Annotated in this window: 56 protein-coding genes and 1 pseudogene (2 of these 57 cut by a window edge); 32 read left to right on the forward strand and 25 right to left on the reverse strand. The window is 72.3% G+C overall.

The window, feature by feature from the left end:
- On the forward strand, positions 1-452 hold the 3' portion of the coding sequence (locus tag ACGFYP_RS10305; RefSeq protein ID WP_393488763.1) for a pyridoxamine 5'-phosphate oxidase family protein. The gene continues 244 nt to the left of window position 1, outside the view; only the last 452 of its 696 coding nucleotides appear in the window; the start codon falls outside the window, past its left edge; its stop codon occupies positions 450-452.
- Positions 453-462: 10 nt separating this feature from the next.
- Here ACGFYP_RS10305 and ACGFYP_RS10310 read toward each other — a convergent pair whose 3' ends face one another.
- Together ACGFYP_RS10310 and ACGFYP_RS10315 are read right to left on the reverse strand one after the other, a co-directional pair.
- Positions 463-1,110 carry a dihydrofolate reductase family protein gene (locus ACGFYP_RS10310; RefSeq protein ID WP_393488766.1) on the reverse strand — a complete coding sequence of 216 codons (648 nt, stop codon included), beginning with the start codon at positions 1,108-1,110 and terminating at the stop codon, positions 463-465.
- A gap of 50 nt (positions 1,111-1,160) precedes the next feature.
- Entirely contained in the window at positions 1,161-1,538 is a 378-nt protein-coding gene (locus ACGFYP_RS10315) for a hypothetical protein (protein ID WP_393488768.1), read from the reverse strand.
- 8 nt (positions 1,539-1,546) lie between these two features.
- On the opposite strand from ACGFYP_RS10315, the gene ACGFYP_RS10320 reads away from it, so the two are divergent.
- A complete protein-coding gene (locus tag ACGFYP_RS10320) occupies positions 1,547-2,818 on the forward strand; it encodes an MFS transporter (protein ID WP_393488771.1) in 1,272 nt (423 codons plus the stop codon).
- Between the two features lie 68 nt (positions 2,819-2,886).
- Here ACGFYP_RS10320 and ACGFYP_RS10325 read toward each other — a convergent pair whose 3' ends face one another.
- Both ACGFYP_RS10325 and ACGFYP_RS10330 read right to left on the reverse strand, forming a co-directional pair.
- On the reverse strand, positions 2,887-3,615 hold the full coding sequence (locus ACGFYP_RS10325; protein ID WP_393488773.1) for an RNA polymerase subunit sigma-70: 729 nt from the start codon (positions 3,613-3,615) through the stop codon (positions 2,887-2,889).
- Positions 3,616-3,693: 78 nt separating this feature from the next.
- A complete protein-coding gene (locus tag ACGFYP_RS10330) occupies positions 3,694-4,086 on the reverse strand; it encodes a DUF6479 family protein (protein WP_393488776.1) in 393 nt (130 codons plus the stop codon).
- Between the two features lie 158 nt (positions 4,087-4,244).
- On the opposite strand from ACGFYP_RS10330, the gene ACGFYP_RS10335 reads away from it, so the two are divergent.
- Positions 4,245-4,754, forward strand: coding sequence for a SigE family RNA polymerase sigma factor (locus ACGFYP_RS10335; RefSeq protein WP_393488779.1), 510 nt, complete (start codon positions 4,245-4,247; stop codon positions 4,752-4,754).
- Positions 4,755-4,833: 79 nt separating this feature from the next.
- Positions 4,834-6,057, forward strand: a complete 1,224-nt coding sequence (locus ACGFYP_RS10340; RefSeq protein WP_393488782.1) for a hypothetical protein — start codon at positions 4,834-4,836, stop codon at positions 6,055-6,057.
- Positions 6,058-6,299: 242 nt separating this feature from the next.
- On the opposite strand, the gene ACGFYP_RS10345 is transcribed toward ACGFYP_RS10340, so the two are convergent.
- On the reverse strand, positions 6,300-8,006 hold the full coding sequence (locus ACGFYP_RS10345; protein WP_393488784.1) for a bifunctional 3'-5' exonuclease/DNA polymerase: 1,707 nt from the start codon (positions 8,004-8,006) through the stop codon (positions 6,300-6,302).
- 37 nt (positions 8,007-8,043) lie between these two features.
- Complete coding sequence (locus tag ACGFYP_RS10350) at positions 8,044-9,288, reverse strand: hybrid sensor histidine kinase/response regulator transcription factor (RefSeq protein ID WP_393488786.1); 1,245 nt, start codon at positions 9,286-9,288, stop codon at positions 8,044-8,046.
- A 147-nt stretch (positions 9,289-9,435) separates the two neighbouring features.
- On the opposite strand from ACGFYP_RS10350, the gene ACGFYP_RS10355 reads away from it, so the two are divergent.
- The gene (locus ACGFYP_RS10355; protein WP_393488788.1) at positions 9,436-10,353 is read left to right on the forward strand and encodes an NADP-dependent oxidoreductase; all 918 of its coding nucleotides are present in this window, start codon (positions 9,436-9,438) and stop codon (positions 10,351-10,353) included.
- A gap of 144 nt (positions 10,354-10,497) precedes the next feature.
- Here the strand turns inward: ACGFYP_RS10355 and ACGFYP_RS10360 are convergent, their stop codons facing one another.
- From ACGFYP_RS10360 to ACGFYP_RS10370, 3 genes and pseudogenes are all read right to left on the reverse strand, one after another.
- Positions 10,498-12,687, reverse strand: a complete 2,190-nt coding sequence (locus tag ACGFYP_RS10360) for an FtsX-like permease family protein (RefSeq protein ID WP_393488790.1) — start codon at positions 12,685-12,687, stop codon at positions 10,498-10,500.
- Positions 12,688-12,830: 143 nt separating this feature from the next.
- Positions 12,831-13,667: pseudogene (locus ACGFYP_RS10365) on the reverse strand (ABC transporter ATP-binding protein); the annotation flags it as partial.
- Between the two features lie 70 nt (positions 13,668-13,737).
- Positions 13,738-14,577 carry an NAD(P)H-binding protein gene (locus tag ACGFYP_RS10370; protein ID WP_393488792.1) on the reverse strand — a complete coding sequence of 280 codons (840 nt, stop codon included), beginning with the start codon at positions 14,575-14,577 and terminating at the stop codon, positions 13,738-13,740.
- Between the two features lie 79 nt (positions 14,578-14,656).
- On the opposite strand from ACGFYP_RS10370, the gene ACGFYP_RS10375 reads away from it, so the two are divergent.
- The 3 genes from ACGFYP_RS10375 (at position 14,657) to ACGFYP_RS10385 (ending at position 18,878) form a co-directional block, all read left to right on the forward strand.
- Complete coding sequence (locus ACGFYP_RS10375; protein WP_393488794.1) at positions 14,657-15,106, forward strand: winged helix-turn-helix transcriptional regulator; 450 nt, start codon at positions 14,657-14,659, stop codon at positions 15,104-15,106.
- Complete coding sequence (locus tag ACGFYP_RS10380) at positions 15,085-16,230, forward strand: DUF2786 domain-containing protein (RefSeq protein WP_393488796.1); 1,146 nt, start codon at positions 15,085-15,087, stop codon at positions 16,228-16,230. Before ACGFYP_RS10375 ends, ACGFYP_RS10380 begins: the two co-directional genes overlap by 22 nt.
- A 449-nt stretch (positions 16,231-16,679) precedes the next feature.
- Positions 16,680-18,878: an FUSC family protein gene (locus ACGFYP_RS10385; RefSeq protein WP_393488798.1), complete on the forward strand. Its 2,199-nt coding sequence runs from the start codon at positions 16,680-16,682 to the stop codon at positions 18,876-18,878.
- Between the two features lie 186 nt (positions 18,879-19,064).
- Here the strand turns inward: ACGFYP_RS10385 and rpsN are convergent, their stop codons facing one another.
- Together rpsN and rpmB are read right to left on the reverse strand one after the other, a co-directional pair.
- Positions 19,065-19,370, reverse strand: coding sequence for a 30S ribosomal protein S14 (rpsN, locus tag ACGFYP_RS10390; RefSeq protein WP_361956507.1), 306 nt, complete (start codon positions 19,368-19,370; stop codon positions 19,065-19,067).
- On the reverse strand, positions 19,370-19,606 hold the full coding sequence (rpmB, locus tag ACGFYP_RS10395) for a 50S ribosomal protein L28 (RefSeq protein ID WP_361956504.1): 237 nt from the start codon (positions 19,604-19,606) through the stop codon (positions 19,370-19,372). The genes rpsN and rpmB overlap by 1 nt, the downstream gene beginning before the upstream one ends.
- Before the next feature lie 62 nt (positions 19,607-19,668).
- Here rpmB and rpmG point away from each other — a divergent pair, with 62 nt between their 5' ends.
- The 5 genes from rpmG to ACGFYP_RS10420 all read left to right on the forward strand — a co-directional run bounded on the left by rpmG (position 19,669) and on the right by ACGFYP_RS10420 (position 21,991).
- Positions 19,669-19,833 (forward strand): 50S ribosomal protein L33, encoded by a 165-nt coding sequence (gene rpmG / locus ACGFYP_RS10400; protein WP_361956501.1) that lies wholly within the window; start codon positions 19,669-19,671, stop codon positions 19,831-19,833.
- A 6-nt stretch (positions 19,834-19,839) separates the two neighbouring features.
- The gene (locus ACGFYP_RS10405) at positions 19,840-20,094 is read left to right on the forward strand and encodes a type B 50S ribosomal protein L31 (protein ID WP_393488801.1); all 255 of its coding nucleotides are present in this window, start codon (positions 19,840-19,842) and stop codon (positions 20,092-20,094) included.
- A complete protein-coding gene (locus ACGFYP_RS10410) occupies positions 20,094-21,302 on the forward strand; it encodes a CobW family GTP-binding protein (RefSeq protein ID WP_393488805.1) in 1,209 nt (402 codons plus the stop codon). The genes ACGFYP_RS10405 and ACGFYP_RS10410 overlap by 1 nt, the downstream gene beginning before the upstream one ends.
- 5 nt (positions 21,303-21,307) lie before the next feature.
- Positions 21,308-21,565: a 30S ribosomal protein S18 gene (gene rpsR, locus ACGFYP_RS10415; RefSeq protein WP_393488809.1), complete on the forward strand. Its 258-nt coding sequence runs from the start codon at positions 21,308-21,310 to the stop codon at positions 21,563-21,565.
- A gap of 213 nt (positions 21,566-21,778) precedes the next feature.
- A complete protein-coding gene (locus ACGFYP_RS10420; RefSeq protein WP_362015863.1) occupies positions 21,779-21,991 on the forward strand; it encodes a DUF397 domain-containing protein in 213 nt (70 codons plus the stop codon).
- Between the two features lie 180 nt (positions 21,992-22,171).
- Here ACGFYP_RS10420 and ACGFYP_RS10425 read toward each other — a convergent pair whose 3' ends face one another.
- The gene (locus ACGFYP_RS10425) at positions 22,172-22,672 is read right to left on the reverse strand and encodes an ATP-binding protein (RefSeq protein WP_393488812.1); all 501 of its coding nucleotides are present in this window, start codon (positions 22,670-22,672) and stop codon (positions 22,172-22,174) included.
- Between the two features lie 279 nt (positions 22,673-22,951).
- On the opposite strand from ACGFYP_RS10425, the gene ACGFYP_RS10430 reads away from it, so the two are divergent.
- The 7 genes from ACGFYP_RS10430 (at position 22,952) to ACGFYP_RS10460 (ending at position 30,045) form a co-directional block, all read left to right on the forward strand.
- Positions 22,952-23,824: a helix-turn-helix transcriptional regulator gene (locus ACGFYP_RS10430; protein WP_361956486.1), complete on the forward strand. Its 873-nt coding sequence runs from the start codon at positions 22,952-22,954 to the stop codon at positions 23,822-23,824.
- A gap of 96 nt (positions 23,825-23,920) precedes the next feature.
- Entirely contained in the window at positions 23,921-25,378 is a 1,458-nt protein-coding gene (locus ACGFYP_RS10435) for an aldehyde dehydrogenase family protein (RefSeq protein ID WP_393488819.1), read from the forward strand.
- 130 nt (positions 25,379-25,508) lie between these two features.
- Entirely contained in the window at positions 25,509-26,048 is a 540-nt protein-coding gene (locus ACGFYP_RS10440) for a DinB family protein (RefSeq protein WP_361956480.1), read from the forward strand.
- A 123-nt stretch (positions 26,049-26,171) separates the two neighbouring features.
- Complete coding sequence (locus tag ACGFYP_RS10445) at positions 26,172-26,813, forward strand: PadR family transcriptional regulator (protein ID WP_393488825.1); 642 nt, start codon at positions 26,172-26,174, stop codon at positions 26,811-26,813.
- A gap of 95 nt (positions 26,814-26,908) precedes the next feature.
- A complete protein-coding gene (locus ACGFYP_RS10450) occupies positions 26,909-27,904 on the forward strand; it encodes an ATP-binding cassette domain-containing protein (RefSeq protein WP_393488829.1) in 996 nt (331 codons plus the stop codon).
- 23 nt (positions 27,905-27,927) lie between these two features.
- On the forward strand, positions 27,928-28,674 hold the full coding sequence (locus ACGFYP_RS10455; RefSeq protein ID WP_393489194.1) for an ABC transporter permease: 747 nt from the start codon (positions 27,928-27,930) through the stop codon (positions 28,672-28,674).
- 354 nt (positions 28,675-29,028) lie between these two features.
- Entirely contained in the window at positions 29,029-30,045 is a 1,017-nt protein-coding gene (locus tag ACGFYP_RS10460) for a WD40/YVTN/BNR-like repeat-containing protein (RefSeq protein WP_393488833.1), read from the forward strand.
- A 22-nt stretch (positions 30,046-30,067) separates the two neighbouring features.
- On the opposite strand, the gene ACGFYP_RS10465 is transcribed toward ACGFYP_RS10460, so the two are convergent.
- The 3 genes from ACGFYP_RS10465 to ACGFYP_RS10475 form a co-directional block, all read right to left on the reverse strand.
- Entirely contained in the window at positions 30,068-31,492 is a 1,425-nt protein-coding gene (locus tag ACGFYP_RS10465) for a glutamate decarboxylase (protein WP_393488837.1), read from the reverse strand.
- A 20-nt stretch (positions 31,493-31,512) separates the two neighbouring features.
- A complete protein-coding gene (locus tag ACGFYP_RS10470) occupies positions 31,513-32,811 on the reverse strand; it encodes an ion channel protein (protein ID WP_393488841.1) in 1,299 nt (432 codons plus the stop codon).
- Positions 32,812-32,993: 182 nt separating this feature from the next.
- Entirely contained in the window at positions 32,994-33,362 is a 369-nt protein-coding gene (locus tag ACGFYP_RS10475) for a YbjQ family protein (protein ID WP_361956460.1), read from the reverse strand.
- Positions 33,363-33,532: 170 nt separating this feature from the next.
- Between ACGFYP_RS10475 and ACGFYP_RS10480 the strand changes: the two genes are divergently transcribed.
- Complete coding sequence (locus tag ACGFYP_RS10480; protein ID WP_393488847.1) at positions 33,533-34,246, forward strand: DedA family protein; 714 nt, start codon at positions 33,533-33,535, stop codon at positions 34,244-34,246.
- A gap of 101 nt (positions 34,247-34,347) precedes the next feature.
- On the opposite strand, the gene ACGFYP_RS10485 is transcribed toward ACGFYP_RS10480, so the two are convergent.
- The gene (locus tag ACGFYP_RS10485) at positions 34,348-36,015 is read right to left on the reverse strand and encodes a threonine/serine exporter ThrE family protein (protein ID WP_393488851.1); all 1,668 of its coding nucleotides are present in this window, start codon (positions 36,013-36,015) and stop codon (positions 34,348-34,350) included.
- A gap of 106 nt (positions 36,016-36,121) precedes the next feature.
- On the reverse strand, positions 36,122-36,616 hold the full coding sequence (locus ACGFYP_RS10490; protein WP_003968257.1) for an inorganic diphosphatase: 495 nt from the start codon (positions 36,614-36,616) through the stop codon (positions 36,122-36,124).
- Between the two features lie 102 nt (positions 36,617-36,718).
- On the opposite strand from ACGFYP_RS10490, the gene dacB reads away from it, so the two are divergent.
- The 6 genes from dacB (at position 36,719) to folE (ending at position 44,039) form a co-directional block, all read left to right on the forward strand.
- Positions 36,719-38,125 (forward strand): D-alanyl-D-alanine carboxypeptidase/D-alanyl-D-alanine-endopeptidase, encoded by a 1,407-nt coding sequence (gene dacB / locus ACGFYP_RS10495; RefSeq protein WP_393488857.1) that lies wholly within the window; start codon positions 36,719-36,721, stop codon positions 38,123-38,125.
- Between the two features lie 67 nt (positions 38,126-38,192).
- Positions 38,193-39,323 carry a zinc-dependent metalloprotease gene (locus tag ACGFYP_RS10500; protein ID WP_361956448.1) on the forward strand — a complete coding sequence of 377 codons (1,131 nt, stop codon included), beginning with the start codon at positions 38,193-38,195 and terminating at the stop codon, positions 39,321-39,323.
- A 196-nt stretch (positions 39,324-39,519) separates the two neighbouring features.
- Positions 39,520-40,572, forward strand: a complete 1,053-nt coding sequence (gene tilS / locus ACGFYP_RS10505) for a tRNA lysidine(34) synthetase TilS (protein WP_393488862.1) — start codon at positions 39,520-39,522, stop codon at positions 40,570-40,572.
- A gap of 41 nt (positions 40,573-40,613) precedes the next feature.
- Complete coding sequence (gene hpt / locus ACGFYP_RS10510) at positions 40,614-41,153, forward strand: hypoxanthine phosphoribosyltransferase (protein ID WP_132917781.1); 540 nt, start codon at positions 40,614-40,616, stop codon at positions 41,151-41,153.
- Positions 41,154-41,315: 162 nt separating this feature from the next.
- Positions 41,316-43,337 carry an ATP-dependent zinc metalloprotease FtsH gene (gene ftsH / locus ACGFYP_RS10515; protein ID WP_361956442.1) on the forward strand — a complete coding sequence of 674 codons (2,022 nt, stop codon included), beginning with the start codon at positions 41,316-41,318 and terminating at the stop codon, positions 43,335-43,337.
- Between the two features lie 96 nt (positions 43,338-43,433).
- Entirely contained in the window at positions 43,434-44,039 is a 606-nt protein-coding gene (gene folE / locus ACGFYP_RS10520) for a GTP cyclohydrolase I FolE (protein WP_362015758.1), read from the forward strand.
- Between the two features lie 32 nt (positions 44,040-44,071).
- On the opposite strand, the gene ACGFYP_RS10525 is transcribed toward folE, so the two are convergent.
- The 6 genes from ACGFYP_RS10525 to ACGFYP_RS10550 form a co-directional block, all read right to left on the reverse strand.
- Positions 44,072-44,557 carry a DUF3180 domain-containing protein gene (locus tag ACGFYP_RS10525; protein ID WP_393488867.1) on the reverse strand — a complete coding sequence of 162 codons (486 nt, stop codon included), beginning with the start codon at positions 44,555-44,557 and terminating at the stop codon, positions 44,072-44,074.
- A 49-nt stretch (positions 44,558-44,606) separates the two neighbouring features.
- Positions 44,607-45,206 (reverse strand): 2-amino-4-hydroxy-6-hydroxymethyldihydropteridine diphosphokinase, encoded by a 600-nt coding sequence (gene folK, locus ACGFYP_RS10530; RefSeq protein WP_361956430.1) that lies wholly within the window; start codon positions 45,204-45,206, stop codon positions 44,607-44,609.
- Positions 45,203-45,562, reverse strand: coding sequence for a dihydroneopterin aldolase (gene folB / locus ACGFYP_RS10535; protein WP_158988273.1), 360 nt, complete (start codon positions 45,560-45,562; stop codon positions 45,203-45,205). The genes folK and folB overlap by 4 nt, the downstream gene beginning before the upstream one ends.
- Positions 45,563-45,765: 203 nt before the next feature.
- Complete coding sequence (locus tag ACGFYP_RS10540; protein WP_361956427.1) at positions 45,766-46,224, reverse strand: nuclear transport factor 2 family protein; 459 nt, start codon at positions 46,222-46,224, stop codon at positions 45,766-45,768.
- Complete coding sequence (gene folP / locus ACGFYP_RS10545; RefSeq protein ID WP_393488874.1) at positions 46,221-47,081, reverse strand: dihydropteroate synthase; 861 nt, start codon at positions 47,079-47,081, stop codon at positions 46,221-46,223. The genes ACGFYP_RS10540 and folP overlap by 4 nt, the downstream gene beginning before the upstream one ends.
- A 28-nt stretch (positions 47,082-47,109) precedes the next feature.
- Complete coding sequence (locus ACGFYP_RS10550; RefSeq protein WP_393488876.1) at positions 47,110-48,951, reverse strand: phosphatidylglycerol lysyltransferase domain-containing protein; 1,842 nt, start codon at positions 48,949-48,951, stop codon at positions 47,110-47,112.
- Positions 48,952-49,117: 166 nt separating this feature from the next.
- Here ACGFYP_RS10550 and ACGFYP_RS10555 point away from each other — a divergent pair, with 166 nt between their 5' ends.
- Complete coding sequence (locus ACGFYP_RS10555; protein ID WP_393488879.1) at positions 49,118-50,230, forward strand: alpha/beta hydrolase; 1,113 nt, start codon at positions 49,118-49,120, stop codon at positions 50,228-50,230.
- Here ACGFYP_RS10555 and ACGFYP_RS10560 read toward each other — a convergent pair.
- Positions 50,217-51,383 carry an ABC transporter ATP-binding protein gene (locus tag ACGFYP_RS10560; RefSeq protein ID WP_393488882.1) on the reverse strand — a complete coding sequence of 389 codons (1,167 nt, stop codon included), beginning with the start codon at positions 51,381-51,383 and terminating at the stop codon, positions 50,217-50,219. The two genes, ACGFYP_RS10555 and ACGFYP_RS10560, sit on opposite strands and share 14 nt — an antisense overlap.
- A gap of 143 nt (positions 51,384-51,526) precedes the next feature.
- Between ACGFYP_RS10560 and ACGFYP_RS10565 the strand changes: the two genes are divergently transcribed.
- The 4 genes from ACGFYP_RS10565 (at position 51,527) to ACGFYP_RS10580 (ending at position 55,165) form a co-directional block, all read left to right on the forward strand.
- The gene (locus tag ACGFYP_RS10565; RefSeq protein ID WP_393488886.1) at positions 51,527-52,213 is read left to right on the forward strand and encodes an ABC transporter permease; all 687 of its coding nucleotides are present in this window, start codon (positions 51,527-51,529) and stop codon (positions 52,211-52,213) included.
- Between the two features lie 3 nt (positions 52,214-52,216).
- Positions 52,217-52,876, forward strand: a complete 660-nt coding sequence (locus ACGFYP_RS10570; RefSeq protein ID WP_393488890.1) for an ABC transporter permease — start codon at positions 52,217-52,219, stop codon at positions 52,874-52,876.
- A gap of 123 nt (positions 52,877-52,999) precedes the next feature.
- Positions 53,000-53,977, forward strand: a complete 978-nt coding sequence (locus ACGFYP_RS10575; protein ID WP_393488894.1) for an ABC transporter substrate-binding protein — start codon at positions 53,000-53,002, stop codon at positions 53,975-53,977.
- Positions 53,978-54,097: 120 nt separating this feature from the next.
- Positions 54,098-55,165 carry a hypothetical protein gene (locus ACGFYP_RS10580; protein ID WP_393488897.1) on the forward strand — a complete coding sequence of 356 codons (1,068 nt, stop codon included), beginning with the start codon at positions 54,098-54,100 and terminating at the stop codon, positions 55,163-55,165.
- A 113-nt stretch (positions 55,166-55,278) separates the two neighbouring features.
- Here ACGFYP_RS10580 and ACGFYP_RS10585 read toward each other — a convergent pair whose 3' ends face one another.
- Positions 55,279-55,686 carry the final stretch of an NADH-quinone oxidoreductase subunit D gene (locus ACGFYP_RS10585; protein ID WP_361956400.1) on the reverse strand. It continues 735 nt past the right edge of the window, so 408 of the gene's 1,143 nt are visible here — the last part of the coding sequence; the start codon falls outside the window, past its right edge — the gene reads right to left on this strand; it ends in the stop codon at positions 55,279-55,281.

Below are 55,686 nucleotides of genomic sequence, written 5' to 3' on the forward strand. Positions count from 1 at the left end.
TGGTCCAGGCGCCCGACGCCACCGTCTGTGTGACCGTGACGCACGTCGACGGGCTCGTCCTCGCCCGGTCCGTCTTCGAGCACGGCGTCAACTACCGGTGCGCGATGATCTACGGCGTTCCGCGCGAGGTGACCGACCCGGAGGAGAAGCTGCGCGGCCTTCGGGCGCTCACCGAGCAGAGCGCGCCGGGCCAGTGGGAGTACGCCCGGCAGCCCAGCCGGAAGGAGCTGGCGGCCACCTCGCTGCTCGCGCTCGACCTCACCGAGGCGTCGGTGAAGATCGCCTCGGGCCCGCCGGACGACGGCGAAGGCCCGGACGCGGAACTGGGCCTGTGGGCCGGGGTCCTCCCGGTCGTCACGACCTTCGGTACCCCGATCCCGGACCCCGTGCTTCCGGCGGGCGTCGAACCTCCGGCGCACATCGCCGACCGCGCGGGGAGCCACCTCGGCTGAGGCCCAGGGCTCACTTGCGCCAGAACAGGTGGTGCCTGACGCCGCTGGGGCTGGGCACGACCTCCAGGTGGAACCGGTCGAGGAGCTCGTCCGGCGACTCCCAGAGCCGTGAGCCCGACCCGAGCTCCACGCTGTCCGAGACCGCCACGTGCAGGGTGTCCACGAGGTCGGCGTCGAGGAACTCCCGGATCGTGGCGGCGCCGCCGCCGAGCCGGACGTCCTTGCCCTCCGCCGCGTCCCGGGCCCGCGCGAGGACCGCGGCCGGGTCGGCGTCCACGAAGTGGAACGTGGTGTCGGAGAGCGTGAAGGACGGACGCAGATGGTGGGTCATCACGAACACCGGGGTGTGGAACGGCGGTTCGTCGCCCCACCATCCCTGCCAGTCCAGGTCCTGCCAGGGCCCGCGCTGCGGCCCGAACTTGTTCCGGCCCATGATCTCCGCGCCGATGTTGTTCGCGAAGTCGCGGGTGAAGTAGTCGTCGAGACCCCGGGTCCCCCCGGGGTCCGTGCGGTTCGGCCAGCTCGCGGTGGCGCCGGCCCAGGCGAACATGGTCCCGGGATCGGCGTGACCGAAGGGCCTTTCGAGGCTCTGGTTCTCACCGGCGCCGAATCCGTCGCGCGAGACGTTGAAGTTCATGACTCTGAGCAGCTGATCCACGGGTCTCCTCCTGAGGCTGTCGAAGGGGAGACTGCCCGGACGGGGGCAACTCATCGCCACAGGGGGGCTCGGGTCACCGGATGGGCGTACCGGCGCGGTGGGAGGGACGACAGTTCAGTACTGCTGAACTGTCGTTGTAGAACTATTCGCTTGTGCTGTCGCGTCGGGGTGGGGCAGGTTCGCAGACATGCGCTCCGACCAGGCCGCCCCGTCCGATCCCCCTGATCCACCGGCTTCGCCAGCTCCACCGGCTTCGCCAGCTCCACCGGCTTCGCCAGCTCCACCGGCTTCGCCAGCTCCACCGGCTTCGCCAGCTCCACCGGCTTCGCCAGCTCAACCGGCTCCACCCGCTCAACCTTCTTCACCGGCTCCGCCCGCTCCACCCGCTCCACCCGCTTCACCTGTGCGATCGGCGCGATCCGGCTCACCCTGGCGCGTGGCCGACTTCCGTACGCTCTTCTCCGCGGCCGTCCTGAGCCAGCTCGGCACGAACGTCGGATACGTCGCCGTTCCGCTGATCGCCGTCGAGGCGCTGGACGCGAGCCCCGGCGAGGTCGGGGCGCTCGCCACCCTCTCCACGCTCGCCTTCCTGCTCATCGGCCTCCCCGCCGGCGCCTGGGTGGACCGGCTGCCGCAGCGCCGCGTGCTGATCGCGGCGGACACGGCCCGCGGACTGCTCTTCGCCTCCGTGCCCGTCGCCTGGTGGTGCGACGCCCTCACCCTCGGCCAGCTCTACGCCGTCGTCCTCCTCAGTGGCTGCGCGACCGTCTTCTACGACGTCACGGGCCAGAGCATCCTGCCCCGGTTCGTCGGCCGCGACGGACTCGTCCAGGCCAACGCGGCCATGGTGAGCCTGATGGCCGTCACGAACGTGGCCGGGCGCGGCGCGGGCGGCGGCCTGGTCCAGCTGCTCACCGCCCCGCTCGCGGTGGCGGGCACGGCGGTGAGCCATCTGGCCTCCGCCGTACGGCTGTTGTGGCTGAAGGAGGAGGCGGCTGCGCCCGCCGCGCCCGGTCGGCGGGCGCGGGAGCCGTTGCGCGCGCAGATCGGCGCGGGCGTACGGCACGTCCTCGGGAACAGGGAGTTGCGGGCGCTCGCCCTGTCCGCCTCGCTCACCAACCTCGGCTCGCAGATCCTCAACACGATGATGCCGGTGCTCTTCATCCGCGAACTCGGGCTCTCTGCCGGTGTCCTCGGCGTCTACTGGGCCGCCGGCGGCCTCGGCCTGCTGCTCGGCGCCCGCTGCGCCCGCGCCGTGGCGGCCCGCCTCGGCTACGGCCGCACCCTGGGCCTCGCCGGTCTCGTCCTCGCCCCCGCCGGCCTCCTCGTCCCGCTCGTCGGGCACGGCCCGTGGCTGTGGATCGCGGGTGTGGGGTGGCTGCTCGCGATGTTCAAGACCGGGATGGACAACGTCCTCGGCGTCAGCCTGCGCCAGCGGATGACCCCGGACGGGCTGCTCGGCCGTATGAACGCGACCTTCCGTTTCCTGCTGACCGGGGCCCTGGCGGTCGGCGCCGCCGTCTCCGGTCTCCTCGGCGAGCTGGTCGGCGTCCACGTCACCCTGTGGGTGGGCGGCGCGCTGCTCGCCACCGCGTTCCTGCCGGTGTTCCTCTCGCCGGTAACGGCCCGGCGCACGCTCCCGGCGGAGGCGACCGAACCCGTCACCGTACGACCGGCGGAGGAACGCCGTCCCGTACGGGAAGGGTGAGCGGGCCCGTACGGGAGGGTCGACCGGGCCTGTACGGGAGGAGGGGTGATCGGGCCGGGCTCGGGGCCTCAGTCGCCCAGCACCTGCACGTCCAGACGGCCGAGATGCTCCGGGTCCATCAGGACGTCGACCGCCGTCACGCGCCCGTCGATCACCGTGAAGGCCGTCACCACCGTCGCACCCGCCACCGTGCCCACAAGGCCCGCCGCGCCGTCGATGAGCGCCGGGCGGGCCGTCCGCGCCCGGTCGGCGAGCCGTTCCGAGACCGCCTGCGCCCCGTGGGCGGTCGTCGCCCCGGCCCGTGCCGCGTCCGCGTCGCCGCGCAGCAGCACGTCCGGGTCGAGGAGCGCGCGCACCGCGTCGGAGTCCCCGTCGCGCGCGGCGGCGTGCAGCGCGGCCACGACCTCCTGCTGGCGCGGCAGGTCCGGCTCGGGCATCTCCTCCGTACCCCGTACGCGGGTGGCCGCCCGGCTCACCAGCTGCCGGGTGGCCGCAGGGGTGCGGTCCACGACCGGCGCGATCCGGTCGATCGGCACCGCGAACATGTCGTGAAGGACGAACGCCACCCGCTCGGCGGGTGTCAGCGTCTCCAGGGCGGCGAACTCGCGGGGCTCGTCCGCGGCCCACGGGTCCCAGGGGTCGCGGCGCAGCGCCTCACGCGCCCGCAGCATGCCCAGACAGACCCGCGCGACATCGACGTCCGTGGTCGCTTCCCGTACGGCCAGGTCCGCCTCGGCGGAGGAACCCAGCAGCCGGTACGCGATCGCCCGTGACCGGGACTCCTGCTCCCCGATCAAGGACGATGCGCGACCGTCATGACCCACCGCGTGATCGACCACCTGTGCGCCTCTGCCTCTGCCTCATCCGTAGCCGTGTCAGTCGCCGTGACCCGTCCCGCCGCTGCCGAAGCCGCCGCTGGAGATCCCGCCCCACTTGCGCTTCTCCTCGCTCGGCGGGTCGGGCGAGGTCTCCGTGCCGCCACCGTGCTTCAGCTCGTACGGCATGAGGCGGTGCTCGCCGTCGGTGCGGGGCATCTCCTCCGGCCTGCGGTACTCGGACGTCTCGCCCGGCAGGCCGCCCTCGGGCCGGTGCGGCTGCTCATCGGGGTCGGGCGTCGGGGACTCCTTGTCCCGGATCCTCATCCCCAGCCAGAACGCACCGATCAGTACGGCGACCACGACGAGGCCGCCGAGAACCTGGGCCAGTCCGGACTGCCAGACACCGGCCGCCGTCGTGACCCCTGCGGAATCCACGAGAAAACCGTTCATGTTCCAGAGATACCCAATCTGAGCAATCTAGGACATTCGGGAGCCTTCGAACTCGTAGGAACCTCGCACGAACCACGAACACATCTCATGTGAAACATTTCCCGGGGCCCGTCGCGTCATGGAGGTGTAGGGCGGTCACCGCGACGGAGGGGAGGGACATGAGACAGTCCCGCGCGGACGAGTTCCTGGAGTTCGCAGCCGCCAGGACGGGCCATCTGTACCGGTCGGCATGCCTGCTGACCAGCGGGGACACCCATCTCGCCGAGGACCTGGTGCAGGAGACGCTGGGCCGGATGTACGCGCTGTGGGGGCGCGTCCACCGGATCGGCAACCCGGCCGGGTACGCGCAGACCGTCCTGGTCCGTACGTTCCTCAGCCACCGGCGGCGACGCTCGGCGACCGAGCGGCCACTGGGCGAGCTGCCCGACCGGGCCCCGGAGGGCGGCATCGACCTGACGCTGCGGATCGCCCTGCTCGACGCGCTGGCGGCGCTCGCGCCCAAGGACCGGGCGGTGGTGGTGCTGCGGTACTGGGAGGACCGCAGCGTCGAGGAGACGGCCGACGTGCTCCATGTGAGCTCGGCGGCGGTCCGCACCCGCTCCTCCCGGGCGCTCGCCAAGCTCCGGGAGCGGCTCGGCGGCAGCATCGTCGACTTCGCCCGCCGCTGACCAGGCGTTCCAGGCGCTTCAGGCAATTCGCAAGCTTCCTTTTCTTCTTTCACTCATGGACCGGAGACGGTGATTCGGCATGCCTCTGAACGAGGGACACGACGGTTTCGAGGACGAGCTCGGTGAGGCCCTGCGCCGTACCGGCGACGGTTTCGCCACCGAGGACGGCCGCGAGCTGGTGGCCGGCGGCCTGACCCGCGGCAGGCGCCGGGTGAAGCGCCGCCGGGCGACCGCGGTGATCAGCGGGGTGGCGGCCTTCGCCGTGGTGGGCGTCGGCGGGGTGTACGCCGGTGACCTGCTGGGTTCGGGCAAGGGTTCGGGCAAGGAGACCGAGGGCTCCTCCGTCGCCGCGCCGAAGGGGGAGGGCGGGACCGAGGGGGACGCGGCGTCCGTCCTCAAGGCGAACACCCCGGCCGGCACCTGGACCATCAGCGACAGCGGCGCCCTGTCCGTCGCCGGCGTCTACGACGACGGCAAGGGCGCGGCGGGCGTCACCGTCGGCCTCTACCGGGCGGGGAAGAGCGAGGAGGCCGGCGCGGGCCAGGTGACGTGCCCCGACCAGGCGTACGTGCCGCACGACGCCTGCACCAGCGACAAGCTGCCGAACGGCGACCGGCTGATGGTCCTGCAGGGGTACGAGTACCCGGACCGGCGCACGGACACGAAGACCTGGCGGGCGGTCCTGCTCACGAAGGACGGGTTCCTGGTCGACGCGAGCGAGTCCAACGCGCCCGGCGCGAAGGACTCCTCCGTCACCCGCACCGACCCGCCCTTCAGCCCCGCACAGCTGAAGACGCTGGTCACGGCCTCCGGCTGGCGGCCGCTGCTCGAACGGCTGCCGGTGCCTCCGGGGACGAAGCCCACCGCACCGCCGGTGGTGGACGGCGCGGACGTCCGGGCGACCCTGCGCTCGCTGCTGCCCGAGGGCCTGTCGGTGGTCTCCGGCGGCGGGCAGGACGAGTTCGCGTACGTCGTCGTGAACGACGGCAAGGGCAAGAGCCTCGTCCAGATCAACGTGCAGAACCACATGGAGGATGTCGCCGACCGGCTCATCGCCGGTGGGACGAAGCTGCCCGACGGGCGCCTGGTGATGGTGACCGAGGAGCCCGGTGAGAAGGGCGGCGCGGGCGTGCTGGCCTGGACGGCCGACACCCTGACGCCGTCGGGCTTCCGGGTCGTGATCTCCGCGTACAACACGGGCGCCCAGCACGACGCCGCGACGCGCACGAAGCCCGCGCTGACGAAGGACCAGCTCAAGACGATCGCGCTCAGCCTGAGGTGGTCGAAGTTCGAGGCGAAGTAGCCCAAGGGGGCGGGGCAGGCAGGGGTGGCGGGGCCGTACGGGACGGCCCCGCCCCACAGCCACGCCCCCGCCGACCGACCTGCAGGGCCTGCCGCCAGGCGCGCCCCTGAACGCGGCCCGCGCGTGCCCCGGAAGGGGGCGGGCGTGCTCCTGAACGGGGCGGCGCGTGCTCCCGAACAGGGCCCGTGCGTGCTCCCGAACGGGGCCCGTGCGTGCTCCCGAACGGGGCGGCGAGGGCCGCGTCACTTCGCGTCGGCGTACCGCTCCACCGTCGCCGTCGTGAACGGGAACCGCACCGGCGTGTGGCCGAAGGCGATGCGGCCCGCCTCGTCCCCGGCCGCGCGGATCGCCTCCGTCACCGCCTCCGCCTCCTCCGCCGGACAGTGCACGATCACCTCGTCGTGCTGGAAGAAGACCAGCTCGGCCCGCATCCCCGCCGTGGCGCGGCGCAACGCGGCGAGCATCAGCAGCGCCCAGTCGGCCGCGCTGCCCTGGACGACGAAGTTACGGGTGAACCGGCCGCGCGCCCGGGCGTTGCCGGAGGCGTACCCCGGGGTGAACTCGCCCTCCCCGCCGCCTGGTTCGGACTCGCCGCCCCCGCCCTCCTGGGGGATGCCCGCCTCCTCGGCCTCGGCCGCGCCGACGGCTCTCGGGCTGGTCCTGCCGAGCCAGGTCCGGACGAGCAGGCCGTCCTCGCCGGCCTTCGCCGCGTCGTCGACGTAGGCCACCGCGCGCGGGAAGCGGCGGCGCAGCGCGGCCAGGTTCTTCAGGCCGTCGCCGCTGGTCTGCCCGTAGATCGCGCCGAGCAGGGCGATCTTGGCGTGGTCGCGGTCGCCGGAGAACGCCCGGTCCGACAGCCGGCGGTACAGGTCGTCGGGGTGCCCGGCGACCTCCATCAGGCCGGGGTCGCGGGAGATCGCGGCGAGGACCCGGGGCTCCATCTGGTCGGCGTCGGCGACCACGAGCCGCCAGCCGTCGTCGGCGACCACGGCCCGCCGGATGACCTTGGGGATCTGCAGGGCGCCGCCGCCGTTGGTGGTCCAGCGGCCGCTGACGGTGCCCCCGGGCAGGTATTCGGGCCGGAAGCGGCCGTCGCGCACCCAGTCCTGGAGCCAGGACCAGCCGTGCGCGGTCCAGATCCGGTACAGCTTCTTGTACGCGACGAGGGGCGCGACAGCGGGGTGGTCGATCTCCTCAAGCTCCCAGCGGCGGGTGGACCGCAACCGGATCCCGGCCTGGGCGAAGGCCTTGACGACGTCGGCGGGCAGGTCGGGGCGGACGCGGCGGCCGAAGGCGGCGGAGACCTCGTCGGCGAGCTCGGCGAGGCGCCGGGGCTCGCCCCCGCCCGCGTACCGCTCGCCGAGCAGCTCGTGCAGGAGCTCGCGGTGCACGTCGGCACGCCAGGGCAGCCCGGCCCGGTGCATCTCGGCCGCGACGAGCATGCCCGCGGACTCGGCGGCGGTGAGCAGCCGCATCCGCCCCGGGTGCTCGGTCCGGTCGTGGCGGGCGTGCTGCTCCGCGTAGACGGCGAGGAGGTCCTCGAAGGAGACGGCCGCGGCGCTGGGTCTGGCCTCGAAGAGGGAGTCCTGCGAGCCGGGCTCGGCGGCCCGCTGGGGCGGATCGGGCGGTACGGGAGCGTTCCGCAGGCGCGCGAGGGCGGCGGCCGCGGACCGGGGCTCCCCGAGCCGCCCCTCGTGGCCGAGCAGCAGCCCTTCGGCGACCTCGATGTCGTAACACCGCTCGACGCGAACCCCGGCGGCGAGCAGCCGGGGGTGGACCTCGGCGGTGGACCGCCACACCCAGCGGGCGACGTCGGGCCGGGAGCGGACGGCCTCGACGAGGTCCGGCTCGCGCAGGACGGGTCCGGCGGGCAGCGCGTCGGGGCCGAGGGGGACGAGCCGTGCTCCGTCCCCCTCCGCCTCGGCGGCCAGCGCCCACCTCTCGCTCATGGGTGCGAGTCTGGCACCCACCACTGACAGCGCCCGGTTACGCCGCTCTGTGGAAGAGCGCGGCGGCCTCCCCCCGCGACGCCACCCCGAGCTTGGTCAGGATGTTGGCGACGTGGAACTTCACGGTGGACTCGCTGATGTGCAGCGCGGCGGCGATCTGCCGGTTGCGGTGGCCGAGGGCGAGGTGGGTGAGGACCTCCAGCTCCCGTCCGCCGAGGCCGGTGAGCGGGTCGACGGCGGCGACCGGGGCGTCGGGGGTGGCCAGCGGGAGGGTTGCCGTGATCGTCGTACCCCAGCCGGGGACGGCGTCGATCTCCAGGCGCCCGCCGAGGACCTCGAGGCGGTCGATGATGCTGCCGGCGCCCATGTCGCAGTCGGCGAGGGTGCCCGGCCCGTCGTCCCGCAGGGTGGCCCGCAGCTCGTGCTCGGTGACCTGCCAGCTGATGTGGACCCGGCCCACGGACTCCTGTTCCAGGACGACGAGCAGCAGCGCGCGGACGATGGCCCGGGCGCCGTGGGCCACGTCCGCCGCCAGGGTGCGGGGGGTGGCAGGGGGGCCGAGTTCGAGCCGTACGGGGCTGTGCCGGAGCATCGTCCGCAGTCCGTCCGCGAGCCGCTCGAAGGCCTCGTGGGCCGGTTCCCCGGCGAGCGAGCGGTCCCGCTTCGACTCGGACCGCATCTGGATCAGCGCGTTGACGGCGAGGTCGGTGGCGGTGGTCCGGGCGGACGTGTCGTCGAGGGCGCGGCTGCGGAGCACCCCGAGGATCCCGGAGAGCGCGGAGGAGTGAGCCGTCGTGAGCTCGGCGATCACGCGGGCCCGGGTGTCGGCGGCGGCCCGCGAACGGGCCAGGGCACCGGGCATCGCCTCGACCGCGAACCGGTCGAAGTGACTGGTCACCAGGTCCCAGAGGGCCTGCGCGACGGCGAGGACCTCGTCGGGCACGGGCGCGGTGCCGTCCTCCCGTACGAGGACGAGGACGGAACGCCGCGCGGTCGCGTCGCTGGTGACGGCGACGACCTCGCGCTCCTCGCCGTGGACGACCGCGGTGCCCTGCCAGGGGCTGCCGGGGGTGCCGGAGGCGAGCAGCGGGGTGAGCTCGGCGGCGCTGGGGACGGCGGACTCGCCGACGCTCTTGTAGGGCGAGTGGGCGCAGTGGGTGGCGAGTTCGGCGGCCGCCCGGTGGGGGATCAGCGGGCCGAGGACGGCCGAGAGCCGGGGCAGGATCTGGCCGAGCGGCTGCCGGACGATCTCGTACGCGGAGTTGAGCGTGTGCGCGTCCATAGGGGCCAGCGTAGTGAGGGATTGAGGGAGCCGACCTGTCCTTTCGACCAGCGGGGACTCCCCATTGGGAGGGCGGGAGAGGAGGTGAAGGACCGACAGTCTGACGCCATGAAGTCGGACAACGAACGAGGGTCTGTGGAGGCCGAGATGGAAGCGATCGTGTACGAGGAGTTCGGCGGCCCGGAGGTCCTGCGCCACGAGACGGGGGTGGCGGTGCCGGAGCCCGGCGCGGGCGAGGTGCGGGTGAAGGTGGCGGTGGTGGGCGTCAACCCCGTGGACCACAAGCGCCGTTACGGCTGGGTGGAGCGGTTCTACCCGACGACGTTCCCGGCGGTGCCGGGCCTGGAGTTCGCCGGCACGGTGGACGCGCTGGGGCCGGGGGTCACCGGGGTCGCGGTCGGCGACGAGGTCCTCGGGTGGACGAAGACCGGCGCCTACGCCGAGTACGCGCTGTCGGAGCTGTACGTCCCGAAGCCGGCGGCTCTCTCCTGGGAGCAGGCCGCGAGCCTCCCCGTGGCGGGCGAGACGGCGGCGCGGGTCCTGGCCCTGTTGGGCGTGAAGCAGGGCGAGACCCTGCTGCTGCACGGCGCGGCGGGGGTGGTCGGCTCGGTTGCGGTGCAGCTGGCGGTGGCGGCGGGGGTGACGGTGATCGGCACGGCGTCGGAGCCGAACCACGCGTACCTGAGGTCACTGGGCGCGATCCCGGTGACGTACGGCGAGGGCCTGGCGACCCGGGTCCGCGCGGCGGCCCCCGACGGCATCGACGCGGTCTTCGACGCGGCGGGCCACGACACGCTGCCGGTCTCCATCGAACTGATGGCGGGCGAGAAGGCCCGCATCGTCACGATCGCCGCAACGGACGCGGAGGCCCACGGCATCGTCTTCTCGGGCGTCATGGCGCCCCCGGAGGAGGTCCGCGCCACCCTCACCACCCAGACGACCCAAGCCGCCCAAGGCACCCTGACGATCCGCGTCGCGGAAACCCTCCCCTTGAAGGAGGCGGCCCGAGCCCAAGCACTCAGCGAATCGGGCAGCCCCCGAGGCAAACTGCTCCTGCTGCCGTGAGGGGGCATGCGCGGGCCCGGGTTCGCGGCCAAGCCCCGGCTTTCGCCCCGGCCTTCGCCCCGGTCTCGACGGTCGCCATGACGAAGACGGGGCGGTGACCCGGCTCCGACCCCGGTCACCGCCCCGTTCACCCACCTTCGCCGCTCAGCGCGTCGCGCGCCACGCGGGGAGGGCCGAGGCGGTCGCGGCGACCAGGGCGCAGGTGGTCGTCGTCGCGGTCAGGGTGGGCCAGGGGAGGGAGAGGGCGACCGGGGCCGAGAGGGTCGCCAGGGCGGTGCCCTGGACGGCCAGGCAGACCGCTGTCACCGCCAGGCCCAGCGTCGCGCCGATCGCCACCGCGAGCGCGGACTCGCCCGTCACGACCCGCAGGATCTGGGCGCGGGTGGCACCGGCCAGGCGGAGCGCGGCCAGTTCCCCGCCCCGTACCGACGTCGCCATCAGCAGCGTGTTGGCGAGCGCGATCACCGTGTAGACGAGCGCGATACCGAGGACCAGGAGCAGGCCGAGCCGCGTCTCCGGGCTGGACGCCGGGTGCGTGGCGGCCGCCCAGTCGTCCACGCTCCGTACGGTCCCGCCGGCCGCCGCGAGCGCCTCGCGGTCCATGTCCCGTACGGTCCCGCCAGCGCCAGCGGCCGCGGCCGTCGGCGTCTCGGCGCCCACGCCCCGTACCGTCCCGCCCGCGCCCGCCGGCGTCTCGGCGTCCACGCCCCGCGCGTCGATCCGGTCCACGACCGACCCCGGCGCGTTCGCCCGCGTCACGTACGGTCCGTTGTCGCCCGTCCCGAGGGCCAGGACCGCCACCACCCGCAGCCCCACAGGACCGCTCCCGTCCGCGCGCCACACCTGCACCACGTCACCGACCGACCGCCGCTCGAACTCCTCGTTCACGACGATCGACCCGTCGTCCAGGTCGGCCACGTCCCCCGCCACCACCGGCAGCCGCGCCAGCTCCGCGAACGCCGCCGGGTCCGACACCGCCCGCGCCCCGTACTTCACCAGCGCCTCCGCCCCGTCCCGTACGAAGACCGAGGTGGCGCCCGTCGCCGACGTACCCGGCACCGGCCGTAGGTCCTCGCCCGTCACCACCCACTCCGCACGCGTCTGCTCCCGCGCCTCCGCCGCCTTCGTGCCGGTGACCGTCGCCGCCGACCCGAGCAGCGAGCCGGCCAGCGCGACCGTCACGAGGACCGGCGCGGCGACGGCGGCGGTACGGCGGACGGCCGCCGCGCTGTTCTCCCGTACGAGCATCCCCGTCGCCCCCGGCAGCCGCAGCGCCCGCACCACCGGCCGCACAAGCAGCGGAGCGAGCAGCGCGACGCCGGTGATCAGAAGCATCGGCAGCGTCGTGTACGTCTTCCGCTTCAGCAGCTCCGACGGCTCGGTGACACACGTCCACACCAGCAGCCCCGCGCCCGTCACCAGCAGCCCCGCGCCGAGCAGCGCCCGGCCGAGCGGCAGCACGTCCGCGTCGACGTCCGCCTCCCGCAGCGCCGCCGCAGGACCGACCCGCCCCGCCCGCCGCGAGGCGGCGAAGGCCCCGGCGAGGGCCACGGTCACGCCCGTCCAGAAGGCGACGTGGAAGGGCCAGGCGGCCCCGCCGATCGCGAACCACTCGGGCGCGAGACCCCCCTCCACGAGCACCCGCGCCAGCCACGGCGCCGCCCACCCGCCCAGCGCGCACCCGGCCGCCGAGGCGAGCACCCCGACCGCGGCGGCCTCCGCGAGCAGCATCCGCCGCACCTGACCGGGCGTCGCGCCCGCCGTCCGCAGCAGCCCGAACTCGCGCCGCCGCAGTGCGACCGCGAACGCGAACGTGGACGCGACGACGAAGACCGACACGAAGGTGGTGACGCCCCCTGCGGTGCCGAGGAGGGCGTTGACGGCGACGAGCGCCTCGGCGTCCCGCTCCGGTTCGGGGTCGGCGCGCCGCCGCTCGTCCCCGGTGAGCACCTGCGCCCGGTCCCCGACGAGCGTACGGACCTCGGCAGCGGGTCCGTGGACGCCGACGGCGTCGGGACCGCCTACGGTGGTGACGGTCCAACGGGCCGTCAGCTCGGCAAGGAGTTCGATGTCCACAGGCTGTGGACGGTCGAGCTTCTGCGAGACGGTGGCCGTGCCAGGACCCCGCCGTACGCCGACGGTGACCGCGTCCCGCCCCTTCACGACCACAGGCGCACCCGCGAACCGCTGCGGGGCGCGCTCGGGAGCGTCGAAGGTGGAGGCGAGACCGAGACCCATGGTGGTGAGGAGCCCGACGCCGAGGGCGAGGGCGACGAAACTACCGACGAAGGCGGCCCGACGGGCACGCAGCCCGGAGAGAACGACGATCAGCACGGGAGGACCTCCACGCCGGAAGAACCCTTGAGGCCGCCGTCGACCGGCCCGGTGTCCACTGCGGTACCGGTCTCCACTCCGGACCCGGTCCCCGCCCCGGACCCGTTCCCCACTCCGGACCCGGTCTCCGCCCCGGACCCGTTCCCCGCCCCGGACCCGGTCTCCACCCCGGACCCGTTCCCCGCCCCGGACCCGGTCCCCACCCCGGTAACGGACCCCACCCCGGACCCCGTCTCCAACCCCGCCATCCGCGCCGCGACCCCCTCCACCGTGGGCCCGTACAGCTCCCCCGCCACCCGGCCGTCGACGAGGAAGACCACGCGGTCCGCGCGCGCCGCCGCCACCGGGTCGTGCGTGACCATGACGATCGTCTGGCCGTCGCGGTCGACCAGCTCCCGGAGCATCGTCAGGACCTCGCGGCTGGTGGTGGAGTCCAGGGCTCCGGTCGGCTCGTCCCCGAAGAGGACGGCCGGACGGGTGATCAACGCCCGTGCGATGGCGGCCCGTTGCTGCTGTCCGCCGGACAGTTCCCCGGGCCGGTGTTTCTCCCGCCCGCCGAGCCCGACCCGTTCCAGCGCAGCCCGCACCTCGCCCCGCGACACCCGCCGCCCCGCGAGCCGCAGCGGCAGGGCCACGTTCTGGGCGGCCGTCAGTGAGGGCAGCAGGTTGAAGGACTGGAAGACGAAGCCGATCCGGTCCCGCCGCAGCAGCGTCAGCCGCCGCTCGCTCAGCCCTTCCAGGGCGACGCCGCCGACCTCGACGGTCCCGCCCGTGGGCCGGTCGAGGCCCGCCGCGCACTGCAGGAGCGTGGACTTGCCGGAGCCGGAGGGCCCCATGACGGCGGTGAAGGTCCCGGTACGGAAGTCCAGGTCGACGCCGTCCAGGGCGCGGACGTCGCGGTGGTGGCGCCGGAGGCCGACGAGCCGTACGGCGGTGTCGGAGTGGGGTACGGGGGGCGCGGGGAGGGTCGTTGAGGTCATGCCTCAAGCGAACCGTTTCGGCGTCCCCCGATCACGACCGCTGGAGGGCGTCCCAGGGGTATGCCTGGCCCTACCCCCGAGGTACGGCTGCCGCCTCCACCGCCGCCACGAACACCTCCAGCGCGTCCAGCGGCTCCCGCCCGAGCAGCTCCCGGAGATCGCTCTTGACCTCCGTACCGTCCATGAAGCCGTGCGCGATCGCCGAGTACGTGCCCGTGAGCATCGGGACCTGGAACGCCTCGGCGCCGGAGGCGGCGATCGCGGCGCGCGCGTCGGCGAGGGAGCCGGGCGCGTACGCGGCGCCGAGCGCACGCGCCAGGTCGGCGCCGCCGAGGGGCCGTTCGCCGACGAGTTCGTACGTGCGGCCGGCGTGCGCGGCCGGGGCCGTGGCGACGCGGACCGCGATCTCGGCGAGGTCCTCGCGGGCCACGGCGGCGAGCCGGCCCTCGCCGAGGGGGCCGGTGATGCGGTTGTCGGCGTCCGGGGTCGCGATCCAGGTGAGGAACTCGGCGTACAGCCCGTTGCGCAGCACCGTCCAGTCCACGCTCGACCGCCGCAGCCGCCGCTCGGTCCAGCGGTGGGCGAGGGAGTACGTGAGGTGGTCGCCGTCGCCGGAGAGACTGGTGTAGACGATGTGGCCGACCCCGGCCGCCTCGGCGGCGGATATCGCGGCCTCGTGCCGGGCGATCACGACGTCGTCCTCGCCGTACCCGGCGGAGATCAGCAGCAGGGTGTCCACCCCGGCGAATGCCTCCGGCAGGGTGGCGGGCGCGTCGAAGTCGACGAGCCGGGTGCCGGGCAGCCCGGCGCGGGTGCCGAGGACCACGTCGTCCGCGCGGTCCTCCCGCCCGGCGAGGCGCTGCGCGACGAGCGAGCCGAGACTGCCGGAGACACCGGTGACGAGCAGCATTGTTCCCCCTGGTTTCGTGGTTCTGGCCGGTGAGGACCATCCTGGAGGCAGTGCGCGGATCTTGTAAGGAGGCACATTCATGTACGAGGGGCACACCGAGGTAACCACCGACGTGACGACCGACGTAACCGCCGACGTAACCGCCGACGTAACCGCAGACGTAACCACGGACCCGCTGGTGAGCTGTGCGGAGGAGTGCGGGGTACGGGATGTGCAGGACCGGCTCGGCGACAAGTGGACCGTGCACGTGGTGGTCGAACTGGCGGCGGGGGCACGGCGGTTCAGGGAGCTGCAGCGGCTCGTCACCGGGATCTCGCAGCGGATGCTGACGCTCACGCTGCGGCGCCTGGAGCGGGACGGGCTGGTGACGCGGACCGTGTACCCGACGACGCCGCCGCAGGTGGAGTACGAGCTGACGGAGACGGGGCACAGCATGACGCACCTGATCAAGCAGCTGATCGACTGGTCGCTCGACCACCGCGCGGTGATCGGCCGGGCGCGCGAGGAATGGGACGCGAAGCAGCGGTGAGTACGGGTACGACGGTGGAGAGGGCCCTGGAGACGGCCCTGTACACGGACGAGGAAGCGCCCCTGGACACGGCGGCGTCGCTGCTCGCGGCGGACCGGTCGGCGGACGCGGAACTGGCGCGCAGGGGCGAGGAGTTCGTACGGCGGGCGTGGGAGCGGGGCTGGCAGCCGGCGGATCTCGTACGGCTGGTGCGGCGGGAGCTGGCGGAGGAGCACGTACGGCTCGCGGGCGCCCTGATCGCGGCGGAGACGGCGGGCTACGCCCACCTGCCCCACCGCTGGTCGGCCCAGCTTGCGGACCTGGACACGGCGCCCACCCGCGCGGACCGCTTCTCGTCGGCGACGACGGCGTTGGAGCTGTACCGACTGCTGGTCAGGCTGCCGTCCCTGGAACCGGTGGGCCCGGTGCCGGGCGACGCGCTTCCGGCGCCGGCGGCGGGGGAGCCGCGGATGCTGACGCGGGTACGGGCGCTGCTGGCGAAGGCGGAGGCGACGGGGTACCCGGAGGAGGCGGAGGCGCTGACGGCCAAGGCCCAGGAGCTCATGGCCCGGCACAGCCTGGACGAGGCGGCGCTGGCGGCGCGGACGCCCTCGGGGGACGTGCCGGGGGCGATGCGGATCGGGGTGGAGCCGCCGTACGAGCAGGCGAAGGCGATCCTGCTGGACGCGGTGGCGTCGGCGAACCACTGCCGGGCGGTGTGGAACGAGCCGTACGGCTTCTCGACGGTGGTCGGCTTCGAGGCGGACCTGGATCCGGTGGAGCTGCTGTACACCTCGCTCCTGGTGCAGGGGACGGCGGCGATGACGCGGGCGGAGGCTCAGCAGCGGGCGGGCGGCAGGAAGCGAACGAAGTCCTTCCGCCAGTCCTTCCTCCTCGCGTACGCGAACCGCCTGGGCGCCCGCCTGGCGACGACGACCCGCCGCGTGGCCGCCGAGACCCCGACGCTCCTGCCGGCCCTGGCGTCCCGCGAGGTGGCGGTGACGTCCCGCGCGGACGAGATGTTCCCGGAAACCCGCACGACACGCGTCCGCGCGATGTGGGACGAAGCAGGCTGGACCCACGGCACAACCGCCGCCAACGCCGCCGGCCTCCACCCCCACCGATCCGAACTGCCTGACCGCTAGGGGCTGTCCGGCGGATCAGGGCCGGGGCCACGGCGTCTGGCACGGCACCTCGCCGCGTTGCCGAAACGCCCGAACAGCTCCGCTATCAGGACGCTCCGGCGCCTTGCGATGCACCGCACCAGACGCCGCGTCCTATCCGGCCCTGATCCGCCGGACAGCCCCTGGCGCTTACGGGGGCAGGGTGCCCCCCGACCCGACAGCCCCGCCTCCCCACTCCCTCGCGGCGCGAAGCCCCCGCGCCCCCGCCCGCCAGGGACCCGGGGTCACCCGCCCCGCCCCCCACACCTTCGCGGCGCGAAGCCCCCGCGCCCCCGCGCCCCCCGCCCGGGGTCCCGGGGGCACCAACCCCCGGACCCCCACCCCCCCACCCGCCCCCGGCAGGGTTTCGGGAAGGGGCGGGGTGGGGGCGAAATGCCCCGTTCGTACCGCTACGCGGATACGCTCGGGGCATGAGCTGGCCGCGGGCCCTGAAAGCGACCGCCCGTTCCGGGCTCACCGTCGAGCGGCGCCGTCTCGAACCGCTCGTCGCCGCCCGCGCAGCCCTCGGCCTCGCCCTCGTCGTCGGCGCGACGCTCGCGCTCTTCGGCCCGGGAGCCGCCGTCAGCTCCGCGTTCGGCGCCTTCCAGGCCGCCATCGCCACCTTCCAGCGCTCCTGGCGTCCCCGCCCCACCCTCGCCCTCGCCTCCGGCGCCAGCCTCGCCGTCTCCACCTTCCTCGGCTACGTCACCGGCGCCGGCCCCCACCCCGGCCCCTTCCTCGTCCTGCTCGCCGTCTGGACGTTCCTGTCCGGCCTCGCTTGGGCCGCAGGCCCGACCATCGGCATCATCGCCTCCTCCAACGTCGCGATGATGCTGGTCACCGTCACCCTCCCCACCTCCGTCGCAGCCGCCGCAGGCCACGCCGCGATGATCGCCGTCGGCGGACTCGTCCAGGCCGCCCTGGTCGTCCTCCTCCCCGTACGCCGTTGGGGCGCCCAGCGCGACGCCCTCGCCGACGCCCTCGCCGCAGAGGCGGACTACGCCCGGCGCCTGCGCCACGACCCCACCGCCGCCTTCGACCCCGTCCCCCTCATGACCGCCCGCAGCGCCGCCGCCGTCACCCCCCGCCAGGCCCGCCGCCGCCCCGCCGAACTCCACGGCGCCCGGGGCCTCGCCGAGCGGATCCGCCCCGTCCTCGCCTCCCTCGCCGACCCCGCCGTCGGCGCCTCCGCCGAGGGCCCGCAACGCGACCGCGTCCGCGAACTCCTCGCCGCCGCGGCCGCCGTCCTCGACGCCGCCGCCCACGCGATCCGGCTCGGCGAGCCCGTCGACCTCCCGCCAGGAGCCGTCGCCGCCCTCCGTACCCCCGACACCGGCGCCATCCTCAGCGGCCCACCCCGCCGCGCCGCCGTCCGCCTCGCCGCCCTCCTCGACGACGTCGTCGAAACCGCCGAACCCCGCACCGAAACCGCACCCGACGCCCCCACCGGCCCCACCCCCACCGGCCCCACCCCCACCGGCCCCACCCCCACCGGCCCCACCCCCACCGGCACCACCCACACCGGCCCCACCCCCACCGGCCCCACCCCCACCGGCACCACCCCCACCGGCCCCACCCCCACCGGCACCACCCGCGCCCGCCCCACCCTCCTCCGCCTCGCCCCCGTCGTCGTCGCCCGCATGCGCGCCGAACTCCGCCCCGACTCCCCGGTCTTCCGGCACGCCGTCCGCGTCACCGCCGTCACCGCCGTCGGCTACGTCCTCGGCTCCGCCCTCCCCCTCGGCCACGGCTACTGGGCCCCGATGGCCTCCGTGATGGTCATGCGCCCCGACTTCTCGCAGACGTACTCCCGTTCCGTCGCCCGCTTCGGCGGCACCCTCGTCGGCGTCGCCCTCGCCACCGCCGTCGTCCGGACGGCGGACCCCGGCGTGTACGCCTCCGCCGCGCTCGCCGTGGCCTGCGCCTTCGGGATGTACCTGCTGATGCGCACGGGGTACGCCGCGAGCCAGGTGTGCGTCGCCGCGTACGTCGTTTTCCTGCTCGGCATGGGCGGTTCGGCCTGGACCCAGACCGTGTACGAACGGGTCGTCCTGACCCTCCTCGGCGGAGTCCTCGCGATGCTCGCGTACGCCGTCTATCCGGCCTGGGAGACGCCTCGGCTGCGCGGCCGCCTCGCCGACTGGCTGGTGTCCGACGGCCGTTACGCCGCCTCCGTCGTCGCCCACTACGCCAACCCGGCCGGCCCGGTCTGCGCCGACGTGCGCGAGGCGTTGCTCGACACCCGGGCCGCCCGGATCGCCTGGCAGGAGGCGCTGGACCGGGCGACCCACGAACCGGTGCGCCACCGCGGCCTGTCACGTGCGGCGGCGGACGACGCGGGGCACGCGCTCGCCCAGTTCGGCAGGGTCGCGATGCTGATGGAGGCGCACCTGCCGGAGCGCGGCGCCCCGCCCGTCCCCGCGGCGGCGACCCTCGCGGAGGCGCTGCGCCACGCGACGGAACGGGGCGGGAAGGCGGTACGGGAGCGCAGGGTGCCGGAGTGGGACGAGCTCCGCGAGACGGTCGCGAGCTGCGGGCCGTTGATGGAGGACCCGCTGCTGCGCAAGGGCGCGGGTCTACTTCTGGACGCCTTGGACGACCTGGCGGCCGCCCTCACGCCCCGCACCTGACACGAAGCCCGCACCGGGCGCCGGACCTCCCCACCAGCCACGAAGCCCGCACCGGGCGCCGGACCCTCCCCACCAGCCACGAAGCCCGCACCGGGCGCCGGCCCCTCCCCACCAGCCACGAAGCCCCACTCCCACCAGCCACGAAGCCCCGCCGCCCCCGCCCGCGATCCGCCCCCCCCGGGCCCCCTACCAGGACGCCTTACGCACCCCCGGCAAGAACCCCGCGTGCGCCTGCTCCCGCAGCCGTACCCGTGAGATCCCGAACTTCCGCAGGTGCCCCCGCGGCCTCCCGTCCACCGCGTCCCGGTTGCGGACCCGCGTGGCGCTCGCGTCGCGGGGCTGGCGTCGCAACTCCCGTAGCGCGGCCTCGCGTTCGGCCTCCGGCGTGGACGGGCGCCGGATGGTCTCCTTCAGTTCGGCCCGCCGTTCGGCGTACCGCTCCACGACGCCCTTCCGGCGCTCATTGCGCGCGATCTTGCTCTTCTTCGCCATCAGACCCGCACTCCCCGCGCGCGGATCCGGGCCACCGCGGCCTCGATCCCGATCGTGTCGACGGTCTTGATCGCGCGGGCGCTCAGCGTCAGCCGGACGTACCGGCCCTCGCCGGGCAGCCAGTAGCGCTTGTTCTGGATGTTCGGGTCGAACCGCCGCGACGTGCGGCGGTGGGAGTGCGAGATGCGGTTGCCGAAGCCGGGCTGGGCGCCGGTCAGCTGGCAGTGGGCGGACAAGGGTGACCTACCTCTCGGGAGAACGTTGGAAATGGGAACCATTTTCATTTACTCTACACATCATGGCCCGCAACGAACTCCGCCCGATCATCAAACTCCGGTCCACCGCCGGCACCGGTTTCACCTACGTCACCCGCAAGAACCGCCGCAACAACCCCGACCGACTCGTCCTGCGCAAGTACGACCCCGTCGCCGGCCGTCACGTCGACTTCCGAGAGGAGCGCTGAGCACCCGTGCAGCACGACATCCACCCCCCGTACGGCCCGATCGTCTTCCGCGACAAGGCCGGTGACTTCGCCTTCCTCACCCGCTCCACGCTGACGAGCGATAAGACGGTCGTGTGGGAGGACGGCAACACCTACCCCGTCGTCGACGTCGAGATCTCCTCCGCGAGCCACCCCTTCTACACCGGCACCGCCCGCGTCCTCGACACCGCCGGCCGCGTGGAGCGCTTCGAGCAGCGGTACGGACGGCGCGAGGCACGCTGATGCCCCCGACGCCCCCGACCCCTCCGACGCCCCCGACCCCTCCGACGCCCCCGACCCCACCGCCGTCCCCGGACGGCCCCCTCTCCGTCGCCCTCGTCGGCGGACTCCACTCCGACGCCCGCCGCGCCGCCGTGGACCGGCTCCTCGCCACCGTCCCCGGCAGCGTCGCGCTCCACCACGACCTCGCGACGGCCCCCGAGACGGGGACCGTCGCCCGTACGGTTCGCGACGCCACCGGGGTCCTGTCCACCGGCGAGACCCCGCTGGTCAACGACTGCGCCTGCTGCGCCCTGCGCGAGGACCTCGTCCCCGAGCTCCGGCGGCTCGCCGACTCCGGGCTCACCCGCCTCGCGGTCGTCGAGCTCTGGGACTCCGTCGAGCCCAAGGCGATGGCCGAGGTCGTGGTCGCGGCCGGGCTCCGGCTCACCTCCGTGGTCACCGCCGTCGACCCGGCCCTGGTCCTGCCCTACCTCGGCAACGGCGACGACCTCGCCGAAGCCGGACTCGCGGCCGCCGCCACCGACCAGCGGACCGTCGCCGACACCTGGGCGCGCCAGCTCGAGTACGCGCCCGTCCTGGCCGTCGTCGACAGCCCCGACGCGGACGACGAGGACCGCGCGCTCCTCGCCCAACTCCACCCCACCGCCCGGCAGATCCCCGTCGAGTCCGGTACGGAGCTGGCCGCGGCCGCCCTCGCGGGCTTCGACGTCGAGGCCGCCGCGGCCGCCCAGCACCCGGCCTGCGCGCTGCTGCCCCAGGAGGCCGACGACAGCGGGGTGGCCACCTTCGTCTGGCACCACACCCGGCCGTTCCACCCCGAGCGGCTGTACGCGGCCCTGGAGGACCTGACCTGCGCCGCCGCCCGCAGCCGCGGCCGGTTCTGGCTCGCCGACAAGCCCGACGTCCTGCTCCACTGGGACGCGGCCGGCGGCGCGCTCTGCGTCGAGAGCGTCGGCCCCTGGCTGGCCTCCCTGCCCGACGCCGCCTGGGAGATGGTCCCGCCCGTCCGCCGGGCCGCCGCCGCCCTGGACTGGGACCCCGAGCACGGCGACCGCTGCCAGCACCTGGTCTTCACCTCGCCCGGCCTGGACCGCGAGGGACTCGCCGAGGTCCTCGACTCCTGCCTGCTCACCGATGCCGAGTACGCCGCCGGGCGCGACGCCTGGAAGCTGCTGCCGCCCGCCTTCGACTCCCTCCTGGAGGTCTGACCCCCGTGTCCCCCAAGCCGCCCAAGCCCCCCAAGTCCCTCCGTAAAAACGTCAAGCCGCGACCGAACCCCTTGGACCGTGACGGCGTCTCCTATGTCGACTACAAGGACACCGACCTGCTGCGGAAATTCATTTCCGACCGGGGCAAGATCCGAAGCCGTAGGGTGACACGGGTGAGCGCGCAGCAGCAGCGGCAGATCGCCCGGGCCGTCAAGAACGCGCGGGAGATGGCACTCTTGCCGTACTCGTCGGTAGCTCGCTGAGAGCACGTGCCGCCCCACGCGCCGACCGCGTGCGGACCCACACGGCGCGGCGCGGGGTCGCGCGCAGTCGCGTAGTCGCTACGCCACCCCTCGTGCACGTGCATCTGCTCATGCATTGGCATATGAACACAGCTATGATCCGAGGAAGTTGACACCTGCATCAATCATCTCGGGGAGCTACCGGTGCATCATGCGCATCACGCGTACAACGGCATGGCGGCCACGGAGCTCCAGGGTGTCGTGTGGCAGAAGAGCCGGCACAGCAACTCCCAGGGTTCCTGTGTGGAGTTCGCCAAGCTGCCGGGCGGCAACGTCGCCGTGCGCAACTCGCGCCACCCCGACGGGCCGGCGCTGGTCTACACGCCCGCCGAGATAGAGGCGATGCTCCTCGGCGTCAAGGACGGGGAGTTCGACCACCTGGTCTGAGGTGCGCAGGCGATGCGCAGACGTTCTCATACGTAAGGAAAGGGCCCCGGCATCCCGCCGGGGCCCTTCCTCATCGCTCGGAGACGTATACGCGTGCCACGCCGCTGCACGCGTGGGTCGCTCCGGCATATACGCGCGTCACGCCGCCGCACGCGTGGGTCACTCCGGCGTATACGCGCGTCACTCCGGCCCTATCCGGAACAACGCCCAGACCACCTTGCCCTGGAGCGTCCCCGCCAGCGGGTGCCACCCCCAGCTGTCGCTGAAGGAGTCGACCAGGAACAGCCCGCGTCCCGACTCGGCCGCGAAGTCCTCGTCGCCCTCGCGCGTCTCCGGGCTCTTGTGGCTCGGGTCGCGCACCGCGCAGACCAGGCGGCTCGTCCAGCGCATCAGGTGCAGCCGGACCGGGGGACTGTTCCGGCCTTCGTCCGGCGTGGACTCCGACGGGAGCGCGTGGCGCAGGGCGTTGGTGACGAGTTCGGAGACGACGAGGGCGACGTCGTCGAAGCGTTCGGTGAGATCCCACTGCGCGAGCGTGGCCCGGGTGAACTTCCGTGCGCCGCGCACCGCTTCGTATGCGGGAGGCAGGGCGCAGGAGGCGGAGTTGGAGACGGCGGCGGGATCGATCGGCGGAAGCCCCTGCCGTAACGGCTCGAGCATGGTCGATCCATTCGTCCCCATGCGAGGCACTCCCGGGAATCGCGGCGAATCGCGGATGTGGTGCGGTTGCGCGGGGTCCATCGTTCCGAATGCGACCACTGGATGCAAGGGCAGATGCACGTGCACGCGCCGGACCTGTCCACCCCCGTGCCGATTTTGTGCATATCTTCTGCGCACTACTTTCGCCTTGATCAGGAAGTCGCCCTGAAGTTGCCGTCTTTCCGTAATCGAATGTGTACGGGCTGAAGCGTTTAGTGGCAGAATCCGGGGGCCCGAGACCGCGAAGGAGAGGCTGGAGCCGTGACCGCAGTCGAATCGAGCGGAGCGAGCGGAAGCGTCGTGCGGCGCATCCTGCTGGGTTCGCAGCTGAGGCGGTTGCGCGAATCGCGCGGCATCACCCGCGAGGCGGCCGGCTACTCGATCCGCGCGTCCGAATCCAAGATCAGCCGTATGGAGTTGGGCAGGGTGAGCTTCAAGGCAAGGGACGTCGAGGACCTGCTCACGCTCTACGGGGTCAGCGACGAGTCCGAGCGCGGCTCGCTGCTCGGGCTCGCCCGCGAGGCCAACGTGGCGGGCTGGTGGCACAGCTTCGGCGACGTGCTGCCCGGCTGGTTCCAGACGTACATCGGTCTCGAGGGCGCCGCCTCCCTCATCCGGATCTACGAAGTCCAGTTCGTGCACGGCCTGTTGCAGACCGAGTCGTACGCGCACGCCGTCGTCACCCGGGGCATGCCCGACGCCCCGCGCGCCGAGATCGACCGCCGCGTCGCGCTCCGCCTGGAGCGGCAGAAGGTCCTCGTCTCCGAGCGCGCCCCGCACTTCCACGCCGTCCTCGATGAGGCGGCCCTGCGCCGCCCGTACGGCGACCGGGCCGTGATGCAGGGCCAGTTGAGGCATCTGATCGAGATCTCCGAGCATCCGCACATCACGCTCCAGGTGATGCCCTTCAGCTACGGCGGACACGCGGGCGAGAGCGGTGCGTTCACCATGCTGAGCTTCCCGGAGTCCGACCTCTCCGACGTCGTCTATCTGGAGCAGCTGACCAGCGCGCTGTACCTCGACAAGCGCGAGGAGGTCGCCCAGTACGCGCGCGTGATGGAGCGGCTGGCCGAGGAGAGCCCCGATCCGGCCGAAAGCCGTGATCTTCTCCGGGGACTCCTTCAACTCACGTAGGACGTAAGTACGATGACGTGACATCAGCAAGTGCAGCCGTCCCGGCCGTCACAGTCGCCACAGCGTCCGCCACCGCGGGTTAAGGGGTCTCGCCTCATGTCCTACTTCACCGACCTGGCCCACCAGCACATAGACGGCGAGTGGAAGCCGGGCAGCGGCTCGTGGGACATCATCGACTTCAACCCGTACACGGGTGAGAAGCTCGCCTCGATCACCGTCGCCACCGCCGACGAGGTCGACCGCGCCTACCGGGCCGCCGAGCGCGCCCAGCACGCGTGGGCCGAGACCAACCCGTACACCCGCCGGCTCGTCTTCGAGCGCGCCCTGCGGATCGTCGAGGAGCGCGAGCAGGAGATCGCCGACACGATCGTCGCCGAGCTCGGCGGTACGCGCCTGAAGGCGGCCTTCGAGCTGCACCTCGCCAAGGAGTTCCTGCGCGAGGCGATCCACCTGGCCCTGCGCCCCGAGGGCAGCATCCTGCCCTCGCCCGTCGACGGCAAGGAGAACCGCGTCTACCGCCTCCCGGTCGGTGTCGTCGGCGTCATCTCCCCCTTCAACTTCCCCTTCCTCCTCTCCCTCAAGTCCGTCGCGCCCGCGCTCGCGCTCGGCAACGCGGTCGTGCTCAAGCCGCACCAGAACACGCCGATCTGCGGCGGCACGCTCGTCGCGAAGGTCCTGGAGGACGCGGGCCTGCCGGCCGGTCTGCTGAACGTCGTCGTCACCGACATCGCCGAGATAGGCGACGCGCTGCTGACGCACCCGGTCCCGAAGGTCATCTCCTTCACCGGCTCCGACAAGGTCGGCCGCCACGTCGCCACCGTCTGCGCGCAGAACTTCAAGCACGCCGTCCTCGAACTCGGCGGCAACAGCGCGCTGATCGTCCTCGACGACGCCGACGTCGACTACGCCGTGGACGCGGCCGTCTTCAGCCGCTTCGTGCACCAGGGCCAGGTCTGCATGGCCGCCAACCGGATCCTGGTGGACCGTACGGTGGAGGAGGAGTTCACCGAGAAGTTCGTCGCGAAGGTGAAGACCCTGCGCGTCGGCGACCCGGCCGACCCCGCCACCCACATCGGCCCGCTCATCAACTCCCAGCAGGCGGAGTCGGTCTCGGCCGTCGTCGAGCAGGCCGTGGCGGCCGGCGCGACGGCGCTGCTGCACGGCTCGGCGGACGGCAACGTCGTCTCCCCGTCCGTCCTGGGCGGCCTCCCGGCCGACGCGCCCGTCCTCAGCCAGGAGATCTTCGGCCCGGTGGCCCTCGTGATCCCCTTCGACGGCGAGGAGGAGGCGGTACGGATCGCCAACGACACCCCGTACGGCCTGAGTGGCGCCGTCCACACCGGTGACATCGAGCGGGGCGTACGGATCGCCAAGCGCATCCACACCGGCATGATCCACATCAACGACGGCACCGTGCACGACGAGCCGATCGTGCCGTTCGGCGGCGAGAAGCACTCGGGCATCGGCCGGCTGAACGGCGACGCGATGATCGAGGCGTTCACCACCCAGAAGTGGATCTCGATCCAGCACGGCCGCAGCCGCTTCCCCTTCTAGGACCGTAACTGTCCTCAAGGGTTCGTAACGTGATGGGTGTCGGGGGGAAGACCTCCCCGGCACCCATCGATCGTTGTCGACGTCGTCGATCGCGATGGTCGACCGACTGCTTTGGAAGGCGGACCGAACCATGGTTGCTCTTGTTCCCGCGGAGGCCCACGGCGATGAGCGCGGAGCGTTCCTCAACTTCGTCGAGGCCCAGCGGGCCGCGATCCGCCGCGCCGCCCTCGGTCTCACCGAGGAGCAGGCGGCGAGCCGCCCCAGCGCGAGCGCGCTCAGCCTCTCCGGGCTGATCAAGCACGTCGCCGAGGTGGAGCTGGTCTGGCTGCGGCTCGCCCAGCAGCGCCCGAACGAGAAGCAGCGCTCCCAGGAGACCTGGGGCGACGCCTTCCGGCTCATGGAGGGCGAGAGCATCCCCGAGGTGCTGGCGTTCTGGGCGGGCGTGACGAAGGAGACCGAGGAGTTCGTACGCTCCGTCCCGAGCCTGGACGACACCTTCCCGCTGCCGCCTGCGCCCTGGTTCCCGAAGGACGGCCGGGTCTCGATCCGCTGGATGCTGCTCCACCTGGTCCAGGAGATGGGGCGGCACGCCGGGCACGCGGACATCGTCCGGGAGTCCCTCGACGGCAAGGACTCCTTCACGCTGATCGCGGAGGAGCGCGGCGCGTAGGCGTACGTATGGGGGCATAGGTGTACAGAGCGCGAGGGCACGCGGAGCGCGAGGGCATGAAGATGCAGGGCGCGCAAGCTGGGCGACGCGTACCCTAGTCAAAATTGACTAGGAGGTACCAGGGTGTCAGCGATCCGGCTTCTCGTTCTCGGCGCGGTGCGCCAGCACGGGCGGGCCCACGGCTACCAGGTCCGCAACGACCTGGAGTTCTGGGGCGCGCACGAGTGGTCCAATGCCAAGCCCGGCTCGATCTACCACGCGCTGAAGCAGATGGCCAAGCAGGGCCTGCTGCGCGCGTACGAGATCGCGCCGAGCACGGCCGGCGGCCCGCCGCGCACCGAGTACGAGGTGACGGACGAGGGCACGACGGAGTACTTCGCGCTCCTGCGCGAGGCGCTGACCACGTACGACCAGAAGATGGACGTCCTGTCCGCGGGGATCGGGTTCATCGTGGACCTCCCCAGGGCGGAGGCGGTGGAGCTGCTGCGGCAGCGGGTGCGGGCGCTCGACGAGTGGCGCGAGGCCGTCACCGAGTACTACACCCCGGAGAACGGCCCGCAGCAGCTCGGGCACATCGGCGAGATCATGCACCTCTGGATCCACTCGGCCGACGCGGGCAAGGAGTGGACGCTCGGGCTGATCGAGCGGATCGAGGGGGGCGCGTACGCCTTCGCGGGCGAGGGTGAGCCCTTCGTGGGGGTGCTCGCCGAGGGTGAGGAGAACCCGTTCGCGACGGACGAGCGGGACCCGGAGTCGTACGAGTGACACAAGAAACTCTCTAATCAAGTTTGACTAATCGAACCGGCGGGGCGTACCTTCGGTCGAGTGGTCAAGTTTGACTACTGGGCTGGGAGGTTGGAATGACTGACGCGATCGTCGTCGAGGGCGCGCGGAAACGGTACGGGGACAAGCAGGCGCTCGACGGTCTCGACCTGGTCGTCGGGCGCGGCACGGTGCACGGGCTGCTCGGTCCCAACGGCGCGGGCAAGACCACGGCGGTACGGATCCTGGCCACCCTGTTGCGGGCCGACGAGGGCCTGGTGCGGGTGGCGGGCTTCGACGTCCGGAGCCAGGCGTCCGAGGTGCGGCGCAGGATGGGGCTCCTCGGGCAGCACGCGGCCGTCGACGAGGAGCTGAGCGGCCGCCAGAACCTGGAGATGTTCGGGCGGCTGTACCACCTGGGCGCGCGCCGGGCGGGCGCGCGGGCGGACGAGCTGCTCGAGCGGTTCGGGCTCGCCGACACCGGGCGCAAGCCCGTCAAGCAGTACAGCGGGGGCATGCGCAGGCGCCTCGACCTCGCTGCCTCGCTGATCACCGATCCGGAGGTGCTCTTCCTGGACGAGCCCACGACCGGGCTCGACCCCCGGGGCCGGGGCGAGGTGTGGGAGTCGGTGCGTTCGCTGGTGGGCGGCGGTACGACGGTCCTGCTCACCACGCAGTACCTGGAGGAGGCGGACCAGCTCGCCGACCGGATCTCGGTCGTCGACCGGGGCCGGGTCGTCGCCGACGGCACGGCCGACGAGCTGAAGACGAAGGTGGGCGGCGACCGTATCGACGTCGTCCTGCGCGACGCCCGGCGGCTCGACGAGGCGGCGCGGCTGCTGCCCGCGCCCGCCCCGGAGGTGAGCGTCGACACGGACCGGCGGCGGATCAGCGCGCCGGTCACGGACCGGATGGCGGCGCTCGCCGAGACCGTACGGGTCCTGGAGGCGGCCGGGATCGAGGCGGAGGACATCGCCCTGCGGCGGCCGACCCTCGACGAGGTCTTCCTCCATCTGACCGGCGACGTAGGGGACGAGAAGCCGGACAGGGCAGAGACGACGGAGAAGGCGAAGACGACGGAGGTGGCGGCGTGAGCTCGACGCAGGTGACGTACGTGATGAGCGACTGCTGGACCATGACCAGGAGGGAACTGGCCCACTGGGCGCGGCAGCCGGTGCAGGTGGTCGTCGGCCTCGCCTTCCCGATCATGATGCTGCTGATGTTCGGCTATCTGGTCGGCGGCGGGCGGGGGATCGAGGGCGACTACGTCGACTTCCTCGTGCCCGGCATGCTCACGCTGACGATGGTCTTCGGCCTCGAAGGCACGATGACGGCCGTCACGCAGGACCTCAACAAGGGCGTCATCGACCGGTTCCGCTCGATGCCGATGGCCGACGGGGCGGTCCTGGTGGGGCGTTCGGTCGCCGACATGCTCCAGTCCGCGGCCGGGCTGCTGCTGATGGTCGGCGTCGGGTACGCGATCGGCTGGCGGGCGCACGGCGGATTCGGGGCCTTCCTGGGGGCGATGGGGCTGCTGCTCCTGCTGCGCTTCGCGATGCTCTGGATCGGGATCCACCTGGCGATGGTCGCGGGACGGCCGGAGTTGGTGATGGCCGTGCAGATCCTGGTCTGGCCGATCGGCTTCCTCTCCAACGCCTTCGCCTCGCCCGAGTCCATGCCGGGGTGGCTGGGCACGGTCGTGGAGTGGAACCCGATGTCGGCGACGGCGACGGCGGTACGGGACCTGTTCGGCAACCCGGGCGGCGAACCGGGGCACGTGCTGGCGGCGGTGGTGTGGCCGCTGGTGCTGCTCGCGATCTTCTTCCCGCTGGCGGTACGGAGGTTCAGGCGCCTGAGCGCGTAGGGCCGCTCGTTCGGATCATGCCGGGCTCGCGGGGGAGTGGGAACCCGAAGCGGTCGAGCGGTGTACCTAAGGCAGACGGTTCACAGCGGACCGGCCGAAGGGACAGGGGGACGGGCGATGCGCAGGCTTCATGGAGTGGCCGGCGCCGTCGTGGCGCTGATGTTGACGGCGTGTACGGGGGAGGGTGCGGGCACTTCGGGCTCGGGTTCCGGGGTTTCGGCTTCGGGCTCGGGTTCCGGGGCTTCGGCTCAGGGGCCGACGGCCCTGCCCGGCAAGGGCGTCCCAGGTGGGGCGGCGCCCCGCATACCGTCCGCCGAAGGCTTGCCCGGGTGGTCGCACAGCCCGGGTTTCGCGGTGGACGGGAGCGGGTTCGCGCTGCTCGCCGACTGCGTGGAGGACGCGCGGGCGCCGGAGAGCGGATTCTGCCGCCAGCCGGTGGCCGTGCTGGACCGGGGAGCGAAGAGCTGGGTGCTGCGCAGGTCCCCGCTGCCCGAGGTCCGGCCGACGGACGGCATCTCGGCGGACCTGAAGGTGCTCGGTCCCGGCCGAGCCCTGATCGAGGAGGGCGGTGCGACCCCGCAGACCCGGCGGACCTGGTTCACCCGGGACGGTGGTAGGACCTGGCGCCAGGGCGACGCCCGCACGAGCGGTACGGCTCCGGTGATACCGGCCGGGGCCGTCCTCACCACCGACTGCGCCGAGCCCGCAGGACCGCCGACCGAGGACGAGTGCGCGCGGGAGCGGCTGGTGGTGATCGACCCGGGTGACGGGCGGCGGCGGGCGCTCGCCCAGGGGCCGCCGCTCGGGGCCCGTCCGAGGCCGGCCGAGGTGGCGGAGCCGGACGGCTCCTGGTGGGTCTCCGGCACCGACCCCCTTTCGGGCCGGGCGGCCGTCGCCGTCTCGCGGGACCAGGGCCGCAGCTGGTCGCTCAGCCGCTTGCCGAGCCCGACCACCGAACCGGGCTGGTACACCTCGGTCGCGGTCGGCCCTGACGCCGTCTACGCAGCGGAGAAGGGCGAGTTGAAGGGCGGGAACCCGGTCAAGAACCCCATGCGCGCCCTGCACCGCTCCCTGGACGGCGGCCGCACCTGGCAGCGGATGTGGACGACCGGGCCGGTCGTCGAGCCGCGCACGCTCCAGGGCCTGCCCGTGCCGGGCCCGGCGGGCCGGGTCCTGATCGCCGCCGAGGACCGGGAGTTCGAGAGCGTCGACGGCGGCAGGAGCTTCCGCCCCTCGGGCGAGGGCACGAGCTTCATCCGCCGTACGCCGATCGGGATGCTCCGCTCCGGGTCCGCGTGTTCGTACGCGATATCCGCCGACGGCGCGCACTGGCAGAAGTTCGCCCTGGCCTGCGAGGGCGAGCGCCTCTGACGGTGCTGCCGCACGCAATCGCTCAGTGGTGGAAGGAGGTGGCGGCCCCCCGGTCCTCGGTCGACGGGCCGGACTGACGCCGGAGTTCGGGAAGGAGGAGCCGCAGGTCCTCGATGAAAAGGCCGGCGAGGTCGGCGGAGAAGCCGTTGCGGCACACCACGCGCAGGACGGACAGGTCTTCCCGGTTGGCGGGGAAGGTGTACGCGGGGACGAGCCAGCCGCGCTCACGCAGCCGCCGCGAGACGTCGAAGACGTCGAAGCGGGTGGTGTCGTCGGCGGTGGTGAACGCGAAGACCGGCAGCTGGTCGCCCATGGTCAGGAGGCGGAAGTCGCCCATCGCCTCGATCCGTTCGGCGAGCTCGCGGGCGACGTCACGGGTGGTCTGCTGGACCGCCCGGTAGCCCTCCCGGCCGAGCCGCAGGAACGTGTAGTACTGCGCGACGACCTGGGCGCCCGGCCGGGAGAAGTTGAGGGCGAAGGTGGGCATGTCGCCGCCGAGGTAGTTGACCCGGAAGACGAGTTCCTCGGGGAGTTCGGCGGGCGAGCGCCACAGCGCCCAGCCGACGCCCGGATAGACCAGGCCGTACTTGTGACCGGAGGTGTTGATCGAGGAGACCCGGGGCAGCCGGAAGTCCCAGACCAGGTCCTCGTCCAGGAAGGGGGCGATCATCGCGCCGGACGCGCCGTCGACGTGGACGGGGACGTCGAGGCCGGTCCGTTCCTGGAGGGCGTCGAGCGCGGCGCAGATCTCCGCGACCGGTTCGTAGGAGCCGTCGAAGGTCGAGCCGAGCACGGCGACCACGCCGATGGTGTTCTCGTCGCAGAGCGCGGCGGCCGACTCCGCGTCCATGTGGAAGCGGTCGCCCTCCATGGGGACGAGCCGGGCCTCGACCTCCCAGAAGTTGCAGAACTTCTCCCAGCAGACCTGGACGTTGACGCCCATCACCAGGTTGGGGCGGGCGCTGCCCGGGTAGCGGTCGGCGTTCCTCTTGGCCCAGCGGCGCTTGAGGGCCATGCCGGCGAGCATGCACGCCTCGCTGGAGCCGGTGGTGGAGCAGCCGACGGCGGCGCCGGGGTCCGGCGCGTTCCACAGCTGGGCGAGCATGGCCACGCAGCGCCGCTCCAGCTCGGCGGTGCGCGGGTACTCGTCCTTGTCGATCATGTTCTTGTCGCGGCACTCGGCCATCAGCACGCCGGCCTGGGGCTCCATCCAGGTGGTGACGAAGGTGGCGAGGTTCAGCCGGGAGTTCCCGTCGAGCATCAGCTCGTCGTGGACGAGCTGATAGGCGCTCATGGGCGGCAGCGGCCCGTCGGGGAGCCGGTGGCGGGGCGGTGCCTCGGTCATGCCGCCGACCGGGTTGGCCTCACCGAAGAAGGGGTTGAGGGCGAGGCGCCGGTTCGGTTCGGCCTCGGACTCGGGCTCGCCGGGACCTTTGTGCAGCGGCATGGGGACTCCTTCGGGGATTCTCAGCGCAGCGGGGCGCCGGACTCGTCCAGTTCGAGTTGGGGGCGGCCGGTGACGACCAGCCAGGCGGGCAGGGAGGCCAGGCAGAGCAGCGAGAGCATGGTCGGGGAGGAGGCGAGGACGGCGGCGACGAAGAGGCTCAGCCAGCCCTGCCGGGTGGTCGCGAGGAGCACCCCGAGCACGCCGGAGGAGATGGCGACGGCCGGGTGGATCTCGGGGACGAGCGCCTGGGCGAGCATGCCGAAGGCGCACCCGATGAACACGGCGGGGAAGATCCGGCCGCCCACGAAGCCGCAGGAGGCGGCGACCAGCAGGGCGGCGAGCTTGACCACGGCCATCTTGGCAAGGTCGCCCGAGGACCAGCCGCCGATGTTCGCGGTCAGCTCCTTCATCTCGTCCAGGCCTTTGAACAGCGTCAGGGACCCGCCGAGCACGCCCAGCAGACCGAGGACCAGACCGCCGGCCGGCAGCATCAGCATCGGGTGCTTGAGGCGCCGGAAGGCCCGGTGGACGTACGGGAGGCCGTAGCAGCAGAGGAGGCCGAAGAGGGCCGCGGCGGTGGCGACGACCATCGAGGCCAGGAGATCGCCCCACCCCGGCTCGGGCAGCGGCGGCAGGGACAGGTCGAAGCTGGGGTGCGCCAGGAGCGTCGTGGTCATCGCCCCGGCCCCGGCGGCCATCAGCGGGGCGAAGAGTCTGTCCCACAGGGAGCCCTGCCCCTCGCCCGTCCGGCGGGCGAGGGCCTCGGAGATGACCAGGGCGGCGGCCACCGGGGTGCCGAAGAGGGCGCCGACGGTGGCGGCGGAGGCGAGCGCGACCCAGGCCGCGCCCGGTACGGACGGTGCCGCCTTGCGGCCGAGCCAGTAGGCGAGCGCGCCGTTGGCGACGATGATCGGGTTCTCCGGGCCGAGACTGACGCCGCCGGCCAGCGTGAGCGTGCCCGCGAGCAGCAGTCCGGGGACGACCATCGGTGCCACAGGGGCGCTGTCGAGTCCGCCCTCCGCCGGGTCCCCGCCCGCGTGCCCGGGCACCTTCCAGACGACGAGCCCGACCACGATCCCGGTCGCGGTGAGCATGACGATCGTCCAGAGGGCGGAGAAGCCTCCGATGTCCAGTGCGTCCGGCAGGGTGTCCCACAGGACGTCCTTGAGCTCCTCGGAGAGCCACTCGATGGCGAGGAACAGCAGACTCGCGCCGACCCCGATCACCAGGGCGGGCAGGACCTGCGGCAACAGGGCTCGTGCGGGCGTCCGGGGGGCGGGGCGGCGCGGGGGCTCGGACGACGGGGTATCGGTGGCCACCGCCCCACCATAGGTGCACAAATGCCGCATAACACCCAGAGAGTTGAGGGTGTCGCGTCGGGCTGCCGCCCGCGCGGCGCGGCAGCCCGAGCCGCCGCCCGCCGCCTGTCAGGCGTTCGGACGTCGGACGTCCGGACGCCTGACGTCAGAGACATCAGGCGCGACGTCAGGCGTGAGGAACGTCAGGCGCGAGGAGCGATCACCGCCGCCGTCCCGTAGGCGCAGACCTCCGTCCCCACGTCGGCCGCCTCCGTCACGTCGAAGCGGAACATCAGCACGGCGTTGGCGCCGCGCGCCTTCGCCTGCTCCACCAGCCGCTCCATCGCCTGGTTGCGGGTCTCCACCAGGGTCTTCGTCAGCCCCTTCAGCTCCCCGCCGATCATCGACTTCAGCCCCGCGCCGATCTGGCTGCCCAGATGTCGCGAGCGCACGGTCAACCCGAAGACCTCGCCGATGACCTGCCGGACCTCGTAGCCGGGGACGTCGTTCGTCGTGACGACCAGCACATCCGGGTGCGGCCCCTGACCGCCGCCGTAATCCTCGATGCCCATCCGCATCCACCTCCTGGCCACCAGCCTCGGACCGGCGGCCCGCCGTCGCATCCCGGAGGGGCCGGGTGGGGGCCCGTGGGGGCCGGATGGAACCCGGGTCGGTAAGAATGCGTTGATACTTTGGGGCAGCCGTCCCCCCGCCCCCACCGACCGCAGGAGCCCGGAACCCCGTGAATACGCTTGCCCTCGGACCGAGCTGGCTGGACCCGGACTATCTGATTCAGACCTTCGGTCTGATCGGTGTCCTCGTCATCGTCTTCGCCGAGTCCGGCCTGCTCATCGGGTTCTTCCTGCCCGGCGACTCGCTGCTCTTCACCACCGGCCTGCTGGTCACCACCGGCAAGCTGGACACGCCGCTCTGGATCGTCTGCACGCTCGTCGTGGCCGCCGCGATCATCGGCGACCAGGTCGGCTATCTCTTCGGCCGCAAGGTCGGCCCCGCCCTCTTCAAGCGCCCCGACTCCAGGCTCTTCAAGCAGGAGAACGTGGAGAAGGCGCACGAGTTCTTCGAGAAGCACGGCCCGAAGTCGCTGATCCTGGCCCGCTTCGTGCCGATCGTGCGGACGTTCACGCCGATCATCGCCGGTGTGAGCCGGATGAACTACCGCTCGTTCATCACCTTCAACATCATCGGCGGTGTGCTCTGGGGCGCGGGTGTGACCATCCTCGGCGCCTCCCTCGGCAAGATCGACTTCGTGCACGAGCACATCGAGGCGATCCTCATCCTGATCGTCGCGATCTCCGTGGTCCCGATCGTGATCGAGTACCTCCGCGCCCGCTCGCAGTCGAAGAAGGCCAAGGCCCAGGCCCAGGACGACGAGAACGGCCACGACGGCCCCGGCACCCCGAACCCGGGCGGCCGAGGCCGCCACGCCAAGCGCTGACCCTGAGCCCGCGGGCCCCGCGCCTGCGGGCCCCTGAGTCCGCGGGCCCCGCGCCCCCAGAGCCCTAGGCCACCCAGAGCCCCAGGCCCCGCAGAGACCCGTCAGAAGCCCCTGGTCCGCTTCGCCGCACGTCGTGCCGCCGCCGCGCCCGGCGCCTGCATGAAGAGGCGGGCCAGCTCGCTTCCCAGGTTCACGCCGATCGCGATCGCCAGGGCCAGGGCCGCCGCCTTCGCCAGGTTGGCGAAGCCCTGGTCCAGGTTGTTCTGGGCGATCGCGAGCACCCCGAAGTACGTCGCCGAACCCGGCAGCAGCGGCCCGATCGCCGCCGTCACGTACGGCAGCGACGACGTGTGGTGGTACCGGGCGATCAGCTGGCCGAACAGACCCACCAGGCCCGCCGCCACCGCCGTCGCCATCACCGCCGAGCCGCCCGCCGTCACCGCGATCGACGCGTAGATCACCCACGCCACCCCGCCGTTCAACGTCGCGAAGAGCACCGTCGCCCGCGACTGCTGCAACAGGATGGCGAACGTCGCGCACAGCACCATCGACGCCAGGATCTGCACCACCGGACGCTCGACGAGACCCAGCGCCCCCTCCGGGTTCAGCTGCGCGTCGAACTGCACGGCCACGTACAGCACCGACAGCACACCCACCACGATCGCCACGAAGAAGTACCCGACCTCCAGGAGCCGGGCCGAGGCCGTGATGTAGAAGCCGGTCAGGCCGTCCTGCACGGCCGCCACAAGCGCCCGCCCGGGGATCAGGGCGAACAGACCACCCGTGATGACCGCCGATGGCCGCAGATCCGTGTGCAGCAGCGTCAGCAGCACCCCCATCGCGGCCGGCGGCATCGCCGCCACCAGGAACTGGTAGAACTCCGGCAGCCCGCGCCCCGCGCACAGCCACGCGAGACGGTCACCGAGGACCGCGCCGAGCGCCGCCACGAAGAAGACCGTGAGGTCACCGCCGAGCAGCACCGAGGCCGCCCCCGCGAGCACACCCGCCGCCGTCGTCAGCACCCAGCCGGGGTACGGGTGCCGGTTGCGTCGGATCTCCGCGAGCCGCCGGTACGCCTCCTCCGGCGTGACGTCGTGGTCCTCCGCGTTGATGTCGGCTAGCAGCTGGTAGACGGCGGCCAGCCGGTTGTAGTCCGTGCCCCGCCGCCGTACGGTCCGGTTCGCCGTGATCGGGTCGTCCACCAGCGACGGCTGGTACGTGATCGACAGCAGCGTGAACGTGACCGTCGGCTCGCTCCGGTCCAGACCGTAACTGCGGCAGATCGCGAACATCGCCGCCTCGACGTCCTCCGCGCCCTCCCCGCCCGCGAGCAGCAGCTCGCCGATACGCAGGGTCAGGTCGAGCACACGGCCCACGGCAGGCCCGGCGTCGTCCTCCTTGCGCGCGGTCTCCGGCACCGGCCGGTCACCCACCGGCAGCCGCAGCATCGTCCGCATCCGGTCCTGCCACGGCGCGTCCGCGGACAGCCGCACCCGCGGCAACCCGTGGGCGGGCGTGTAGGCGGGCGGGGCGTTCTTCGCGGAGTACGTCGACGGCAGCGCGAACGCCGAACCCTCGGGCTCCGCCGGCGGCTCGGGCGCGAGCCCCTTGGGAACGGCGAACTCGGAGGTCGGATGCTCCTCCTCCGCCACCACCGGCTGTTCCACCCCGGCGGGCGGGGTGAAGGCGCTGCGCGCCTCGTCCGACTGCGGCTTCCGGTCCTCCGGGCCGTCCGCCTCCACCACCACTCCGTTCGCCCTCACTCCCATTCGCGCCGTCTGCCCAGTATGAGCACGGGCATACGACCTCACGCGAGACGGGCGGCGCCCCTCCGAAGAGGAGCACCGCCCGTCACGACATCGAAGGTGGACCCACTCAGTGGGCGCCGCCCTGCGCCTCGAGGCGCTTGTAGGAGGCCTCGATCTCGGCCTCGGCCTCGGCGCGGCCGACCCAGTCGGCGCCCTCGACCGACTTGCCCGGCTCCAGGTCCTTGTAGACCTCGAAGAAGTGCTGGATCTCCAGGCGGTCGAACTCCGACACGTGGTGGATGTCGCGCAGGTGCTCGACGCGCGGGTCCGAGGCGGGGACGCACAGCAGCTTGTCGTCGCCGCCGGCCTCGTCCGTCATGCGGAACATGCCGATCGCGCGGCACTTGATCAGGCAGCCGGGGAACGTCGGCTCGTCCAGGATGACCAGCGCGTCCAGCGGGTCGCCGTCCTCGCCGAGGGTGTTCTCGACGAAGCCGTAGTCGGCCGGGTAGCTGGTCGAGGTGAAGAGGCGGCGGTCCAGGCGGATGCGACCCGTCTCGTGGTCGACCTCGTACTTGTTCCGCGACCCCTTCGGGATCTCGATGGTGACGTCGAACTCCACGGGTGGCTCCTCCTGAATCAACACATGTGAATGCCTGCGGCAACGCGCAGTGATTAAGTGTCCCTCACGCCTGTGTGTGATCGCGAAAGGGGCTGGTCAGCTATGCCGGAGCCGAGGACCTGGCAGCTCACGGCGTGCTCTGCCGTACTAGGTCTGGCCCTGGCCGCCGGAGCGGTGACCGCCGCCGGACCGTGGGACAACGGTCAGCGTAAGGCCGAGCGCGCCCGGGCGGCCGCCGCGACCCCGACAGGTGGCGCACATCACGCGCCGCCCGCCGCCCCGAGACGCCCCGCCCCCGCGCCGAGCGCCCCCGGAGTGCTCCGCGCGCTCGACACCCCGGCCGGCACCCGCCCGGCCGACCTCGCCGCCGTCCTCGTCCCGCTCCTCGCCGACCCCGGCCTCGGGCCGCTGCGCACCGCATCGGTCGTCGACGTCACCACGGGGAAGCAGCTGTACGGGGAGGGCGCCACGACCGCCATGACCCCGGCCTCCACCATCAAGATCGCCACCTCGGTCGCCGCGCTCTCCGCCCTCGGCCCCGACCACCGCATCCCGACGACGGTCGCCGCCTCCCCGGACGGCCGCGCCGTCACCCTCGTCGGCGGCGGCGACCCCACGCTCGACCACGCCCGCCTGAAGGCCCTCGCGGGCGACACCGCCCGCGCCCTGAAGGCCCGAGGCGTCACCTCCGTACGCCTCACCTACGACACGAGCCTCTACCAGGGCCCGGCCCGCCACCCCATCGGCCCGAACGAGAACATCGCCCCCGTCAGCGCCCTGATGCTCGACGAGGGACGCCTGGACGACTCTGACAGCGGCCCCGCCCCGCGCACCGCCGACCCCGCGGGAGACACCGCCACCGCCTTCGCCGAGCTGCTCGCCGAGGCCGGTACGAAGGTCCAGGGCGCCCCCGCACCCGGCCGTGCCCCCAAGCCCGCCGAAGGCACCCGGCCCGCCCCCCTGGCCCGTACCGAATCCGCCCCGCTCTCCGCCCTCGTCGAGCGCACCCTCACCAACAGCGACAACGACCTCGCCGAAGCCCTCGCCCGCCAGACCGCCCTCGCCCGCAAGCAGCCCGCGAGCTTCACCGGCGCGGGCAAGGCCGTACGGGCCGAGCTCACCGCCCTCGGCCTGCCCACCGCAGGCGCCCGCTTCGCCGACGGCAGCGGCCTCTCCCGCGACGACCGGCTCTCCGCCGCCCTGCTCACCGGCCTCCTCACCCGCGCGGCCGACCCGGCCCGCCCCGCCCTGCGCCCCGTCCTCACCGGCCTGCCCGTCGGCGGCTTCAGCGGCACCCTCAAGGGCCGCTTCGACACCGGCCCCGCCGCGCTCGGAGCCGGCCTCGTCCGTGCCAAGACGGGCACCCTGACGGGGGTCAACACGCTCGCCGGAACGGTCGTCACCGCCGACGGCCGGCTGCTCGCCTTCGCCTTCCTCGCCGGCCGCACCCCTTCCCCGTACCAGGCCCAACCCGCCCTCGACCGGCTCTCCGCCGCCCTGGGGGGCTGACCCGCCCCTCCGGGCCGACCCGCACCGAACCACCCCTGATCGGGCGTCGAGAACGTACGGTTGACGCATGACGAGCATCGGTGGTGCCGAGATGGTCGACTGGAATCTCGCGGTCGCGACCGCGACCCGACTGGTGAGGCCGGGCCCGGAGGTGTCCCGCGACGAGGCCCGCGAGGTCGTCGCGGAGCTCCGCAGGCACGCCAAGGCGTCCGAGGAACACGTCCGCGCCTTCACCCGGATGATCCCCGAGGGCCACGAACCACGGGACACGCCCGTCCTCGTCGTGGACCGGGCCGGCTGGGTCAAGGCCAACGTCGCAGGCTTCCGCGAACTGCTCTCCCCCCTCCTCGACAAGATGCAGGAACGGCGCTCCGGCACCCCCGGCGGCACCGTGCTCGGCGCCGTCGGCGGCAAGGTCACCGGCGTCGAACTCGGCATGCTGCTGTCGTTCCTCGCCTCCCGGATCCTCGGCCAGTACGAGACCTTCGCCCCCGCCACCCGCGACCTGCCCGCCGGGGAGAACGGCGGCGGCCGCCTGCTGCTCGTCGCCCCCAACATCGTCCACGTCGAACGGGAACTGGGCGTCGACCCGCACGACTTCCGGCTCTGGGTCTGCCTCCACGAAGAGACCCACCGCACCCAGTTCACCGCCGTGCCCTGGCTCCGCGACCACCTCCAGGGCGAGATCCAGTCCTTCCTCGGCGCCACCGAGGTCGACCCCTCCACCGTCGTCGAGCGCCTCCGCGAAGCCGCCCAGGCCCTCGCCGGCAGCCGCCCCGAGGGCGAGGAGGGCGAACCGGGCCCCTCCCTCGTCGAAATCGTCCAGACCCCCGAGCAGCGCGAGATCCTCGGCCGCCTCACCGCCGTCATGTCCCTCCTCGAAGGCCACGCCGACTACGTCATGGACGGCGTCGGCCCCCAGGTCGTCCCCTCCGTCGCCGAGATCCGCGAGAAGTTCCAGCAGCGCCGCGCCCGCGGCGCCTCCCGCCTCGACCTCGCCCTGCGCAAGCTCCTCGGCCTCGACGCCAAACTGCGCCAGTACCGCGACGGCGAACGCTTCGTCCGCGCCGTCGTCGACGAGGTCGGCATGGACGGCTTCAACCGCGTGTGGACCTCCCCCAACACGCTCCCCACCAAGGCCGAGATCGCCGCACCGGCCGACTGGGTCGCGAGGGTGCACCGTAAGGCAGACTCGTGAGACGGGTGCGACGTACGACGGAAGAACACACCGCCAATCACCCATCCGAGGGACCGTAGAGCAGGGGTGGGGCGTGCAATGCTCGGGTAACGGCCAGGTTCTGTCACCATCGACGCACTCTGAGTGACCGAACCCCCTCTTCCGACCGTTAAGACTCCGACCGAGGCACCCCACTCCTTCACGAAGGGCACCGGACATGGGTCCCCATCCTGCGGTCGCGGCGATACGCCTGGCGGTCCGCCGCGTACTCCACGACGTTCTCACCGAGCACCAGACCGACCCCACAGCGACACCCGCAACCGACGCGCGCCCCCTCGGCCCCTCCCCGGACCGACCCGCTCCGCTGGTCCTCGTCGCATGCTCCGGAGGCGCCGACTCGATGGCGCTCGCCTCCGCACTCGCCTTCGAGGCCCGCAAGCTCGCCGTCCGCGCCGGCGGCATCACCGTCGACCACGGCCTCCAGGACGGCTCCGCCCAGCGCGCCGCCGAGGTCGCCGGACGCATGACCGCGCTCGGCCTCGACCCCGTCGAATCCGTCGCCGTCAGCGTCGGCAGAGAAGGCGGCCCCGAGGCCGCCGCCCGCGACGCCCGCTACGCCGCCCTCGACGAGGCCGCCGAGCGCCACGGCGCCACCGCCGTCCTGCTCGGCCACACCCGCGACGACCAGGCCGAAACCGTCCTCCTCGGCCTCGCCCGCGGCTCCGGCATCCGCTCGCTGTCCGGCATGGCCGCCGTCTCCGGCGCCGCCGGCCGCTACCGACGCCCCTTCCTGGAGCTCGACCGGCAGACCGTCCGCAAGGCCTGCGTCGCCCAGGAGCTCGCCGTCTGGGACGACCCCCACAACGCGGACCCCGCCTACACCCGCTCACGGCTCCGCCACGAAGGCCTGCCCGCCCTGGAGAAGGCCCTCGGCAAGGGCGTCGTCGAAGCCCTCGCCCGTACGGCCCAGCTCTCCCGCGACGACGCCGACGCCCTCGACTCCTGGGCCGCCGACGCCGAAGCCGCCGTACGCGACGAGACCGGCCGACTCGAATGCGCCAAACTCTTCGGACTCCCGCCGGCCGTCCGCCGCCGCATCCTGCGCCGCGCCATGATCGCCGAGGGCGCGCCCGCCGGTTCCCTCTTCGCCCGCCACATCGAGGAGGTCGACCGGCTGATCACCGGCTGGCGCGGACAAGGCGCCATCAATCTGCCCGGCCGCGTCGAGGCACGACGGCAGGGTGGCAGACTGGTCATTCGGCAAGGCTGACGCAAGCTGCAACGAAAGTGACCCGGGTGAACGAGAAGGACATGGGCACCGACCTCAAGTCGGTGCTCATCACCAAGGAAGAGATCGACGCGAAGCTGGCCGAGCTGGCCGCGAAGATCGACGCGGAGTACGCGGGCAAGGACCTGCTCATCGTCGGTGTCCTCAAGGGCGCCGTGATGGTGATGGCGGACCTGGCGCGCGCGCTGTCCACCCCCGTCACCATGGACTGGATGGCCGTCTCCTCCTACGGCGCGGGCACCCAGTCCTCCGGCGTCGTCCGCATCCTCAAGGACCTCGACACCGACATCAAGGGCAAGCACGTCCTGATCGTCGAGGACATCATCGACTCCGGCCTGACGCTGTCCTGGCTGCTGTCGAACCTCGGCTCGCGCGAGCCGGCCTCCCTGGAGGTCTGCACCCTGCTGCGCAAGCCGGACGCAGCCAAGGTCGCGATCGACGTGAAGTGGATCGGCTTCGACATCCCGAACGAGTTCGTCGTCGGATACGGCCTCGACTACGCCGAGAAGTACCGCAACCTCCCGTTTGTCGGCACGCTCGCGCCCCACGTCTACGGGGGCTGACGCACGGGGAACCCGTACCGCCCTCCCGCCGTTGGAGCAAGGGAAGGCGGTCACGGGTCACCTGGCTGAGGTACCGTCCGAAGAACAGCTTTTTCTCACAGCAGCTCTCACAGCAGCATTTACCTACGGGCAGGAGGGACGGGGCGTTCTCGCTCCGTATGGATGGACGTGAAGCGATACTTCCGTGGGCCGGTCATGTGGATCGTGCTGGCCGTCCTCGCCGTGGTCGTGCTGATGCAGGTCGTCGGCTCGTCCGAGGGCTACAAGACGGTGGACACCAGCAAGGTCGTCCAGGCGATCAATGACAAGCAGGCCGACCAGGTCAAGCTGACGACCGGTGACGAGCAGGTCATCAAGGTCGAACTCAAGAAGGACGCCGACAAGAACAAGTACGGCGGCAGCACCAAGATCCAGGCCAGCTACATCGGTGACCAGGGTGCCAACCTGACCACCACGCTCCAGGAGCAGTCCGCCGCCGGCGACCTCGACAAGGGCTACACCGTCTCTCCGGAGCGGCAGAGCCCCTTCCTGTCGGTGCTGCTCTCTCTGCTTCCCTTCGTCCTCATCGTGGTCGTCTTCCTGTTCCTGATGAACCAGATGCAGGGCGGCGGCTCCCGAGTCATGAACTTCGGGAAGTCCAAGGCCAAGCTGATCACCAAGGACACCCCGAAGACCACCTTCGCCGACGTGGCCGGATCGGACGAGGCCGTCGAGGAGCTCCACGAGATCAAGGAGTTCCTCCAGGAGCCGGCGAAGTTCCAGGCCGTCGGCGCCAAGATCCCCAAGGGTGTGCTGCTCTACGGCCCGCCCGGAACCGGCAAGACCCTCCTCGCGCGTGCCGTCGCGGGCGAGGCCGGCGTGCCGTTCTACTCGATCTCCGGTTCCGACTTCGTCGAGATGTTCGTCGGTGTCGGTGCCTCCCGTGTCCGCGACCTCTTCGAGCAGGCGAAGGCGAACGCCCCGGCGATCGTCTTCGTCGACGAGATCGACGCCGTCGGCCGGCACCGCGGTGCCGGACTCGGCGGCGGCCACGACGAGCGCGAGCAGACGCTCAACCAGCTCCTCGTCGAGATGGACGGCTTCGACGTGAAGGGCGGCGTCATCCTGATCGCCGCCACGAACCGGCCCGACATCCTCGACCCGGCGCTGCTGCGTCCCGGCCGTTTCGACCGCCAGATCGCGGTCGACCGTCCGGACATGCAGGGCCGTCTGGAGATCCTCAAGGTCCACCAGAAGGGCAAGCCGGTCGCGCCGGACGTGGACCTGGGCGCTGTCGCCCGCCGTACGCCCGGCTTCACGGGTGCCGATCTCTCCAACGTCCTGAACGAGGCGGCGCTCCTCACCGCCCGCTCGGACAAGAAGCTGATCGACAACCACTCGCTGGACGAGGCGATCGACCGCGTGGTCGCGGGCCCGCAGAAGCGGACCCGGATCATGTCGGACAAGGAGAAGAAGATCACCGCGTACCACGAGGGCGGTCACGCCCTGGTCGCGGCGGCATCTCCGAACTCCGACCCGGTCCACAAGATCACGATCCTGTCCCGCGGCCGGGCCCTGGGCTACACGATGGTGCTCCCGGAAGAGGACAAGTACTCCACCACCCGCAACGAGATGCTCGACCAGCTGGCGTACATGCTGGGCGGGCGCGCGGCGGAGGAGCTCGTCTTCCACGACCCGACCACGGGCGCGGCGAACGACATCGAGAAGGCCACGGCCACCGCTCGCGCGATGGTCACGCAGTACGGCATGACCGAGCGGCTCGGCGCGATCAAGTTCGGTGGCGACAACACCGAGCCGTTCCTGGGCCGTGAGATGGCGCACCAGCGCGACTACTCGGAAGAGGTCGCCGCGCTGGTCGACGAAGAGGTCAAGAAGCTCATCGAGACCGCGCACAACGAGGCGTGGGAGATCCTCGTCGAGAACCGTGACGTCCTCGACAACCTGGTCCTGCAGCTCCTGGAGAGGGAGACGCTGGGCAAGGAGGAGATCGCCGAGATCTTCGCGCCGATCGTCAAGCGCCCGGCCCGTCCGGCCTGGACGGGCTCGTCCCGCCGCACGCCCTCGACCCGTCCGCCGGTCCTCTCCCCCAAGGAGCTGGCCCTGACGAACGGCGCGAACGGCAGCGCACCCGTGGACACCACCAAGGCGATCGAGGTCGCCCCCGAGGAGGCCCCGGAGGCCTGACCTCCGACCACCCGGAATGGATGCCGCGCCCCCACAGGTTTTAGCCTGTGGGGGCGCGGCCTATTTCGCGCCATGATCAGACGGAACGAGGCACTGATGACCGACCCGGTGACGCTGGACGGCGAGGGCACGATCGGCGAGTTCGACGAGAAGCGCGCCGAGAACGCCGTACGAGAGCTCCTCATCGCGGTTGGCGAGGACCCGGACCGCGAGGGACTCAGGGAGACGCCGGCGCGGGTGGCGCGGGCGTACCAGGAGATATTCGCGGGCCTGCGGCAGCAGCCCGAGGACGTCCTGACGACCACGTTCGACCTCGGCCACGACGAGATGGTGCTGGTCAAGGACATTGAGGTGTACTCGACATGTGAGCACCACCTCGTCCCCTTCAGGGGCGTGGCGCACGTCGGCTACATCCCCTCGACCTCCGGGAAGATCACCGGCCTGTCCAAGCTGGCCCGCCTGGTCGACGTCTACGCCCGCCGCCCGCAGGTCCAGGAGCGGCTCACCACGCAGGTGGCCGACTCGCTGATGGAGATCCTGGAGCCGCGCGGCGTCATCGTCGTCTTCGAGTGCGAGCACATGTGCATGTCGATGCGCGGCATCCGCAAGCCGGGCGCCAAGACCATCACCTCGGCCGTCCGCGGCCAGCTCCGCGACCCCGCGACCCGCAACGAGGCGATGAGCCTGATCATGGCTCGATAGGCACGCACGGCGCGCCAGGGGCGTCCGGAGGCTCAGGCCACCGGGGCCGCGCCCTTGCCGTTCTCCTCGTCCTCCGGGAGTTTGCAGACGCGTTCCAGGAAGAGGGCCGCCGCGATGACGGCGAAGCCTGCCAGGACCGAGAAACCGGCGTAGATCGCCTGGTCGCGGCGGGACGGGATGTCCAGGGAGCCCAGGAGGAAGACGCCCGTGCCGCCGTACATGCCGGCGACCAGGGCGGCGACCAGGGCGCTCGCCTGGCCGAAGACCACCGCGCGGGCCGCCATCAGCGGCTCGACGCCCTTCGCGCCGGGGCGGCGCTCGCGCTGGGCCTTCAGGCGGGCGCGGATGGAGAGGGCCGTGGCGGTCAGGACGGCCGCGATCGACGCGAGGACGATCGGCGCCGCGAGCGGCACGCTCGGCAGGGTGCCGACCGCGTCCCAGAGGCGGGCGGCGCCCCAGGAGAGGACTCCGGCCACGATGAACAGTCCGGCCAGAACCTTGAGCCGCAGTTGCTTCACCGAGTGTCCTTCGTGTCGTCTCGCGGGCGGTCTTCCACGAGCCTAACGACTACTCGGGCAGACGGAGTTCCAGGTCGACACGTGGCACGACTCCGGCCTGGCCGACCGTCGTGAGGAGGTCGGCGACGGTGCCGTGCCCCGGGAGCTGGGCTTCGGGGTCGACGTCGTGCCAGGGCGCCAGGACGAAGGCGCGCTGGTGGGCGCGGGGGTGGGGCAGGGTCAGGACGGGGTCGTCGGAGACCACGTCGGCGTACGCCACGATGTCGACGTCGATCGTGCGGGCGCCCCAGCGCTCCTCGCGGACCCGGTGGAAGGCTTCCTCGACGGCGTGCGCGCGCTCCAGGAGGGAGCTGGGCGGCAGGGTCGTCTTCACCAGGGCGACCGCGTTCAGGTACGAGGGCTGGGAGCCGGGCTCGACGCCCCAGGGCTCCGTCTCGTACACCGGGGAGACGGCCTTGACCCGCAGGCCCGGGGTGTCCTCCAGGGCGTCCACGGCGCCCTGGAGCGTCTCCAGGCGGTTGCCCAGGTTGGCGCCGAGGGCGATGACGGCCCACTTGGGGTTCGAGAGGGTCACGTCGGCGGCGTCGACCGCCTCGACGACGGAGGCCGGTACGGGCTGCACGGTGGGGTCGCTGTGCGTGGCTTTCATACTCGGCTCCGGGTGATGGTGATGGTCACGTCGTCGAAGGGGACCGTGATCGGCGCATCGGGCTTGTGGACGACGACCTCGACCTCCTGCACGCCGGCGTGCTTGAGGCACTGCTGGGCAATCCGCTCGGCGAGGGTCTCGATCAGGTCCACGGGCTCGCCCTGGACGACGTCGACGACCTCCTCGGCGACGACGCCGTAGTGCACGGTCTTCGTCAGGTCGTCGTCGGCGGCCGCGGGGCGGGTGTCCAGGCCGAGGACGAGGTCCACGATGAAGGTCTGGCCTTCTTCGCGTTCCTTGGGGAAGACGCCGTGGTGTCCTCGGGCCTTGAGGCCGCGCAGCGCGACACGATCCACGCGAATCACTCCTGCTGTCGTAGTTCTTGTGGCCACGCAGCCGGGTGCGGACGGCCGGGTGTCCAGCATCGAATCTACCTGCGAGCACCGACAGCGCTTGCCCATGGGGGTTCGGGCGGCGGCCACAGGGGACTGGGTGCGGCCCCTACCCAGAGGGTCGGATTCCAATCCCCGGCCTCACCCGAACGGACCCCGGATCCCGTTCAGGCGCCGGGTTCCTCGTCCTCTTCGTCGTCCGTCTCGGTGAGGACGGGGGAGCCGTGGTGGGACCAGATCTTCCAGCCGTCGAATGTGCGGCGGAACACATTGGTGGCGACCACGAGCTGCCCGACGAGGGGCCCGAGCTCGGCGCCGTCCTCGGCGGGTCCGCCGCTGAGGATGTTCTCCGTGCAGGTGACCACGGCCACATCGCCGCCGAGGGAGATCTTCACATCCGTCAGGAAGAACTGGATGTACTCGGTGTTCGCCATGATCAGCGCGTACGAGCGGAGGACCTCGCCGCGCCCGGAGAGCACGGGCCACCCGGGGTGGACGCAGCTGATGGGGGTGGCGCCGTCGTCGAGCCAGAGGGCGGAGACCGCCTCGAAGTCGCCGAGCTCCATCGCCTCGTAGAAGGCGGTGTTCGCGGCCTCGACCGCCTCCGTGTCGGTCTGGTGGGTCACCGGGCTCCTTCGACGGCCCTGGCGACGCGGACGGCGTCGGCGGTGGCCCTGACTTCGTGGACGCGGACGGCCCAGGCGCCCTCGTGGGCGGCGATGGCGGAGACGGCCGCGGTGGCGGCGTCGCGTTCGCGGGCGGGCGGTGGTGCGGCGCCTTCGTGGGCCAGGACGTGGCCGAGGAAACGCTTGCGGGAGGCGGCGACGAGCAGGGGACGGCCGAGGGCGCGCAGTTCGGGGAGGTGGGCGACGAGGGCCAGGTCGTGGAGGGCGAGCTTGGCGAAGCCGAGGCCGGGGTCGAGCACGATCCGCTCGGGGGCGATGCCGCCCTCGACGACGGCCTCCATGCGGCGGCGCAGTTCGGTGACGACCTCGGTGACGACGTCGTCGTAGACGGCGAGGCTGTTCATGTCCTGGCTGAAGCCGCGCCAGTGCATGACGACGAAGGGGACCTCGGCGGCGGCGACGGCGGGGACCATCGCGGGGTCGGCGAGGCCGCCGCTGACGTCGTTGACGAGCGCGGCGCCGGCCTCGACGGCGGCGCGGGCGACGGAGGCGCGCATGGTGTCGACGGAGACGGTGACGCCTTCGGAGGCGAGGCCGCGGACGACGGGGACGACCCGGCGCAGCTCTTCGTCCTCGTCGACCCGGCTGGCGCCGGGGCGGGTGGACTCGCCGCCGACGTCGACGAGGTCCGCGCCCTCGGCGACGAGGTCGAGCCCGTGCTTGACGGCGGCCGTGGTGTCGAACCAGCGGCCGCCGTCGGAGAAGGAGTCGGGGGTCACGTTGACGACGCCCATGACCGCGCAGCGGTCCCACTCCGGCAGGCCCAAGGCCGTGCCCCGACCGATCGACGTACTCATACGCCCAGCGTAGGGCCCGGGGTGCCGCTCACGCCGCGCGGACCTCGTGGTCGGCCTGCGGGGCGACGATGTGGGCGCAGGGGCGGGGTTCGGCGGCGGCCCTGCGGCGGGCGAAGGGGCGGGGCAGTTGGAGGTTGACGAAGCCCTCGGCCTGCATGGCGGCGAAGCCGATACGGGGCAGGTCGCGGCTCTTGCGGTAGACGACGAAGCGGGGCTCCCAGCGGGGCCGGAACTTGGCGTTGAACTTGTACAGGGACTCGATCTGGAACCAGCGGGAGAGGAAGACGAGCAGTCCGCGCCAGAGTCGGAGGACGGGTCCGGCGCCGATCTTCTCGCCGCGGGCCAGGGCGGCGCGGAACATGGCGAAATTGAGGGAGACGCGCTCGATGCCGAGGCGCGGGGACTCCTGGAGGGCGGCGACGATGAGGAGCTCGTTCATGCCGGGGTCGGCGGAGCGGTCGCGGCGCATGAGCTCCAGGGACATCCCGTCGGGGCCCCACGGCACGAAGTGGATGATCGCCTTCAGGTCCCCGTACGGGGAGGTGGTGCCGTCCTCGTCGGTCTTGTGGGCGGTCGCTATGACGGCGTCCCCGTCGCCGGCGTCGCCGATGCGACCCAGCGCCATGGAGAAGCCGCGTTCGGTGTCGGTGCCGCGCCAGTCGGCGGCGGCGCGGCGGACGCGGGCGAGCTCGCCGTCGCTGAGGTCACGGACGCGCCGCACCTTGGTGGTGTAGCCGTTGCGCTCGATCCGCTTCACCATCTGGCGGACGTTACGCATGGCGCGCCCGGACAGGGAGAAATCCGCGACGTCCACCACCGCCTCGTCGCCGAGTTCGAGGGCGTCGAGGCCGGTCTCGCGGGTCCAGACCTCGCCGCCGGTCTCGGAGCAGCCCATGACGGCGGGGGTCCAGGAGTGGGCCTTGGCCTCGTCCATGAAGCGTTCGATGGCGCCGGGCCAGGCCTCGACGTCGCCGATGGGGTCGCCGCTGGCGAGCATGACGCCGGAGACGACGCGGTAGCAGACGGCGGCCTTGCCGCTGGGGGAGAAGACGACGCCCTTGTCGCGGCGGAGCGCGAAGTGGCCGAGGGAGTCGCGGCCCCCGTGCTTGTCGAGCAGGGCGCGCAGCCGGGTCTCGTCGTCCTCGGTGAGCCGGGCGGCGGGGTGCTCGGGGCGGAAGGCGAAGTAGATCGTGGTGAGGGCGGTGAGCATGCCGAGGGCGCCGAGGGAGTAGCCGACGGTCCAGTCGACGCCGTTGGTGTAGCCGACGGGTCCTTCGAAGCCGAAGAGTCCGTACAGGACGTGTTCGAGGCGGTCGGTGAGGCTGGGGCTGCCGATGACGCGGCGCGGGTGGGCGCTGACGATGACCAGGCCGAGCAGGATCGATCCGGCGCCCATGAGGACGAAGTTGGCGAGCGCCTTCCAGCGGCTGCGGGGGTCGGGCAGGGCGGCGAACTGGTCCCGGTGGCGTACCAGCAGGGCGAGCAGCGCGACGGAGAGCAGGGCTCCGAGGACGGAGTGGCGCCAGACGAACTGGGCGACGGCGCCCAGCGGCAGGAGGACGACGGCGGCCCGCCAGGCGCGGCGCTTGTGGCGCTTGAGGCCGTGGGCGAGGAGCAGCAGGAGGACGCCGGCGCTGAGGGAGAGGGCCGCGGAGAGCGGTCCGAGCGTGCCGGGCAGGACCTCGGCGATGGCGTGCACCCGGCTGGCCCGGAAGCGCGGGAAGACGCCCGCGGCGATGTCGATCAGGCCGATGAGCGTGCAGGCCGTTCCGACGAGGGCGGGCACCTTCTCGGGGCGTGGTCCGCGCAGAATCCGGCGCACCCGAACCGGAACCAATCCTGACTTGTCCCCATCTACCGTGACAGACATCGCTTCCCGTGCTTCCCGTGGCTCCGCGAAAGTTTCGTTTCTCCGGCGGCCACGCGGTGGTCAGCGGCGGGCCGGGGCCGGAGGTTTGCGCCTTCTAGGACGGCTTCGCGGGGGAGCGGGTTCATTCACCCACAGGAATTTCTCAGGAAGAGGGCTCGGGCGTCTCATGGGTCTCACCAGCAACAAGGTTCTGGCGCTGGCCGTCGTGCTGGCGGTGGTGCTTTTCGCGGCCACGATCTGGCTGTGGCCACGGCTGGCCCGGGGCGGCGTCCGGGCCGTCCTCGGCAGGATCGGACTGCTGCTCGCCACCCAGCTCGCGCTCTTCGCCTCGGTGGGCCTCGCGGCGAACAACTCCTTCCTCTTCTACGGGTCCTGGGCGGACCTCTTCGGCCAGGAGCAGGACATGGGGGTGGTCGTCGACCACTCGGCCGGCTCCAAGGACCTCAAGGTCGTCGGTACGCAGGCGCTGGACGTGCCCGGCGGTTCCAAGCCCTCGGTCGGCGGCCAGATACAGAAGGTCGTGATCGCGGGCGAGAAGTCGGGCATCAACTCGCCGGCGTACGTGTACCTGCCGCCGGAGTACTTCCAGAAGGGGTACGAGAAGAGCACGTTCCCGGCCTCGCTGGTGCTCACGGGCTACCCGGGCACGGCCGAGAACCTGCTCAAGGGGCTCAAGTACCCGAAGACCGCTTTCCTCCAGGTCAAGGAGAAGAAGATGCGGCCGATGATCCTGGTGATGCTGCGGCCGACGGTGGCGCCGCCGCGTGACACCGAGTGCGTGGACATCCCGGGCGGCCCGCGGACCGAGACCTTCTTCGCCGAGGACCTGCCGAAGGCCGTCTCGGAGACGTACCGGGTGGGGACGAAGGCGCGGAACTGGGGGTTCATGGGGAACTCGACGGGTGGCTACTGCGCGCTGAAGATCGCGCTGCACCACCCGGACAGGTTCGCGGCGGGCGCCGGGTTCTCGGCGTACTACAAGGCGGCCGAGGACGTGACGACCGGCGACCTGTTCCACGGCGACGACAAGGCGCGCAAGCGGGCGAACCTGCTGTGGAGCCTGGACCACCTGCCGCAGGGGAAGTCGTCGTTCCTGGTGACGACGTCGAAGCAGGGCGAGGGGAACCTGCGCGAGACCCTCGACTTCGTCAAGAAGGTGAAGGCCCCGGCGCGGGTCTCCTCGATCACGCTGGACAGCGGCGGGCACAACTTCAACACCTGGAACCGGGAGATCCCGCCGGGCCTGGTGTGGATGAGCGGGCGGCTCAGCGCGGACTGAGCGACTTGGCGGGCTGCTCGGTCACCGCCGTGGACTCCGTCGGCTCCGGGGACGCGGCGCGCAGGGCGCGGTGGACGGCCGCCGGGGTGAGTACGCCCGCGTACCGGCCGCCTTCGGCCGGGTCGACGACGGGCAGCCAGCCGGTGTCGTGCTGCAGCAGCGCGGCCAGCGCCTCCCGGAGGGAGGCACCGAGCGGCACCGGCTCGGGGGCCGGGCGGGTGCGACCGGGCTCCTCCGCCGCGACCCAGCCCTGGACGCGGCCGTCCGCGTCGAGGACGACGGACCAGGGGGCGTCGGAGGCCGGTGCGGTGGAGGTGGGCGGGGCGGAGGTGGGTGCGGGCGCGCTCGGTGTCGCCTCGTCCGTGCGCAGCACGGGGACGTCCTCCAGGGCGGACGCGTCCACGGCGGTGACCGAGAGCCGCTTGAGGCCGCGGTCCGCGCCGACGAAGTCGGCGACGTACGGGGTGGCGGGGGCGCCGAGGACCCTGGCCGGGGTGTCGAACTGCTCGATCGTGCCCTGGCCGTAGACGGCGATCCGGTCGCCGAGGCGGACGGCCTCCTCCAGGTCGTGGGTGACGAGGAGGACGGTCTTGCGGACCTGGGACTGCAGGCGGAGGAACTCGTTCTGGAGGTGCTCGCGGACCACCGGGTCGACCGCGCCGAAGGGCTCGTCCATCAGGAGCACGGGCGGATCGGCTGCGAGCGCGCGGGCCACGCCGACGCGCTGGCGCTGTCCGCCGGAGAGCTGCTCGGGGTAGCGGGAGCCGTACGTCTTCGGGTCGAGGCCGACCAGGTCGAGGAGTTCGGCGGCGCGGGCGCGGGCACGGGCGCGCGGGACGCCGAGGAGGGCAGGGACGGTCGCGGTGTTGTCGAGGACCGTGCGGTGCGGGAAGAGGCCGACCTGCTGGATGACGTACCCGATGCGGCGGCGCAGCTGGACGGGGTCGATCGCGGATATGTCCTCGCCGGCGAGGAGGATGCGGCCCTCGGTCGGCTCGATGAGCCGGTTCACCATCTTCATCGTGGTGGTCTTGCCGCAGCCGGACGGGCCGACGAGCGTCACCAGTTCACCCTCGGCGACCTCGAAGGAGAGGTCGTCGACGGCGGTCGTTCCGTCCGCGTACCGCTTGGTCACATGCTCGAACCGGATCATGTTCCCCATTCTGACGCCTGGGTGACGGGTGCGTGTGAAGGGCGTGTTGCCGGAATGTGGCGGTCCTCGGCGATTGTCGGTGCCGGGGGATAGGGTCGGTCAGACATACGTTCGGCAACGGCGAGCGGCCGGGGGGAGGGTACATGAGCGCGGCGAATTGTCTGGTGACGAACGACTGGATCTGTGGGGAGTATCTGCGCACGCGCAGCCAGGAATTGACCGACGCGCTGCTCCAGCACGTGGGGATCACGGTCGTGTCCGTCCTCATCGGCATCGCCGTCGCCTTTCCGCTGGCGCTGCTCGTGCGGGCGAGCCCGCGGTTCGCCGGCCCGGTGCTCGGCCTGACGACGCTGCTCTACACGATTCCCTCGCTGGCGATGTTCTCGCTGCTGCTGCCCTTCTTCGGGCTGTCCGCCGCGCTGGTGGTGACGGGCCTCGTGCTGTACTCCCTGACGATCCTCGTACGGAACATGGTGGCCGGCCTCGACGCGGTGCCGGCCGAGGCGCGGGAGGCCGCGCGCGGCATGGGGTACGGCTCGGGGCGGCTGCTCTGGGAGGTCGAACTGCCGCTCGCGCTGCCCGCGTTGATGGCCGGAATACGCATGGCGACGGTCTCCACGATCGCGCTCACGACGGTCGGTTCGATCGTCGGGCGCGGCGGCCTCGGCAACCTCATCGAGGACGCGCTGCCGACGTTCTTCAAGGCGCAGGTGCTCGCGGCCTCGGTGCTGTGCGTCCTGCTCGCGGTGGTCGCGGACCTGCTGCTCCTGGGCGTGCAGCGGCTGCTGACACCGTGGACCCGAATACGCACGGCGCCGGGGGGCGAGTGAGCGGTGGGGATCGTGGCGGACGCCTGGAGCTGGCTGACCACCGGCGCCAACTGGGCGGGGGAGGGCGGGGTGTGGCACCGCCTCGGTGAGCACGCGTACGTCAGCGGGGTCGCGTTGCTGCTCGCCTGCGCGATCGCGCTGCCGCTGGGGCTCTGGCTCGGGCACATCGGCCGGGGCGGCGCGCTCGCCGTCAACATCTCCAACGTCGGGCGGGCTGTCCCCGTCTTCGCGGTCCTGGCCCTCTTCATGGTGTCGCCGCTGCGCAACGCGGGATACGTGCCGACGGTGATCGCGCTGGTGCTCTTCGCGCTGCCGCCGCTGCTCACCAACGCGTTCGTGGGGATGCGCGAGGTGGACCGGGCGGTGGTGGAGGCCGCGCGGGGGATGGGCATGTCGGGCGGACAGGTCTTCCGGAAGGTCGAACTGCCCCTCGCCCGGCCGCTGGTCATGACAGGGTTGCGGTCGGCCGCCGTGCAGGTCGTCGCCACAGCGACGATCGCGGCGATGGTCGGCCAGGGGGGCCTGGGCCGGATCATCACCGCCGGATTCAACACCTACAACACCCCGCAGGTGGTCGCGGGCGCCCTGCTCGTGGCGCTGCTCGCCCTCGTCGTGGAGGTCGCCCTGGTGGGGGCGGACCGGCTGCTCGGCCGACGCGCGTGAACCCCTCCGGCTTCCGCACGCCCGCTCGGCACACCCGGCACACATCGCTCGGCATGAATCGCTCGGCATGAATCGCACGGAACGAACCGCTTGTGACACGGAACGACGACTAGGAGTGATCTCGTGAGCAGGACCTCGCGTATCGCGGGTGCGGTACTGGGTACGGCGGCGCTGACCGTCTCGCTCGTCGCGTGCGGCGGCGACAGCCTGGAGCAGGGGAAGGCGGGCGGCAGCGGCGGCACGTCCGGTGCGGCCAAGGGCTCCCTCGTCGTGGGCGCCGCCGCGTTCACCGAGTCCAAGGTGCTCGCGGAGCTCTACGCGCAGGTGCTGAACGACGCCGGATACGACGCGACCATCACCACGGTGAAGAACCGCGAGCTGTACGAACCCTCCCTGGAGAAGGGCGAGATCGACGTCGTACCGGAATACGCGGCGACGATCGCGGAATTCCTCAATGCGAAGGTGAACGGCCCGAGGGCGCCCGAGGAGAAGCCGGTCGCGTCCGGCGACGCGGCCGCCACGGTGGAGGCGCTGAAGAAGCTCGCGGAGCCGCGCGGACTGAAGGTCCTCGCGGTCGGCGAGGCCGTCGACCAGAACGCCTTCGCGGTCTCGAAGGAATTCGCCGAGAAGAACAAGCTGAAGACGCTTTCCGACCTCGGTGCCGCCAAGCTGAAGGTGAAGATCGCGGCCGGTGACGAATGCGAGATACGGCCGTTCTGCGCGCCCGGCCTGAAGAAGACCTACGGCATCGACGTCACCGGCATCGACCCCAAGGGAGTCGGCACCCCGCAGGCCAAGCAGGCGGTCAAGGACGGCGTGGACCAGCTGGTGCTGACCACCACGACGGACGCGACGATCGAGTCCTTCGGACTGGTCTTCCTGGACGACGACAAGAAGCTCCAGAACGCCGACAATGTGCTGCCGGTGGTCAATGCGAAGGACGCCGGATCGCCCGAGATCGCGGCCGCTCTCGACAAGATCACAAAGGTCCTCACCACGGCCGATCTCGCCGAACTGAACCGCAAGGTCGACGCCGAGCGCGCGAAGCCCGCGGACGTGGCGAAGACCTATCTGGAGTCGAAGGGCCTGGTCAAGAAGTAAGGCTCGGGGGAGGGGAGTCGGCCCGGTTCCGACCGGGGCTCGGTCACGACGGCGAGAAGTGGCCAAGAGATTGCCGGGCCGACACCCCACACGGCGCCTACGCACGGTAAATTTCAGGCCATGCCACGTGGACGCCACCGCCATTCACCTCCCCTGCACAAGCTTCTGCCGCCCTCCGCGGTCGCCGGAGCGTCGGTCGTCTGTGCCGCGGGCGCCTGGCTGCTCGCCGATCCCGTGGTGCTGCGCCTGCTCGTGGCTGCCGCGGCGGCGGCCGCGGTCACCGGCGGCGTCATCATGCGCAGTTGGGACCGGAGCGCCGGCCGACAGGTCGCGGAGCTGACCCGGGCGCGCACGGCGGACCAGTGGAAGACCGAGGAGCGGATAGCGGAGCTCGAGGCCGACCTGGAGGAGTCGCGCGAGCTGCGGGCCAAGCTGGACGCCAAGCTCCGCGCCAAGCGGGTCGAACTGGCCGGGCTGCGCGGCGAACACGCGGCGCTGCTACGCCGGTACGCCAACGCCGAGACCGAGCGGGCCAGCGCCCTCGAAGGCCGCAGGCAGCTCGCCCTGGAGACGTCTTCCCCGGCCAAGGAGCTGCCGGCCGCCGGATCCACGCCCACCCCGGCCGCGTACCGCCAGGCCGCCCAGGCCCTGCGCGACCTCGCGCGCAACGCCGCCGCCCAGGAGGCCCGCCGTACGGCCGAGGCGGCCCGCAGCCGCGATCTCGCCGAGCGCGCCCGCGAGACGGAGGAGCCGCAGGGGAAGCACGCGGCGGCCGCCGGGAGCGAGCAGCACGCTCGACCGTCGACCGCCGTCGTACCCGCCCCCTCGACGGCCCTCTCGCCCGTCCCCTCCACCGCTTCACCCACCGCCGTTCCCGCGGTACGGGCCGTTCCGGCCGCCTCGGCGATCGTCCCGTACGCCACGCGCCGCCGCACCCGCCCCGAGGGCGGCTTCGACTTCTTCGGCACGCAGGGCGGGCAGGGCGCGCAGGGTACGCAGGAGGTGGCGGCCGCCATCGAGGCCGTGCAGGACGCCGACCTGGCCGACGTGGTGGGCGAGGAGGTCCTCGCGACCGTCGTGCGCCGCACCCCCGAACAGCGGGCCATCGGCAACGTCATCGACCTGACCGCGCACGACGAGACCGAGCAGATCGACGTGGCGGAGCTGCGCGGAGTGGTCGGCTCCTGACGATCGGGGCGCTCACCACCGCGGAGCTGCTCGCGCGGCGGGACGAGTGGATCGCCCTGTGCGCGCAGGCGTTCTGCGACGTGCGCGACGGCGCCTGACGGCTCGGTGGTCGCCTACTTGTCGATGTCACCGACGACGAAGAAGAGCGAGCCCAGGATCGCCACCATGTCGGCGACGAGCGTGCCCGGCAGCAACTCCGTCAGTGCCTGGATGTTGTTGAACGACGCCGAGCGCAACTTCAGCCGGTACGGCGTCTTCTCGCCCTTGGAGACCAGGTAGTAGCCGTTGATGCCGAGCGGGTTCTCGGTCCAGGCGTACGTGTGACCCTCCGGGGCCTTGAGCACCTTCGGCAGCCGCTGGTTGATCGGCCCCTGCGGGAGCTCCGCCATCCGGTCGAGGCAGGCGTCCGCGAGGTCCAGGGAGTTGTGGGTCTGCTCCAGGAGGCACTCGAAGCGGGCGAGGCAGTCGCCCTCCTCGCGGGTGACCACCTTGAGCGTGTCCTGGAGCTCCCCGTAGGCCAG

Source organism: Streptomyces sp. NPDC048370, from assembly GCF_043200825.1.
In the GTDB taxonomy this organism is placed as follows: Bacteria; Actinomycetota; Actinomycetes; order Streptomycetales; family Streptomycetaceae; genus Streptomyces.

Bases quoted from the DNA above. Each gene is read 5' to 3' on its own strand.
- rpsN (WP_361956507.1), bottom strand. From the start codon at position 19,370: ATGGCGAAGAAGAGCAAGATCGCGCGCAATGAGCGCCGGAAGGGCGTC.
- ACGFYP_RS10355 (WP_393488788.1), top strand. From the start codon at position 9,436: ATGGAAGCGATCGTGTACGAGGAGTTCGGCGGCCCGGAGGTCCTGCGC.
- tilS (WP_393488862.1), top strand. From the start codon at position 39,520: ATGGGTCCCCATCCTGCGGTCGCGGCGATACGCCTGGCGGTCCGCCGC.
- ACGFYP_RS10580 (WP_393488897.1), top strand. From the start codon at position 54,098: ATGCCACGTGGACGCCACCGCCATTCACCTCCCCTGCACAAGCTTCTG.
- ACGFYP_RS10555 (WP_393488879.1), top strand. From the start codon at position 49,118: ATGGGTCTCACCAGCAACAAGGTTCTGGCGCTGGCCGTCGTGCTGGCG.
- hpt (WP_132917781.1), top strand. From the start codon at position 40,614: ATGGGCACCGACCTCAAGTCGGTGCTCATCACCAAGGAAGAGATCGAC.
- ACGFYP_RS10385 (WP_393488798.1), top strand. From the start codon at position 16,680: ATGAGCTGGCCGCGGGCCCTGAAAGCGACCGCCCGTTCCGGGCTCACC.
- ACGFYP_RS10335 (WP_393488779.1), top strand. From the start codon at position 4,245: ATGAGACAGTCCCGCGCGGACGAGTTCCTGGAGTTCGCAGCCGCCAGG.
- ACGFYP_RS10455 (WP_393489194.1), top strand. From the start codon at position 27,928: ATGAGCGACTGCTGGACCATGACCAGGAGGGAACTGGCCCACTGGGCG.
- ACGFYP_RS10450 (WP_393488829.1), top strand. From the start codon at position 26,909: ATGACTGACGCGATCGTCGTCGAGGGCGCGCGGAAACGGTACGGGGAC.
- folK (WP_361956430.1), bottom strand. From the start codon at position 45,206: ATGAAAGCCACGCACAGCGACCCCACCGTGCAGCCCGTACCGGCCTCC.
- ACGFYP_RS10340 (WP_393488782.1), top strand. From the start codon at position 4,834: ATGCCTCTGAACGAGGGACACGACGGTTTCGAGGACGAGCTCGGTGAG.
- dacB (WP_393488857.1), top strand. From the start codon at position 36,719: ATGCCGGAGCCGAGGACCTGGCAGCTCACGGCGTGCTCTGCCGTACTA.
- ACGFYP_RS10550 (WP_393488876.1), bottom strand. From the start codon at position 48,951: ATGTCTGTCACGGTAGATGGGGACAAGTCAGGATTGGTTCCGGTTCGG.
- ftsH (WP_361956442.1), top strand. From the start codon at position 41,316: ATGGACGTGAAGCGATACTTCCGTGGGCCGGTCATGTGGATCGTGCTG.
- ACGFYP_RS10410 (WP_393488805.1), top strand. From the start codon at position 20,094: ATGCCCCCGACGCCCCCGACCCCTCCGACGCCCCCGACCCCTCCGACG.
- folE (WP_362015758.1), top strand. From the start codon at position 43,434: ATGACCGACCCGGTGACGCTGGACGGCGAGGGCACGATCGGCGAGTTC.
- ACGFYP_RS10375 (WP_393488794.1), top strand. From the start codon at position 14,657: ATGTACGAGGGGCACACCGAGGTAACCACCGACGTGACGACCGACGTA.
- folP (WP_393488874.1), bottom strand. From the start codon at position 47,081: ATGAGTACGTCGATCGGTCGGGGCACGGCCTTGGGCCTGCCGGAGTGG.
- ACGFYP_RS10345 (WP_393488784.1), bottom strand. From the start codon at position 8,006: ATGAGCGAGAGGTGGGCGCTGGCCGCCGAGGCGGAGGGGGACGGAGCA.
- ACGFYP_RS10425 (WP_393488812.1), bottom strand. From the start codon at position 22,672: ATGGGGACGAATGGATCGACCATGCTCGAGCCGTTACGGCAGGGGCTT.
- ACGFYP_RS10475 (WP_361956460.1), bottom strand. From the start codon at position 33,362: ATGGGCATCGAGGATTACGGCGGCGGTCAGGGGCCGCACCCGGATGTG.
- rpmG (WP_361956501.1), top strand. From the start codon at position 19,669: ATGGCCCGCAACGAACTCCGCCCGATCATCAAACTCCGGTCCACCGCC.
- ACGFYP_RS10350 (WP_393488786.1), bottom strand. From the start codon at position 9,288: ATGGACGCGCACACGCTCAACTCCGCGTACGAGATCGTCCGGCAGCCG.
- ACGFYP_RS10380 (WP_393488796.1), top strand. From the start codon at position 15,085: ATGGGACGCGAAGCAGCGGTGAGTACGGGTACGACGGTGGAGAGGGCC.
- ACGFYP_RS10370 (WP_393488792.1), bottom strand. From the start codon at position 14,577: ATGCTGCTCGTCACCGGTGTCTCCGGCAGTCTCGGCTCGCTCGTCGCG.
- ACGFYP_RS10420 (WP_362015863.1), top strand. From the start codon at position 21,779: ATGGCGGCCACGGAGCTCCAGGGTGTCGTGTGGCAGAAGAGCCGGCAC.
- ACGFYP_RS10485 (WP_393488851.1), bottom strand. From the start codon at position 36,015: ATGGGAGTGAGGGCGAACGGAGTGGTGGTGGAGGCGGACGGCCCGGAG.
- ACGFYP_RS10565 (WP_393488886.1), top strand. From the start codon at position 51,527: ATGAGCGCGGCGAATTGTCTGGTGACGAACGACTGGATCTGTGGGGAG.
- ACGFYP_RS10465 (WP_393488837.1), bottom strand. From the start codon at position 31,492: ATGCCGCTGCACAAAGGTCCCGGCGAGCCCGAGTCCGAGGCCGAACCG.
- ACGFYP_RS10435 (WP_393488819.1), top strand. From the start codon at position 23,921: ATGTCCTACTTCACCGACCTGGCCCACCAGCACATAGACGGCGAGTGG.
- ACGFYP_RS10500 (WP_361956448.1), top strand. From the start codon at position 38,193: ATGACGAGCATCGGTGGTGCCGAGATGGTCGACTGGAATCTCGCGGTC.
- ACGFYP_RS10440 (WP_361956480.1), top strand. From the start codon at position 25,509: ATGGTTGCTCTTGTTCCCGCGGAGGCCCACGGCGATGAGCGCGGAGCG.
- ACGFYP_RS10330 (WP_393488776.1), bottom strand. From the start codon at position 4,086: ATGAACGGTTTTCTCGTGGATTCCGCAGGGGTCACGACGGCGGCCGGT.
- ACGFYP_RS10560 (WP_393488882.1), bottom strand. From the start codon at position 51,383: ATGATCCGGTTCGAGCATGTGACCAAGCGGTACGCGGACGGAACGACC.